The organism is Polyangium fumosum (genome assembly GCF_005144585.1).
In the GTDB taxonomy this organism is placed as follows: Bacteria; Myxococcota_A; Polyangia; order Polyangiales; family Polyangiaceae; genus Polyangium; species Polyangium fumosum.
The window spans coordinates 1-55,579 of sequence record NZ_SSMQ01000084.1; the positions used below are offsets into that span (position 1 = coordinate 1).

The window sequence follows — 55,579 nt, forward strand, 5'->3', positions numbered from 1 at the left end:
GATCATGTTCTTGATGTAGTCGGCGTGGCCGGGGCAGTCGACGTGCGCGTAGTGGCGCTTCGGCGACTCGTACTCCACGTGCGCCGCCGCGATCGTCACCGTCTTCGTCTCGTCACGGACGGTGCCGCCCTTGGCGATGTCGGCGTACTTGATCTCTTTCGCAAGCTTCTGCTTGGACTGGACCTTGACGATGGCCGCCGTGAGCGTCGTCTTGCCGTGATCGATGTGACCGATCGTGCCGACGTTCACGTGGGGCTTGGTTCGACTGAATTTCTCCTTGGCCATCGTTCTTGCTCCTGACGGTTGCCGACCGAGACGGTCGCGCTCGCTGTCCTTTCCTGGCGCTTGCTGGAGCCCACCATCGGGATTGAACCGACGACCTCGTCCTTACCAAGGACGTGCTCTACCAACTGAGCTAGGTGGGCATGGAGCCGGTCCGGCGGAGCGGGCGACCGGGTTCGAACCGGCGACGTTCAGCTTGGAAGGCTGACGCTCTACCAACTGAGCTACGCCCGCAGATAGAGATCGGGGAAGAGTCCCCCCGGGCTCGTCTACGTGTACGTACCGGCTATCCGGCTCCGCGGGTCGAGGCGCCTTATCGGCGTCTCGGTGGAGGGTGATGGATTCGAACCATCGAAGGCAATTGCCGGCAGATTTACAGTCTGCTCCCTTTGGCCACTCGGGCAACCCTCCAGATTTTCAACGTCTCGCGAGATCCAAGGGCTCGCGGGTCCCCTCTGTACTCTGTTTCGGTCGGTTCGTCTCCTGAGATTTTTTGATCTCGTTCGTCCGAGCCTTCCGCCTCTGACGTCCGGTGGAGCTGACGAGGGGACTTGAACCCCTAACCCCCTGCTTACAAGGCAGGTGCTCTACCGGTTGAGCTACGCCAGCGAGTTCCTCCCTCGAAGACAGACGTGTCCCGTCAAAGGGGAGCAGGCTCTTAGCCCCTTGCTTTTGACATGTCAAGCCGGATGGAAGGTTTTGTGTTTGGAGCAGGACCTCGGCCGCGCTCGCAAGGCCGGAATCCACGGGAGACCCGGCAGGGTCACCTCCCCCGGCACGCTGGATCGCGAACCCGCGTGCGAGCAGACAGGCGAGGCACGATCCTCGCGACGCGTCCTGCCGCAACTTCTTGCACCACACGCGCGCCTCTTGCGATGCTCGCGCCGCGTCATGGAGTGTCCCGCCTGTCAACACGCGAACATCGATGGAGCGCGCTTCTGCGCCAAATGCGGAGCGCCGCTGCCCTCGGCACCTTCCGAAGAAGACCCGTTGATCGGGTCGATCGTGGGCGGTCGCTACCGCATCACGGGCGTGCTCGGTGAAGGCGGCATGGGCCGCGTCTACACCGCCGAGCAGCAGATGGGCACGACGGTCCGAAAGGCCGCGGTCAAGACGCTCCTCGCGCAGTACGCGAAGGATCCGCAAGTGCTCGCGCGCTTCAACCGCGAGTGCGGCACCGTCGCAGAGCTCAAGCACCCGAACACGATCCAGGTCTGGGACTTCGGGCAAACGAACACCGGCGAGCTCTACATCGCGATGGAGCTGCTCGAAGGAAGTCCGCTCGAAGACGAGCTCGTGAAGAAGGGGCCGATGCCGCCCGAGCGCGTCGACAAGATCATCGGCCAGGCCGCAGGCTCGCTCCAAGAGGCGCACAGCAAGGGGATCGTGCATCGTGATCTCAAGCCCGCGAACCTCTTCCTCACGAAGATCGACGGTGACGATTTCGTGAAGGTGCTCGACTTCGGCATCGCCAAGCGCGGCGAGCGGCCCGACTCGAAGGAGCAGAAGCTCACGCAACAAGGCACGGTGCTCGGCACCCCGCCGTACATGAGCCCCGAGCAGTTCCGCGGGCAGGAGCTCGACGCGCGCAGCGACGTCTACTCGCTCGCGATCGTCGCCTACGAGATGCTCACCGGACGTCTGCCCTTCGATGCAGACACGCCGTGGGCCTGGGCCACGCAGCATCTCACGGCGCAACCCTCGCCCTTCGAGGTGACGCCGCTCGGCGCGCAAGTGCCGCCGAAGATGAAGGCCGCGATCATGCGCGCGCTCGAGAAGGACAAGAACAAACGCCAGTCGTCCGTGCGCGAGTTCTACGACGAGCTCTCGATCGGAGCCGGGCGCGCGTCGATGGTTGGTGGTGCGACGGGTCAGCAGCAAGTCGCGGGCACCGCAGCGATGCCAGGCATGCCGAGCGGGCAGTACGGGATGCCGAGCGGGCAGTACGGGATGCCGAGCGGGCAGTACGGGATGCCGAGCGGCCCGATGCCCGCACGTCCCGGCGGGACGCAGATCGGCGAGCCGCTCTTCGCGCAAGGAGCGCCGAGCGCGCCGGGCGGTCGAACGATGGTCGATACGGGGCCGAGCGCGGCCGCGGTGACGCCGGGCCCGATGCCGGTCGTGTCGATGCCGCCGCAGCACGGCCACGCGCCCGTGCCGATGGGCGGACCGGCCTACGCGCCGCCGCCTCCGCCGATGGGCGGAAGGCAGCAGCAAAAGAGCAGCCCGATGCCGATCATCGCAGGCATCGGCGTGCTCGTCGTGGTCGGGATCGGGATTGCGATCTTCGCGTCCCGAAGCAAGAGCAGCGGCGGCGACGGCGACGTCATCCTCATGCCGTCCGCGGCGCCCACGACCGTCGTGGTCGCGTCCGATCCCGCGGCGAATCCAGCGGACAGCGCAGGCGCCGCAGGGACGGCCTCTTCTGCGGGTGGCTCGGCGCAGTCCGGACAAACCACGGGCTCGAATACCGGATCCAACGCGGGCTCGGGTTCCGGCTCCGCGGCGACGACGGCCTCGGGCTCGGGCGGCGGCACGAAGGTCGACGCCGCGGGCGACAAGGCCTGCGACGCGGCGATCACGTATGCATACGGTGGCAACACGACGATGGCGATCAGCCAGTACCGCTCGTGCACCGGGCCCAAGCGGAGCAAGGCGCTCTCGGCGATCGACGCCTCGGCTGCGCGTGAGGTGAAGGCCAAGGGGTGCGCGGGCAAGCCCATCGCGGACTCGGCTGCGTCGATCGGGGCCAGCAGTGGAAAGGCCGCCCTTCCTCCGCGTTGCAAGTAACGCACCGCATCCCCTCGACAGGGTCGTCCGGCGACCCTAGATGGGAATTCTCCTGTGTGTCACCGCGTTTTGACGCGCTTGACGCCCGTTCGACGCGGGTGCTAGATGGATCTTGCGAGCGATGACGCTCGTTCGCAGAAGCCTCTGTTCGACGGTTCGGCGCAGCGTGTCAAAGCCGACGAGCTGCACTTCGCAGCCCACGTCGGCGCCGATGCCGGAGATGACAGAGGAGAAGGTCGTTCACGGGCAATGGGCAGTAGACGCCGCGGAGCCATCCGGATGACGTGGCTCGATATGTGCCGCTCCGACGAGTATCGGGGGCGGTGGGTCGCACTCGACAACATCGATTACGAGGACGGGTCGTCCCAACCTCAGCAGGCCGATGTCGTCGACAGCGACGAGGATCTCGGAGAGTTATGCAGCAGGATGCGCGAGTCCGACAGGACGGCATGCGCGATCCTGTACTGCGAGGATGATTCGTTCGCGCCGCCCGTCGCCAAGCGGGCCGCCATGCCGACGCGAGGTGCCGCGCACCGCTAGCTAGCTCAGCGCAGCTCCCGCCTCGTCTCGCCCTTTCTTCCCCACCCATCAAGCCGCCACGAAGGACACGAGCCCAGCCGGGCCCGAGCCGATGCTTTGAGCTCCTAGCAAAATGCTTTGAGTTCTTCGAGCATCGACGGGTTCGATGCTCGGAAGCTCGCGAAGCGATCCTCCCTCGGGGGTGAATCGTCTGGGCTTTGCCGGGACGAAAGAGGGACGCGAGGCGTCCCCCTCGGGACAAAAGAGCTAGAACATCGAGTGGTTGCAAACCGATCGATGTTCTAGGTGGCTGGTGTTTTTCGCAGCGGACACGCTACCTGCAGCGCGGCCGCTGCGTGAACATGCGCTAGCTGTGGTGGTCGCGGCTCGAAAAACACCAGCCACCTAGCGAAGGATCGGCTTGAGCGTGGGTTTGCCGTCCTTCATCACCACGTTGTAGTCGACCGTCTTTTGCGGATGAGAAGCCTTGAGCTTCTCGGCCTGCTGGCGGAGCTGCTTGGCGAGCGCCTCGTACGTGACGCCCGCGGTCGACTCCTTCGCGGCGCGCTTGGCCTCGACGTACTGCGCGTAAATCTGCCGGATCCGCGCGTCCGAGAGGTCCTCGGACGAACCCTGCGACGGGCGAGGTCGCGCAGGCGCGGGACGTGGTCCAAGCTGCGGGCGCGGCTCGGGGGCGGACGTATCCGTGTCCGGAGGAGGCGGCGGCGCTTCGGGCGGAGGATCGGGCGGCGGCGGCGCGACGACCGCGCGCATGCTGCGGCTGCTCTTCCGTCGCGAGGACGGCGCCGGCACGCTCGGCACGGGCTCGTCGGACACGGTCGGGACGTGGACCGCGGCCCGCGTGCGTGTGCTCGAAGGCCTGCGTCGCGAGGGCGGCCCTTGCTTCGACGTGTCGAGGTCGAGGTCGAGGTCCAGCGGGCGCGCCGAAGCAGGGCCGCTCGGGCCCGCTTTGCCTTGTTTCGCCTGGGCCGCGAGCTCGGCGACGCGACGCTTGCCGAGGTCGGGCGAGGAAGCCTGCGGGCGTCGCGCGGCCGGCGCGTCGGCCGGCGGAGGCGCCTCGGCAGCCTTCGTTTCCGCAGGCTTCGGCTCCGCGGCTTTGGATGCGATCGACGCTTCGGGCCGGCGCATCATCATCATCAGCGGTACGGGCTCGGGCTTTTTCGTCGGCTCCGGCTTGGCGGGCGGCGCGGGCTCGGCCGGCTTCGCCGCGGGCGGAGGCTCGGGCGGCGGCGCGGAAGGACGATCGAGCGGCGTCGAGGCGAGCGGCGGGCGCGGAGGCGGCGGGGCCTTCGCAGCGAGCGGAGGCGCAGGCGGCGCGGCGGGTTTGCCCGCGGGAGGCGGCGGCGGCGCAGCAGGTTTGCCCGCGGGCGGCGGCAGCGGCGCAGCGGGTTTGCCCGGCGCGGGCGGTGGTGGTGGCGCCTTTCCGATCGCGGGCGGCGGCGGAGGCAGCGCGGAGATCCGTCCCGGGCTCGAAGTCGGCGGAGGCGGCGGCGCAGCCGGTTTCGGGGCCGCGGGCAGAGGCGGCGGCGCGGCGGGCTTCGGGGGCGGCGGCGGCGCGGCCTTCGCCGGCGGCGGCTCTGCGGTCGTGAACTCGAGCGCGTCGTCGGCGAGCTCTTCGTCCGCGAAATCCTCGACCTCGTCGGCCAGGAGATCCTCGTCGCCGAGCATCTCCTCATCGATCGTGAGCGCCTCTTTGCGGATGCGGGCGCGGCGCTCTTCCTGCGCGGCGGCGAGCTTTGCGTACTTCTCTTTTTGCTTCTTGCCGACGATCGTCAGCGCGTCCTTCGCGCCGAAACGCGCGGCCGCGCGGAGCACGTCGCGCTGGTAGGTGCCGTTCTCGATCTCGCGCGCGACGCGGCCCCAGTACTGCTGGAACGTGTTGTAGCGCTGGATCAGCGTCTGGAACTTGAAGCGGAGCGCGGTGTTCCGGATCTGCTCGCGGCGCAGGAGCATGATGCGCCGATCGAGCTCCTTGCGCGGGACCAGCGGCTCGAGCTTCTCGATGCCGAGGAAGTACTGCTCGTAGAGCGCGCGCAGCCGTTCGAGTCGGCTGTCGAGATCCTCCAGGGCGCGTTCGACCTCGGCGTGTTCCATGCGGTCAGAGCGGCGTGACCTTCAGGTTGTCGAAGCAGACCGGGACCTCCCAGTCGTTGAAGCCGACATGCTCGTGCCCAGGGCCCGCGAGCGGCTCGGGGTCGGTGAGCGTGAAGTACTCGACGCCGTTGATCGACCACACGATCGTCTTGCCGTCCGTGCGCTCGACGCGGAACCGATAGGCCTGGCCCGCAGAGACGGGGCGCTCGCGCTCGTCGTCGCTCTTCGGGTCGACGTCGATCTCCAGCCGGTCGTCGCCGTGCTCGTCGAGGCGCGCGAGGACGTGCTTCGAGTTCCGCCAGCCGCCGAAAATGGCGATGTAACTCGTGGCGTTCGTGTACGACGTCGTCGTGGCGCCGCTCTGGCCGTCGCCCCAGAGCTCGACTTTGAGGTCGCCGATCGCGCTCTCGGCGTAGGCGTCGAACTCGATACGCGCGTTCACGGGGAGCCGGCGGCGGAGCCAGATGCCGCGGTTCTTCGCGCTCTTGCCGCAGAGACGGCCGTTCTCGATGTGCCAGCCGGGCGAGAGCGCGTTCCAGTCCTCGCCGAGCGCGGCGCGGTCGAAGGTGTCCTCGAAGGGCGCCGTGATGGGCGGACCGGGCGGGACCAGAGGAACGGGCGGGGCCTTGGTTTGGGGGCGCGGGGTCGCCGGGCGGGCGGGCTGCGCAGGGCCGGCGTCCGCCGTGGGCGGCCCCTCAGGCACACACGAAACGAGCATGAGCGAAAGCAGGGCGCACGCGCCGATCGTGGTCGCTCGTCTGAGCACGTCGGCATCGTAGCAGCAGGTGGGGCTCCACCAAAAGGGCCGCGCGCATCGGCGACGCTTGCCCGGCCCTTGGGGCAAGCGTAAGGAAGGGCGGTTATGCATCCGATCCTGTTCCGCGTGCCGCTCCCGCGCACGACGCTACCCCTGCTCTGGGTCCTGTGCGCGCTCGCGGGCATCGCGGCGATCGTCGCGATCTACCAGTTCGTGACGAAGAACAGGTCCTTCGCGATCGGCGCCGCCGTCGCGACCGTGGCCCTCGGCGCCGCGGCGTTCGTGTTCCGCGCGAGCACGGTGCCCGTCGGGCCGCTGCCCATCTACAGCTACGGCGTGATGCTCGGCCTGTCGCTCGTCGTAGGCTGGTATCTGACGCTCGGGCTCGCGGAGCGGGATGGACTTCCGAAGGAGCTGATGGCGAACAACTACGTGGTCACGGCCGTGGCCGCGGTGGTGGGCTCGCGCATCTTGTACATCGTTACGAACCTGAACGAGTTCGAGTCGTTCGGCGCGATGCTCGACGTCCGCAAGGGCGGGCTCGTGGCGTACGGCGGCTTCCTCGGTGGGTTCATCGGATCGCTGGTGTTCCTGCGGCGTCACGGGATCCCGCTCCTGCCGTGGGCGGACGTGGCCGTGCCGAGCCTCGCGTCGGGCCTCATGATCACGCGCGTCGGCTGTTACCTCTTCGGCTGTGATTTCGGCCATCCACTCGAGAAAACGGCGCCCGCGTGGCTGCAAAAGCTCGGCACGTTCCCGCGCTGGGATCCCTCGCTGATCGAGACGTCGACCGGCGTGCCCGGCGGCTCGCCGGCCTGGATCCAGCACGTGAAGAAGCACCTCATCGAGGACGACGCGACGGCGTCGCTCCCGGTGCACCCGACGCAGATCTACGAGTCGCTCGTCGGCCTTTCGCTCCTCGTGCTGCTCCTGGTCTCGCGGCGGTACCAGAAGTTTCGGGGTCAAATCTTCTTGCTCTTCACGTTCGCTTACGGCGTCGGCCGCTTTTTGCTGGAGATGCTGCGCGCGGACGACGAGCGCGGCTGGATCCCGCCGTCCTTGCCCGAGCACATCCTCCTGCCGCTCGCGCTCGCGCTCTTCGCGGTTGGCTACGTGGTCGGCATCTCGAAGATGGTCGAGAACCCAACGATGCGGCGCCTGTCGCAGATCCTCGCGTTCGTCCCAGCCGTCGTGCTCTTCCTCGCGCTCCGGCCCGAGTCGTTCGGGACCTCGGCGACGATCGAGCTGTCGACGTCGCAGGCCGTCGCGCTCAGCACGGGCCTCGCGGCGGCGTTCGCGTTCTCGGTGTATCACCAGGCCGCGCTCGCTCACCCGGAAGCGGCGATGGCGATCCCGCAGCTTGCCTACGTCGACGACGAAGCAGCCGAGAAGAAGGCCGAGAGCAACGTCGCCGACGAGGACGAGGACGAAGACGAGGACGGCGAGGCGGCAGCGGCCGAGAAGAAGGCCGCGGATGCAGACGAGGACGAGGATGAAGCGCCGCGCGTGAAGAAGAAGCCCGCGAAGAAGGCGCAGAAGGCTGCTGCGTCGGACGAGGCGCCGAAGGCCGTCGCGACGAAGAAAACGAAGAAGAAGCCGGTGGAGGAAGAGCGGACCTCGGAGCCACCCCCGTCCGAGGAGAGCTGAAGCGTGGAGCTCGCCTGGGGGGAGGCGGGGCTCTTGCCCGCGATCGTTCAGGACCGGATGACGGGTCAGGTGCGCATGCTCGCGTACATGAACCGCGCGTCGCTCGAACGGACGATCGAGACGGGGCGAGCGACGTTCTTCAGTCGATCCCGAGGCGCGCTTTGGGAGAAGGGCGAGACGAGCGGCAACACGCTCGCCGTCGCGGCGATCGTCGCGGACTGCGACGCCGACGCGCTGCTCCTGCTCGTGGATCCGGTCGGGCCGACGTGCCACACGGGCAAACCCGCGTGTTTCTTCCGCCGCGTGGACGAGCGCGGGATCGCCGCGGAGGCAGGCGTGGATGCAGCCGCGTTCCTCGAAGTGCTGGAGCGCGAGATCGAGGCGCGGCGCACGTCGAGCGCGGAGAAGAGTTACACGCGGTCGTTGCTCGACGGAGGCCCGGCGAAGATCGGGGCGAAGATCCGCGAGGAAGCGGACGAGTTCGTCCGTGCGATCGAAGGCGAGGACGACACGCGCGTCGCGAACGAGGCCGCGGATCTCGTGTACCACGTGCTCGTGGGGCTCGCGTCGCGCGGCGTGCCGCTGCGCGACGTGGTGCGCGTGCTCGCCGCGCGCGCAGGAACGAGCGGGCACGAGGAAAAAGCGAAGCGCGGCGGGCCTCGCTGACGCGCGCGGCGAGGTCCTGCGGCGCGTTCCGGAAGAGGCCGATGCTCTGGTAGTCTCGGTCTGCGATGACCGGCGTTCGGCGCGCGGGGACGCCACAATCCCCCTTCCGCGAACCACCGAAGCTGGAGCTCGGCCCCCTGTCGGTCGGGCTGCATCAAGCCGCCTCGCGCGCGATGAAGCGCTTGCCGAGCGGAGGGCGCCTCGTGCGGCAAGGGCCGACGCGGCGCATCGCGCACACCCAAGGCGCGCTCGGATGCACGGGGCTCGTGCTCGCCGCGAGCGCCGCGTTCATCGCGATCACGACGGGGTGGTTGCCGCAATCCCACGCCGAAGTCGCGATGGTGATGGTCACCGTGATCGTGGCCGGCGCCTGCCTCGCGGCTGTGCTGCTCGCGCTTGATCGCGCGCGGCCTCTGCCCACGTGTGAGGCGGAGCCCGTCGGGCACGCAGCGCGGCTCGTGGCGCAGCGGCTCGCGCGGCTCGCGACGTGCGCGACCGAGGACGCGGCGCGGTTTGGCCCGAGGCGGATCGATGCGCTGCGACGCGCGCTCGCGGCGGCCGCGGATCCCGCGCTCGCGACGTGGATCCCGGACGACGTGCGGGGTCGCGCCGAGCTCCTGCTCGCGCGGGCGATCGTGGCGCACGCGCGTCCCGGATGGACACGTGACGCGGCCGTGCGCGCCGAGGTGCGCGGGCTGCTCGTGCGGGCGACGACGCACCTCGACGAGCCCGCCGTGGCCGCGGCGGATCTCGTGCGGCTCGACGCGGCGCCGCTACCGCCGGCGGACGCGGCGGCCGGCGCGCATGACCGGGAGCCGCTCCGGAGGCGCTCCCGGCAACGGTTTGCGAGCGAGCCCGGCGCGGCGGCGGACGAGGCTGCGGCCGAGGAAGAGGCCCAGCACGAAGAGATGCAGCCCCGCGCGAGGCGACGGAGGGAACGGCGGGCCGACGTGATACCCTGAGCCGGCGTTTTCGCGTCGCCTTTCTTCTGCTGGCACAGGTGCACGATGAAGCAGAATCGCTTGCGCTCGTTCGGCCTCGGGCTCTCGTTCCTCGCGGCGGCCGCCTCGATCCCGCTGGCCTGCTCGCCCGACTCCGGGATCAAACCCGGCGGCTCGGGCGCAGGCGCGAGCGGCGGCGGCATCTCGTCCTCGTCCGGCATGGGCGCGGGCGGTGAAGGGGGCACGTTGTTCCTCGACTCCGGCGGGACATGCGGCGATCCGACGGACAAGGACAAGGACCTCATCGCCGATTTCCTCGAGCTCGCCCCGAACCAGGACACGGACGACGACGGCACGCCCGACGCGCTCGACAACGACAGCGACGGTGACGGCGTGCTCGACGCGGACGAAGCGGCAAACCCCTTCCTCCTGAACGGCGAGCCGGGGCAAACGCGTGACGATAGCTGCGATCCGCTCGCGGACTCGGACGGCGACGGCGATCCGGACGTGCGGGATCTCGACAGCGACAACGACGGCGTGTCGGACACGCAAGAGACGACGTACGACGCAGACGGCGCGAAGGGCTGCCGCGTGCGCGTCGATTGCGACGACGACGGCGTGATCGATCTCGTCGAGCTCGCGGCCGGCTCGAGCCCCACGGAGAAGGGATCGGTCCCAGCGGACGCGGGGCTCTACTTCGTCCTGCCGTACCAAGGCGGCCCGCAGACGAAGGATTTTACGTTCTCGACCGGCGTCACGAAGGCCGACATCTACTTCCTGATCGACACGACGGCGTCGATGCAGCCCGCGATCGACAACCTGAAGGCGTCGATCGACACGGAGATCATCCCGGCGATCCTGAACGGCGATCCTGCGGCGAGCCCACCGATCCCGGCGATCGGCGACGCGTGGATCGGTGTCGGCGAGGTGCGCGACGTGCCCTGGCTACCCTACGGACAGGACGGAGACGCGCTCTATCGGTATCGCTTCCAGGTTGGTGCTCAAACGATCGCCGGGGACCTCGCGCCGCCGGTGTTCAACGGGCAGACGTACACGGCGCCGGTCGCGACGAAGCAAATCCTCGGCACGCTCACGGCGGGTGGCGGCGGGGACGCGCCCGAGGGGACGTCGCAGGCGCTCTGGCTCGCCGCGACGAACCCGAACAACTACGCGCTCACGATCGGCGGGATCTGGAACTACCCGCAGCACGCTTGTCCGCTCATGGGCGGCATCGGCGCGCCTTGCTTCCGGCCCGAGTCGTTGCCGATCTTCGTGCTCATCACGGACGCCGCGTTCCACAACGGGCCGAACGTCACGCACCAGTACGACGGGGCCAAGGTCGGCGGGACGGTGAAGACGTACGCCGACGCCGTGACCGCGCTGAACAACATCAACGCGAAGGTCGTCGGCGTGCCCGTCGCGACGGGCAGCCCGGGCGCGGCGCGGGCCGATCTCACGGACCTCGCCACGCAGACGGGCAGCCTCTACCACGACCCCGCGTTCGGCGGGAAAGACTACCCGCTCGTGCCGAAGACGGACGTCGGCAGCGGCTCGGTGTCGCAGGAGGTCGTGCGCCTGCTCGGCCGGCTTGCGGACGCGGGCCTGCACGACGTGACCACGGCGCACGAGAACTACGCGTGCGACGGCGGCGTCGATTGCACGGGCGACGGCGTGCCGGACCTCGCGTACCAGAATCCGCCGGTCGATCAGGGGATGGCGCCGTTCGACGCGAGCACGCTCATCACGAAGATCGAGACGCTCGAGAGCGCGGCCTCTCCCCTGCCCTACGCGAGCCGCACGGAGAGCACGTTCTTCGGGCTGCAGGGCGACGCGCCCGTGAGCTTCCGCGTGCACGCCGTGAACAACACGATCAAGCCCGCGACCTTGCTCGTGATGCGCGCCTTGATCCGCGTCCGTACGCCCGATGGGCAGGTCCTCGGCGGCAAGAACGGGATCAAGCTCGTGTACTTCGTCATCCCGCAGTACATCCCCAAGGTGAAGTGAGCACACGCCGAGCGATGTCGCGGGGCAGCGGACGAACCACGTGATCGGCGCGCGCTCGCTCGTCTGGCCCGCCGCCCTCGCCGTCGTGGCGATCCCGGCCCTCGCCTCGGCCGCGGATCCGCCTTCTCCGAGCACGACCGCGTCGCCTCCGGAGGCGCCGCAGCGGGCGCGCCTCCGCTACACGCTCGAAGGGATCGAGCTGCGCGGCAATGTCCGCACGGCGGGGCGCGTGGTGCTCCGGTACGTGAAATTCCGCGCGGGGGATCTGCTCGACGTCGACGATCCGGAGCTCGAGCTCACGCGTTATCGGCTCCTCGGTACGGGTTTTTTCGCGCAGGTGGATCTCAGCTTGCGCAAGGGGTCGCGGCGCGGCGCAGCCGTGCTCATCATCGAGGTCGTCGAGCGCAACACGCTCGTCGTGCAGAACCTCTGGGCCGGCGTCGCCGCGGATGAAGACACGGCCGGAAATGCGCGCCCGCTCTCGGCGTTCCTCGGCGTGCAGGCGGCCGAGACGAACCTCGCGGGCACGGGCATCACGCTCGGCGCGGGCGTCGCGCTCGCCGCGGATCAGTTCGCGCTGCGCACGAGCTTCGTGGATCCCTCGTTCGTCGGGACGGGCTGGTCGGCCGCGATCACCGTGCTCTACAACGACGCGCGCGACTTCTTCGGCAACCGCGACGTCCTCTTCGAAGCGCCGCTCATCGCGCAGCGCGAGGTCACGGACTACGCGGTCGTCGCCTACCGCCGCTTCGGCGCCACGATCGGCACCGGCCACGATCTCGGGGTCTCGTCGTCCTTCGCGCTCGACTACCACCTCGAACAGATCGACGCGACCGTGCCCGTCGCGGCGTCGCACATGCGCGGGCTCTCACGCGAGCCGGTCGATTTCTCCATCCGGCCCGGCCGCAGCGTGCTCTCGACGGTGCGCGGCACGCTGACGTACGACACGCGTGACGCGCCGTTTTTGACCGCGCGTGGGACCCACGCGCAGGCGTCCGTGACGGTCGGGATCCCGGGCACCGATTACAGCTTTCAGAAGTTCGAGGGGACGCTGCGGCGCTGGTGGCGCCTGCCGTGGCGGCACGTCGTGCGGTTCGACGCGTACGTGGGCGCGATCGCGGGCGACGCGCCCTTCTTCGAGCAGTTCTACGTCGGAGATTTCACCGACCTCTTGCCCGATCGCCTGCTCGCGCTCGCGCCGGATCGGAGGCAGCCGCCGAACTTGCTCGGCACCGACATCATCGAGGTGCGTTACGGCGACTTCGCCGCGAAGATCGAAGGCGAATATCGGATCCCGCTCTACACGGGGCGCGAGTCGGTCTACGGCGTGGACCTCTTCGCGTCGGCGGGCATTTACTCGGTGGCGACGCGGCGCGAATTCACAAATCCGCCGACGGGATACCGGGGTTGGTCGCGCCTGCCGGTCGACGTCACGGGCAACCTCGGCTTGCGCCTCGACACGAAGCTCGGCGGCGTGACCATCGCGTTTTCCAACGTGCTCGGGCTCGTCGCCGCGCGCAACGGTGCACGCAAATGACCCGGCGGGCGGCGCTCTTCGCGCTGGCCCTCGCCGCCCTGACCGCCCCGGCCGTGACCGTGCGCGCGGAGCCGCCGAAGACCCCGGCGGCCCTGCCGACGAGAAACGCAGTCGTCGCGCTGGAGGGCAAGCAGGCCGTCCTCAGCGTGCCCTTCCGCGACGTGGTCGACGGGGAGATCGAGAAGAAGCTCTCGAGCGGTTTGCCCACGGTGATCGTGCTCCGCGCCTGGGTGTTCCGCGACGGCGGCACCGAGCCCGTCGCGCTCACGGCGAAGACGTGCCGCGTCGTCTACGACCTTTGGGACGAGGTCTTCCGCCTGCAGATCACGCAGCCGGGCGGGCTCGTCGATACGGTCGCCGTCAACATCGAGGGCGTCTTGCGCCAGTGTGCCGAGGCCCGGAAGCTGCGCTTGATCGAGCGATCTCAGCTCGACGACAACGGCCGGTACTTCGTGGCCGGGCTCGTCGAGGTGAACCCGATCAGCCAGGAGACCCAGGATCGCATCAAGCGCTGGGTGACACGCCCGAACGGCTCGGCCGCGATCGGGCCGGGCGACTCGCTCTTCGGATCGTTCGTGGGTCTCTTCGTCGCGCGGATCGGCGACGCGGATCGGAAGCTCGCGTTCCGGACGCAGGTGTTTGCACCGCCGAACCCGCCGCCGCCCGAGAAGAAGCCGTAGGCGTGAGGCCGGGCGCGGCCGTCGCTTCGACGTGAAACGATCTCAAGCGCAGAGCGCTTCGAGCTCGGGCTCGGGTGGCGTCGCCGCGAGCAGCGCCTCGGCGGCCTCGTTGCCTTCGCGCACGACGGCTTCGAACGCGCTGCGGAGCTTCGACTTCGTGCGCGCTTCGAGCTGCCGCATGCGCTCGCGCGAGACGCCGAGGCGGCGGCCGAGATCCGCGAGGCTCACCTCGTCGTCGTCCGAGAGCAGCCGCTCCTCCACGATGAGCCGCTCGCGTGGATCGAGCGCCTTCCACACGTGGTCCACCACGCCGCGAACGATCGCGTCGCGCTCCGCGCTCGCCGTGAGGTGCTCAGGATCCGACGACGGATCGCGCAGCATCTCGAGCAACGTCGGCCCGCCCTCGGTTCGCGCCTGCACGTCGAGCGAGGTGTCGCGATACGCGACCCGCTGCGACATCGATCGGATCGTGTCCTCCGTCGTCTGGAACCGGGTCGCGAGCAGCGCGTCGATCGAGGCGTCGCCCTCGCCGAGCTGCATTTCGAGCTTGGCCCGCTCACGCCGCAGCCGGAAAAACGTGCGCGACACGAGCGGACCCGTCCCGCCGCCGACGATGCTCCATTCGCGGAGCAAGTGGTCCACGATATAGGCGCGGATCCAGTAGATCGCGTACGTCTTGAAGCGCAGGTTGCGCGACGGCTCGAACCGTCGGACCGCTTCGAGCAGGCCGAGGTTGCCCTCCTCCACGAGGTCGGAGAGCTGCATGCCGTAACCTCGGTACTGCGCGGCCACCTTCACGACGAATTGCAGGTGGCTCTCCACGAGCGTATTCGCGGCCGCGTGATCGCCCTCGCGCCGGTACCGCCAGGCGAGCTCGAGCTCGGTCTCGCGATCGAGCGCCTGGTACCGCTGGATCGCCGCACGGTAGGCCCCGAACGGAGACTGCGCCGCCGGGCTCGAACCGAGGCCCTCGGGCCGCGGCTTGCGGGCGGCCCCGTCAGGGCTCGATGCTTTTGGGGCGAGGTGGCTCCGCGAGCGCGGATCGGTGTCCAGCGGTGGATTCGCGGAGAGTGGAGGCTCGGTCGTGCGCTCGCCGCGCGGCGCCCCGAAGACGTGCTCCTCGGGCACGCGCGTCGGCGCGGCGCCGTCGAGGTGGAGCATGGCGCGGTAGATGAATCCGCGCGTCTTTTTCTTGTGACCTCCAAGGATCGGCTGGATCGTGTTCGGGCTCGTGGCGTAGCCGAACGCCTCGACCTCGCGCGAGATGCGGATCGCGAGCTTGCGCATCGTCATGCCCGGGTTCTCGGCCACGTGCTTGCGGGCGAGCTCGGCGATGGGCGCGGCCTTCACCCAGGCGAGATCCAGCTCGACGCCCGTGGACGACGCGTCCTTCGCGGCGGGCGCCTCGATCACGGCGGGCGCCGCGTCTCCGCGCAGGATCGACTCGATCGCCCTCGACATCGCATGCCGCACGCGACGCGCGCGCCCATCGACCAGCTTCTGCACGTGCGGCAGGCCGATCACGATCCCTCGCTCGGCGAGCCGCTCCTTGAGCAGGAGCGCGAGCCTGCGTGACGACGGCTCCTTGTGCTCGACCTTCCACGCCTTCGCGAGCTCGTGGATCCGGCGCGCGCTCTCGAAGACCCGGCCCTCCTGCGCGCCGAGGATCTCGCGTGACATCGCGTCGATGCGCGCCTCGGCGTCCGCCGACGACGTCACGCCGTCGAGGCGCAGGAGCGCGAAGAGCGCGTCCTGGATCTCGCGCCGCACGAGCCTCTGCTTGCCGGCGAGGATGCTCTGGAGCGAGTCGACGTTGAGGCGGATCCCGCTCCGCTCGAGCTCCTCGCGCAGGCGAAAGGCGAGCGCGCGCTTCGATCGCTCGGGGTGCAGGTAGAGCCAGAGCTGGGCGAGCGGCAGCATCCGCTCGCAAGCGATGTACGTGGGCGCCGTGGCCGCGGACGCGGCCGCGAGCCCGGCCTCGGCGAGGGCCCGCTCGACCGCGACGATCGCGTCCTCGCCTCCGGCCTCGGCGATCGCCTCGTGCAGCGCGCGGTCGACCTCGGGCGGCACCGTCGCGACGGCGCCCGAGATCTGCCGTTTCAGCGTGCGCAGGTGGTAGCGGATCCCGCGCCGCGCGAGTCGATCCCGCAGGTCCCGCGCGATCGCTTCACGCGAGAGGTGCGTGTTTCGTTGCAAGTGAAGGGCAGCCGCAGCGCGAAACGCGGCGCCCGGGATCCGTTCGGGCGTCCCTGCCATCCCCGCCGCCGGCATCGTCACGCTCTTTTCCACGACCGACCTCCGTGCTCTCGCCGGCGCCCACGCGCCGATCGTCCCCGTGCAGAACGCTAGACAAACATCGCAACATCACGTCAACATTGAACAAAGACTGACGGACACTCCGTACCTGTGTCAAGTCGGATTTTGTCCAACCTTACCTAACATTGGACAAACAATCGACAACAAGGACCTGTGGTAAACGGAGTTCGTGCGGTACTTGCCGGTCGAAGTCGATGTGCAGGGGCGCCTGGCGCTCGTGGTCGGGGCGAGCGCGGAAGTCGTGCCCAAGGTGGAGCGGCTGCTCGCCGCGGGTGCGCGGGTCGTCGTCGTCGCGCCGGGGGAGATCGATCCGGCGATCGAGGCGCTTGCGGCCGAGGGGCGGATCGAGTTGCAGCGGAGGGAGCCGTCCGTGGGCGATGTCGACGGCAAGGCGATCGTCTTCGTGGCCACGTCGGAGGACAGCCGCGCGGCGCCGTTTCACGCCCGCGGGCTCGCGGAGGGGCGGCTCGTGTGCACGCTCGACAGGCCCGAACGGTCGACGTTCGTGAACCCGGCGGTCGCTCGGGCCCACGGCCTCACGATGACGTTCGCGACCGGCGGCACGAGCCCGGGGGTGGTGCGGCGCATCCGCGAGGACCTGGAAGCGCTCTTCGGCGATCCGCGGTTCGGGCGGTTCCTCGGGGCGCTCGAAGGCCTCCGGGCCCGGCTGCCGCGGGGGGAGCGCGCGGCCCGGATGGCCGAGGCCGTGAAGGGGTTTGCTTTGGATGCGACGCTTCGTTTTCCCGCGTGGGTCGAGCGGGGCGAGGAGCCCTGACGCACGCGGGAGGGGACAGGGACGGAGAGGGCGCAATGACGCGCGCTGCTCAAACCTCTTGTGTCGCGCAGGCAGCGCGAGTTAATTCAGCGAAACTCAGAGAGTCGAGCAGAGACGAGTGAGGAGGGCTTAGATATGCGATCGAGTTCGGGCCGGCTGACGTCGTTGCACACGGCAGCAGTGCTCACGAGTCTGTTGGCGCTCACGGCGTCTCCGGCGGCGTACGCGCAGGCGAAGGCTCCTGCCGCCGCGCCCGCCGCCCCCGCCGCGGACAAGAAGCCTGCTGCGGCGGCGCCGGCCAAAAAGGAAGACAAGGCCGCCGCGCCCGCGGCGCCCGCGAAGAAGGACGAGAAGGCCGCCGCTCCTGCGAAAAAGGACGAGAAGGCCGCCGCCGCCCCCGCGAAGAAGGACGAGAAGGCCGCTGCCGCGAAGCCGGCGAAGCCTCTCACCGACAAGCAGAAGAAGGACCTCGCGACCCAGGCCATGAAGGACGGCGACGCCGCCTTCGAGAAGGGCGAGTTCCAGGCCGCGTTCGACGCGTACAAGACCGCCGACGAGACGCTCCCGGGCCTCAACGCGAAGTTCAAGGTCGCTGTCGCGCTCGAGAAGCTCAACAAGGTGCAGGAGGCCGTCGCGGCCTACCAGGGCTTCCTCGCGGCGATCGACGAGCAGGCCGCCGACAAGAAGAAGAAGTTCGATCCCAAGAAGTGGGAGGACCGCGTCAACGAGGCGAAGGCCAAGATCGAGGCGCTCAAGAAGACGCCTGCGACGGTCAAGATCGCCACGACGCCGGAGACGGCCGCAGGCCTCATGGTCGCGGTCGACGGCAAGGAGCCCGCGCCCGCCGGCGAGCTGAAGCTCGATCCGGGCAAGCACACGCTGGTCTACTCGGCCGCGGGTTACATCACCTCGCAGCCGCAAGAGGTCGAGGTCGCCTTCGGCGAAGCGAAGGAGCTGCCGGCGCCCGCGCTCGAGAAGGAGCCGCCGCCCCCGCCGCCTCCGCCGCCCCCGCCGCCTCCGCCGCCCCCGCCGCCTCCGCCGCCCCCGCCGCCTCCGCCGCCGAAGTCGTACGTCCCGGCGTACGTGACGCTCGGCCTCGCGGGCGTGGGCGCGGTCGTCGGCACGATCTTCGGCGTCTCGGCGCTCGGCGCGAAGAGCGACTTCGAGGCGAACCCGACGGTCGACAACGCCGACAAGACCGATCGCAACGCGCTCATCGCGGACATGTCGTTCGCCGTGGCGCTCACGTTCGGCGTGACCGGCGCCGTGCTGCTGTTCGGCGGCGACGACAAGCCCGCGCAGCAGACGGCCACCACCAAGCTCTACAAGCCGGTCGTCGCGCCCTTCGTCGGCCCGACGGGCGGCGGCGGCGTCGTGTCGTTCAAGTTCTGATCACACGATGAACGCACGGAGCACTCGAAGCTGGGCAACGCTCGTGTTCTGCACGGGCGTCGCCCTCTCCGTGGGCGCGGGCTGCGAGCTCGTCGCTTCGGTCGATCGCGACCAGATCCCGGTCGGTGATGGCGGATCGGGCGGCGCGGGCGGCACGGGCGGCGTTGGTGGCCAAGGCGGTCAGGGTGGCCAGGGCGGCGCGGGTGGCCAAGGTGGCCAAGGCGGCGCCGGCGGCCAAGGCGGTGCAGGCGGCAGCGTCGGCACCTGCGTCGATCCTGCGACCGACTGCCCTCCGCCGTCGGGCCCGTGCATCGTCGCGATCTGCGACGCGACCATGCACTGCGGCGAAGAGCCGAAGGCGCAAGGCGCGCCGTCCTCGAACGAGGTGGCGGGCGACTGCAAGCAGCACACGTGCGACGCCGCAGGTAGCGAGCAGGTGACGGACGAGGCCCTCGGGACGGCGTGCGGAGACGCCACGGCGTCCTGCGCGAACGGCGTCGCGAACCAGCCCGATACCTGCGACGACGCAGGCACGTGCCAGGCGAACGACAACGTCGCCTGCGCGCCCTACGCGTGCAGCGCGAACGCGTGCGCCACGACGTGCGCCGCCGATGCGGATTGCGCGGCCGGCAATTACTGCAACGCCAGCGGCATGTGCGCGCCGAAGGTCGCGAACGGTGCGTCGTGCGCTGCGGCGAACGCTTGCCAGAGCGGCTTCTGCGCGGACGGCGTCTGTTGCAACACCGCGTGCAATGGGCTCTGCCTCGCGTGCGACGGCGCGGGCACCGCGGGCACATGCACACCGGTCGCGGCGGGCACGCCCGATCCGGCGTGCGGCGCGGGCGAGGCGTGCAGCGACGCGACGACCTGCCTCAAGATCGCCGGCACGCCCTGCGGTTTGCCGGACGAGTGCATCTCGAACGTGTGCACGGCCGGCGAATGCGCGCCGTGACGTGACGAACGCGCGGGGGGTTGCTCCGGCAAACGGAGCGAATCCCCCCGCGTGTTTTCTTTTCAAACCCGCAGCGTCGTCCGCCGATAACGCTTGTCCGCCGTGAGCTCGGCGAGCGTCGTGAGCGACGACTCCGGCTCGACGGGCGCCGCGTCCGCGGCTTCGCCTTCGCCTGCCTGCGCCTCGTCCTCGTCGACGTCGTAGGCCGGCACCGTCCTCGCCTGCTCCCACCGATCCTTCAGCCGATCGGCGATCGTCGCGAGCAACGCGCGTGTCGTCTCGCGGTTCGTCGCGGAGACGAGCACCGCGCTCTTGTTGCCGAAGAGCAGCCGCCGCGCCTCGCCCTTCTCGATGAGGTCGATCTTGTTGAAGACCAGGATCCGCGGGATCGACGAGAGCCCGAGCTCGCCGAGCAGCTCCTCGGTCGTCGCGATGTGCTGGTCGTGGGCCGGGTCGCTCGCGTCGACGACGTGCAGGATGAGGTCCGCGTCGGCGGCCTCCTCGAACGTGGCGCGGAACGCGGCGAACAGGTCCTTCGGCAGCTCGCGGATGAAGCCCACGGTGTCGGTGATGATCACCTCGCGCTCCTCGGGAAAACGGATCCGGCGCGAGCGCGTGTCGAGCGTGGCGAAGAGCTTGTTCTCCGCGATCGTGTCCGAGCCCGTGAGCGTGTTCAGGAGCGTGCTCTTGCCCGCGTTCGTGTAGCCGACGATGCTCACGATCGGAACGTCCTTGCGCGCGCGCTTGCGGCGCCGCTGCTCACGCTGACGCGAGAGCTTCTTGAGCTGCGCTTCGAGGAACGAGACGCGCTCCTTGGCGCGACGACGCCCAATTTCGAGCTTGGTCTCGCCGGGGCCGCGCCCGCCGATGCCGCCGGTGAGGCGCGAAAGCGAGTCGTCCTTCAACGCGAGGCGCGGCAGGGCGTACTTGAGCTGCGCGAGCTCGACCTGGAGCTTGCCGTCCGCGGACTCGGCGCGCTGCGCGAAGATGTCGAGGATGAGCTGCGTCCGATCGATGACCTTGAGGTCGGCGTGCTTGGAGATCGCCGAGGCCTGCGAGGGCGTGAGGTTGCGATCGAAGACCAAGGTCGCCGCGTCGAGCTCGGCCGCTCGCAGGACGATGTCGTCGAGCTTGCCCTTCCCCACGACGAGGCGCGGATCGATCTTCTCGCGGAGCTGCACGACGTTGTCGACCACCTCGACGCCCGCGGTGCGCGAGAGCTCGGCGAGCTCGCGCAGGCTGTCTTCGGCCTCCGCGTACGCGCCTTGCTTCGACTTCTCCGCGACGTGCACGAGGATCGCGCGGCCGTCCTTCGCGTGCGTGAAGATGCGCGACCTTCGAGCGAACTCGTCTTCGAGCGCGCTGATGAGCTCGCCGAAATGGATGTCGATGCGGCCCACGGGCAGCGGACCCACGCGCCGATAGGGCAACCCATTTCGCGGATCTTCGCCTTCTGCGACCGGCGAGGGCGGCGTGTTGTACGCGAGATCGATCGTCTTCGCCTCGCCTTCGGGCGAGAGCTGGATCGCGGCCACGAGGTCGAGGCGCAGGCGCACGAGGTCGACGATGTCGTCGCGCGTGAGCTGCTCATTGTAGAGGTGCGTGTGGACGAGGCGGAGCGCGCGGAAGCGGCCCTCGGCGGCGCGCAGGCGGCCGATGTCGGGGAGCATGAGCTTCGTCGCGTCGCCGACGATGACGTAGTCGATCTCGCCCGATCGATGGACGAGCGCGCCGACCTGGCGGCCCGTCACGTGCGAGGCCTCGGCGAGGGATTTGACGAGCTCCGGCGTGGCCACGTGATCGAGGGGGACCTTGCGCCGATAGATACGCTCGAGCAGTCGAACCGCGTGGGGGCTCAGCCCTGTGGTGTTTCCGTAGATTTGTTGCATTCGGACGGTGGTTTGAGGGCCAGGCTCCGCTCGCCGGAGCGCCTCCCTCAAGCATGGATTCGTGCCTCCCTTTCATAACGCACGGATCCCCGGGGCGCGAGGGGCCGCGCCTTGGTACCGTGCAGCCGGACATGGGCATCTTCACGGCACTCTCGCAGGGGGATGCGCGAGCGCTCGGCGCGCGCTTCGGGCTCGTCGTCACGGGCGCGCGCGGGCTCGACGCGGGCAGCGTGAACACGAGCTACGAGCTCACGGTCGAAGGCGGGAGCCGGGTCTTTTTGCGGATCTACGAGGGCGGGAGTGTGGCCTCGGCCGAGCGGGAGGCGCGCCTGCTCGCGCACCTCGCCGAGCGCGGCGTCCCTACACCGAGACCGCTCCCGCTCGCCTCCGGAGGCGGCTCGTTCGTGGCCGAGCACGCGGGCAAACCTGCGGTCGTCTTCCCGTGGATCGAGGGTGATGTCATCTGTCAGCGCGGGATGACCGAGGCGCACGCGCGCGCCGTCGGGGAGGGGCTCGCGCGTGTCCACCTCGCGGGCGCGTCGTTCGGCGAGCCGCTCGTGACGCGATTCGGACCCGAGGACCTCGCGGCGCGGCTCGCGGTCCTTCGTGAGCGGACGGACGCACCCGAGCACGTGCAGCAACTCCTGCCCGCGCTCGAACGGCAGCTCGACCGCCTCTCCCGTGTGAGCCTCGGCCCGACGCTCCCGGTGATCCATGCGGATCTCTTTCGAGACAACGCTCTGTTCCGGGACGGCGCGCTCACCGCGCTCCTCGATTTCGAGAGCGCGTCGAGCGGCGCGGCCGCGTTCGACCTCATGGTCACGGTGCTCGCTTGGTGCTTCGGGGACGGGCTCGATCGAGGCCTCGCGCGGGCCCTCGCGCGTGGATATTCCGCGGTCCGCGCCCTCGCGGACGACGAGCGAGCGGCGCTCCATGACGCGGCGCTCTTCGCGACGCTTCGCTTCACGATCACGCGCATCACGGACTACGAATTGCGCCCGCGCGGCGTGGTCGCTTTCAAAGATTACCGGCGCTTCGTGGCGCGCGGCGCGGCGCTCTCGGCGCTCTCGGCGCGTGAGCTCGCCGAAATGCTCGGCGTGTGAAGGGCGCGTGAAGGAGTTTTGATTTTCGTGGTGGATCCTGGGCCGACGGTTGCGCCGTTGGAGGCACGCCGTTACCTTCGAGGACCATGGCACAAGTCGGGACGCTCGATTTCAAAGGCTTCATCGAGAACCGCAAAGAACAGCGCGCAGGCGGCGTGGACGGGGGCGGACACGCGTATGCGTACGTCTCCGATCGGACGACGCGCGCCGCGTTCGACAAGATGAAGCCGGTCGAGCTGGCGGTCGCTGCCTCCGTCCGGTTCTTCAAGGCCGTCGGCAAGAGTGATCTCCTCGGCCACGCGGTGAAGGTCGGGACGAACCAGTTCCCGCGCGTGCACGGCATCGCCGCCGAATGCGCGCAGACGCTCGGCATCGCGACGCCGACCGTTTACATCCTGAACAACCCGCAGATGAACGCGGCGACGTACGGGACGAACGACGACTCGTTCATCATGGTCCACTCGGCGCTCGTCGATCACTTCTCCGACGAGGACCTGCGAAACGTCATCGGCCACGAGTGCGGCCACATCCACAACAGCCACGTCGTCTACCTGACGGCGATGCACTACCTCAAGATCATGGCCACGCGCTTGCTCGGCCCGCTGGTCGAGCCCGCGGTGGTCGCGCTGTCGAGCTGGTCGCGCCGCGCCGAGGTCACGTGTGATCGCGCGGGCCTGCTCTGCTGCAAGAGCCTCGAGGTCGCGCAGCGGACCTTCGCCAAGCTCGCGCTCGGATCGGCGAAACTCTACGCCGAGCTCAACATGGACGCGTTCCTCGCGCAGTACGAGGAGGGCCGGGAGGGCGTGGGCCGCTACCGCGAGCTGCTCGCGAGCCACCCCTACCTGCCGAAGCGCGTGATGGCCCTGCGCACGTTCGCCGAGAGCGAACTCTACAAGAAGCACATCGGCCAGGAAGGCCCCGGCCTCTCGATGGAAGAGGTCGACGAGAAGGTGCACGACATCATCAAGGTGGTCGGCTAGGAGCGCACGATGCTCGAGACATTCCGCACGAGACAGGTCGAAATCACCACAACGCTGCGCGAGCTGCTCTCGATCGCCGGCCGCGTCGGCGCGCGCTCCCTCGCGGGGCGCCTCGGCAGCGACGTCGTCGACAAACTCTCCGCCGACCGCTTCCACCTCGTCGTCGTCGGCGAGTTCAACCACGGCAAGACGACGTTCGTGAACGCGCTGCTCGGCGCCGAGGTCCTGCCCGTCGGCGTGACCCCGACGACGGCCGTCATCCACCACCTCGAATACGCGCCGGAGCCACGCGCGGAGCTCGTGCGGGCCTCGGGCGAGCGCACGGCGATGCCGTTCGAGGAGGTGCGCAAATTCGCCGTCGGCCAGGAAAAAGGCTCTGAGAGCGCGACGAGCGAGGTGAAGCACCTCGAGGTCTTCTACCCGGCAGAGCTGCTCCGCGAGCGCATCGTGCTCGTCGACACGCCCGGCGTGAACGACCTCTCGCTCCAGCGCGCGGACATCACCTACAGCTACATCCCGCGCTCGGACGCCGTGCTCTTCCTCATCGACGCGGGCCAGCCGCTCAAGGAAAGCGAGCGCGTCTTCCTCAACGACAAACTGCTCGGCCAGTCGCGCGACAAGATCATCTTCGTCGTCACGAAGAAGGACATCTGGAGCGAGGACGAGGAGGAGGAGGCGCTCGCCTACATCCGCACCGAGCTCGCCAAGCTGATCCGCACGCCCGTGGTCTTCCCCGTCAGCGCGAAGCGCGCGGCCGAAGGTCACCCCGAGGAGAGCGGCATGCCGGAGCTGCTCGGGCACCTGACGAAGTTCCTCGCCGAGGAGCGAGGCCGCATCCTGCTCGACAACGCGCTCGGCGAGGGCCTCGAAGCCGCGCGCATGCTGGTGAAGGGCATCGACGCGCGCAGGCGCGCCGCGCAAATGTCGAGCGAGGAGCTCGCGCGCCGCATCGAACTCCTGGAGAAGGACCTCGCGGGCCAATCGCGCACGATCGAGGAGCGCCGCGCGGGCATCCGCGAGGAGGTCGCCGCGATCCGCGCCTGGGTGCAGCGAGATCTCGCGCATTTCGTCGACGACGTGACCCGGCAGATCCCGGATCTCGTCGACAACCACTCGGCCGAGGACATCAAGGTCTGGCTCGGCCCCTTCCTGGAGAAGACGTTCGCCGACTGGGCGCAGGCCGAGACGAAGGAGATCGCGAACGCACTCGAAGCGCTGGCCGAGAAGACGATCGCGCTCGTCCGCGAGGACGCGCACGACGTGGCCAAGCGTGTCGGGCAGGCGCTCGGCTCGGACGTCCGCTCGCCCAGCGTGGAGGTCGACACGCTCGGCTATGACGTGGGCGTCTTCGCGCTCTTCACGCTCGGCCTCGGCGTGATGTTCACGAACGTCCTGCTCGGCGGCCTGCTCCTGCTCGCCTCGCCCGTCCTCGCCGTGTACGTGAAGGACAAGGTCGAGGCCGAGACGAGGAAGCGCGCCAAGGAGCTCGCCCCGAACGCGCTGCGCGAGGCCGCCGCGCGCGTCGGCCCCAAGCTCGACGAGATGATCCAGGAGTTCGCGCAGCGGCTCGACCAGTGGGTCGTGACCGCGGGCGAGGAGCTTCACCGCGAGGTCATCGAGGTGCTGGAAGCCGCGCGCACCGAGCGAGCGGGCAAGGCGCCAGGCGTGGAGGCCGCGACGCAGGCCTGCGACGCGGAGGCGCGCGAGCTCACGGGCGTGGTCGAGCGGCTCGAGACCATGCGCCGCTCGCTCTGGACCACGGACGCGGCCGCGAAGTGACGATCCCGGGGGACGTGCGCCCTCGGCCCATGCGATAGTCAAAGCGTGCAGCTCGATTTCGCATCACGCGAGATCTCGATCAAGCTCGTCTATTACGGTCCTGCGCTGAGCGGAAAGACCACGAACCTGGTCGCTCTGCACAGCCGCGCCGGCGCCGACGCGCGCGGGCGGCTCATGACGCTCGAGACGCAGGACGATCGCACGCTCTTCTTCGATCTCCTGCCGCTCACGTTCCGTTCGAAGGACGGCGACGTCTCGCTCCGCATCAAGCTCTTCACGGTCCCCGGCCAGCCGATCCACGCCGCGACCCGCAGGCTCGTCCTGCAAGGCGCCGACGGCGTCGCGCTCATCGCCGACTCGCGCATCTCCGAGACGCAACGCAACGCCGACGCCTTCCTCGATCTGCGCCAGAACCTGCGCGACAACGGCATCGAGATCTCGAAGATGCCGCTCGTGATCCAGTTCAACAAACGGGATCTGCCGGACATCCGCAGCGACGAGGAGCTCGCGCGGCTCGCGTCGCGCGGCAAGGAGCCGGTCTTTCGCGCGGTCGCGACGAGGGGCATCGGCGTCGTCGAGACGTTCGTCTGCCTGCTCTGGTCCACGTGGCGTTCGCTCGATCAGAGCCATCAGCTCTCGCGCAAGCTCTCGATCGACGGCGACGACCTCGTTTCCACCGCGGCGCAGCAGCTCGGCGTGACGACGCCGTTCCGCGAGCTCATCGCGGCGCGGATGGGCGGGAGGATGGCCGGCGCTGCGCCCGGAGGCGCTCCTTGAGCGACGAGCGCTCGGTCGACGTCGACGCCCTCGGCCTCGGGCTCGGACCGCTCCGGCTCGAAGACCTCGTCGACCGCGAGGCGATGCGCGGCATGGTCGGCTCGATCGAGCAGGTCTTCGGCATGCCCGTCCGCATCGTGTCGAACTCGGGCGTGAGCCTGGCGAGCTCGTCCCGCGAGGCCCCGCTCTGCGCGATGATCAACGAGGAGCCCGCGGGCCGCCGCGCCTGCGGCGCCATCGTCTCCGAGGTCAAACGCCTCCGCGTCACGTCGAGCGAAGGCACCACGCACGGCTGCTTCACCGGCGCGTGTTATCGCGTCGTCCCGATCGAATACGAGGGCGGCACCATCGGCCGCGCGATCCTCGGCCCCTACCTTCCTCCGGCGGCCGAGAGCGTCCCTGACACGCTGCTCGCGATCGAGGGCGTCGACCCGGCGCGCGCGGCGGAGCTCTTGCCGCACATGGCGCGGTCGACCGAGGCCACGGCCGAGACCGTCGCGAAGCACCTCGTCGCCGTGCTCGACGTGATCCTCTGGAGCGGGCACAAGGCCCTGCTCACGTCGAAGATGCACATCGCGTCGATCCGCGAGAGCTACCGCGAGCTCTCCGAGAAAAACGCGGCGCTCGAGCAGGCCTACGAGCGGCAGCAAGAGCTCGACAAGCTGAAGTCGAACTTCCTCGCGACGATCTCGCACGAGCTCCGGACGCCGCTCACCTCGATCCTCGGCTACAGCGAGATGCTCGTGGGCGGCATCGCCGGCGAGCTGACGGGGCCGCAGCTCGACTTCGTGCAGATCATCCATTCGAAGAGTGATCAGCTCCTCAAGCTCATCATGAGCCTGCTCGACCTCTCGAAGCTCGAGAGCGGCACCGTGATGATGCGCCGGAGCGACGTGGCGATCGGCGCAGTGCTCGCCGAGGCAGCCTCGACGGTCGCGCCCGTCGCCACGAAAAAGGGCGTCACGCTCACCGTGGACGCGCCGGCGGATCTACCGCTCGTGCTCGGTGATCCGGAGCGGCTGCGGCAGGTGTTCGTGAACCTCGGCGAGAACGCCATCAAGTTCACGCCGACGGGCGGCACGGTACAGATGGTCGCGCGGCAGATGGCCACCGAGGTGGACGGCGGCGGCGACGAGCCCGGGATGGTGCTGCTCGCGCCGCTCCGGCAGATGGTCGAGGTGCGCGTGACCGACACGGGCATCGGCATCCCGACGGCCGAGCGCGACAAGGTCTTCGACCCGTTTTACCAGGTGGATCAGTCCTCGACGCGCGAGCACGGCGGCACGGGGCTCGGGCTCTCGATCGTGAAGCGGCTCGTCGAGGCGCACCACGGGACCGTGCACATCGAGGGCCACGAGCCGACGGGCGCCGTCTTCGTCGTGCGTTTGCCCGCGTCGCGCCCCTCGTCGCCGCCATCGCACGGGGCGATTTCAGTCCGGTTCGCGTAGAGTCGGAGCATGACAGCTCGAAGCTCGGAGCGAGCGCGCATCGACATGCTCGCGCGCGTGTTCGGCACAGACGGGTCGGGCCGGACGATCGTGGGCATCGGCGACGACGCAGCCGTGATCGCGCCCGGTCGCGAGCCCCTCGTGTGGACCCTCGACGCGCAGGTCGAAGGCATCCACTTCCGGCGCGACCTCGTCTCGATGGCAGACCTCGGCTACCGCGCGACGATGGCCGCCGCGAGCGACCTCGCAGCCATGGGCGCCTCGCCGCTCGGCATCCTCGCGGGCCTCGTGCTGCCGGCGTACGTCACCGACGAGGACCTCCGTGCCATCGCCGAAGGACAACACGAGGCAGCCGAGGAAGTTGGTACACAAATCATCGGCGGAAACCTCGCACGCGGGCAAGAGATTTCGATCACGACGACCGTGCTCGGCGAGACGCCGCGCCCGCTCGGCCGATCGGGCGCAAAGCCCGGGGAGGTCGTGGCCATCGCGGGGCCCCTCGGGCTCTCGGCAGCAGGTCTGGTGCTGATCGGCCGAGGTCGCGAGCACGAAGCAGACGCAGCGCCGGCCGTGCGCGCCTACCGGAGGCCCCTCGCGCGCATCACGGCAGGGCTCGCCGCGCGGGACGTGGCGAGCGCGGCGATCGACGTGTCGGACGGGCTGACGCGGGACGTCGGGCACGTGGCGCGAGCGAGCGGCGTGCTCGTGGTGCTCGATCGGTCGACGCTCCTCACACCGGAGCTCGAGCGCGCAGCAGCGCTGGCCGAGGCAGACCCGTACCAGCTCGCGCTCGAAGGCGGCGAGGACTACGCCGTCGTGGTGACGGTACCGGAGGACCGTGTCCCCGCGGGATTCAAGCGGATCGGGCGCGTTGTACCGCCCCAGGACGGGAAGATCGGCATCGCCGTCGAGCAGACCAACGGCACGCTCGCGTGGCTCGACGAGCGCGGCTACGACCACTTCGGCTGATCGTTCGACCTCGAACTAATTGCAGGCAGCCGGCGCACTCCCAGCCATGGTGGCGCGAATCTGCGTGAGCGCCGTCGAGCGCGGAGCCTTGCCCTCCTTGACGAGCTTCGCCGTGCCCGCGCACATCGACGCCGCCGTGGCAGCCTTCGACCGAACCGTCGAGCTCGACTTCGCGTCCTTCGACAAGGCCTGAAGCGCCGAGCAGCACCCATCAATCGACGGCGCCGCCACAGCCTTCGGAGGCTCCGTCGGCGCAGGCGCAGCCGACGGCGCAACCTCCGCAGGCGCAGCGCTCCCCGCCGCCGAGCCTTGTGCAGCCTGAGGCGTATCCTCCGTGGCCTTGACCGGCGCAGGCGCCGCCGACGGGAGCGGCACAGCCTGAGGCGCCTCCTCCTCCTTCTTGCAGCCAGTGAAGAGCAGCGCGCCAAGCGCAATCGTGACGAGGGCAGTGCACGCGCGAGCGGAAGTCAGCATGGACGCCGTTTACCCGTGTTTTGGGGCGGCGGCTACTTCTAGGGGTCGATGGGAGGCGTAGCGCTGGGGCTTCGCCCCAGGCCCGACCAGGGGTTGTCCACCCCTGGACCCGGACCAGGCACGGCCTGGACCGAGGGTGCATCGACCGCGATGCGGTCGATGCAGTCGGTGAGGGGATTTAGCTGCAACCCATGCTGTTGCCGCAGTTCAGGCACTTGTAACAAGCGCCGTTGCGGACCGTGATGTGGCCACAACCGTCGCACACGGGCGCGTCGCCCATCATGTCCTCGAGCTGCGCATCCAAGGCACTCGTGACGCGCTCCTGCGCCTCGACGCGGGCCGGCGCCGCATGCAGCGCCGGCACCACCGACGAGCTCTCCTGCGCCCGCGAGTCCGTCGGATCCTGGATCGTCGCCGTCGGCTGCGGCTGCACATGCGCCAGGTCGTACCGGTGCAGGTACTCGATCCCGAGCACACGGAAGATGTAATCGACGATCGACGTCGACAACTTCACGTAGTCATGCCCCTCGACCATGCCCTGCGGCTCGAAGCGCGTGAACGTGAACTGATCGACGAAGGTCTCGAGCGGCACGCCGTACTGCAAGCCCACCGAGACGCTCATGGCAAAGCAGTTCATGAGCGAACGGAAGGCCGCGCCCTCCTTGTGCATGTCGATGAAGATCTCGCCGAGCGTGCCATCGACGTACTCGCCGGTGCGGACGAAGATCTTATGCCCACCAACGGTCGCCTCCTGCGTGAAGCCCGAGCGCTTCTTCGGCAACCGCACCCGCGCGCCCGTCGGCCGGACCGCAGGTCCCGCAGGCGCCTGCGGGGCCATCACGACCTCGGCGGCCTTCGCCTCGGCCTTCTCGGCCTTCTCCTCCTTCGAGTCCCCCGACGCGGAGAGCGGCTGCGACGCCTTGCAGCCGTCGCGGTAGAGCGCGACCGCCTTCAAGCCGAGCCGCCAGCCCTCCTCGTAGATCTTCTGCACCTCCTCGACGGTCGCCTCGTTCGGCAAGTTCACCGTCTTCGAGATGGCGCCCGAGAGGAACGGCTGCGCCGCCGCCATCATGCGCACGTGCGACATCGGCGCGAGGAAGCGCTTGCCAATCTTCCCGCAACGGTTCGCGCAATCGAACACCGCGTAGTGCTCTTCGCGCAGGTGCGGCGCGCCCTCGACGGTCATGCGACCGACGATGACCTCGTTCGCCTCGGCAATCTCCGACGACGAGAAACCAAGCGCGCGGAGGAGCGAGAAGCCCGGCGTCTGGCGCTGCTCGGGCGTGATGCCGAGCCGCACGTACGCCTCTTCGCCGAGCACCCACGGGCTGAACGCGAGCCCGAGGTCGAAGACGCCCGGGATGGCCGCCTCGACCTTCGCGAGGTCGTCATTCGTGAAGCCACGCTGCTTGAGCGACGCGCGGTTCACGTTCGGCGCCGCGAGCAGGGTGTTCGTGCCCGACACGTAGGCGACGATTTCCTGCACCTCATGCTCGCTGTAGCCGAGCCGGCGCAGCGCCTCCGGCACCGACTGGTTCACGATCTTGAAGTAGCCGCCGCCCGCGAGCTTCTTGAACTTCACGAGCGCGAAGTCGGGCTCGATGCCCGTCGTGTCGCAGTCCATGAGCAGGCCGATCGTCCCGGTCGGCGCGAGCACCGTCGCCTGCGCGTTGCGATACCCGTTCAGCGTGCCGACCCGCACCGCCTCGTCCCAGTCCGCGCACGCCGCGCGCCAGAGCGGCTCGGGGCACTTCTCCCGATCGATGGCGTACGCCGCGTCGCGGTGCAGCCCCATCACCCGGAGCATCGGCTCGCGGTTCTTCGCGTAGCCCGGGAAAGGCCCGCGTGAACCGGCCATCTCGGCCGAGACCTTGTACGCATGGCCGCACATGATCGCCGTGATGGCGCCGGCCACCGCGCGCCCCTGGTCCGAGTCGTACGGGATGCCGAGGAGCATGAGCAACGTGCCGAGGTTGGCGTACCCGAGCCCGAGCGGCCTGTAGTCGTGCGAGTTCCGCGCGATGCCCTTCGTCGGGTAGGACGAGAAGTCCACGAGGATCTCCTGCGCCACGAAGAAGACGCGCGTCGCGTGGCGGAAGCCCTCGATGTCGAAGGAGCCGTCGGCGCGGAGGAACTTCGTGAGGTTCAGGCTCGCGAGGTTACAGGCCGTGTCGTCGAGGAACATGTACTCGGAGCACGGGTTCGAGGCGTTGATGCGCCCCGAGTTCGGGCAGGTGTGCCAGCGGTTGATGGTCGAGTCGTACTGCACGCCGGGGTCGGCGCAGGCCCACGCCGCGTCGGCCACCAGGCGCCAGAGGTCCTTCGCGTCGTGCGTCTCGACGACGTCGCCCGTCGTGCGCGCCCGCGTCTCCCAGGTGCTTCCCGTGGACACCGCGCGCATGAATTCGTCGGTGACGCGGACGGAGTTGTTCGAGTTCTGGCCGCTGACCGTGTGGTAGGCCTCGCCGTTGAAGTCGGAGGACATGCCGGCGCCGATGAGCATCTGCGCCTTGCGCTCCTCGCGGACCTTCCACTGGATGAAGTCGACGATCTCGGGGTGGTCCATGTCGAGGCAGACCATCTTCGCGGCGCGCCGCGTCGTGCCGCCGCTCTTCGTCGCCCCGGCCGCGCGGTCGAAGACCTCGAGGAAGCTCATGAGGCCCGAGCTCGTCCCGCCGCCCGAGAGCTTCTCCTGCTTGCCCCGGATGGTGCTGAAGTTCGTGCCCGTGCCCGACCCGTACTTGAAGAGCCGCGCCTCGCTCTTCACGAGGTCGTAGATGCTCATCAGGTCGTCGTTGATCGACTGGATGAAGCACGCCGAGCACTGCGGCTTTTCGTACGCATTCGAGACCTCGCAGATGGAGCCGTCGCCTTCTTCTCGGTCGAAGGGCTGCTTGGTCTCGGTCCAGGCGTAGTTGCCGCCCGCGCCGACGATGCCGTAGCGGTGCCAGAGGCCGCAGTTGAACCAGACGGGCGAGTTGAAGGCGCCGTACTGGTTCACGAGGAGGAAGGTGAGCTCCGCCTCGAAGGTCTCGGCTTCCTTGGTGCTGGCGAAGTAGCCGCCGAAGGACTCGCCCGCCTCGCGGATCGTCTTGGCCAGGCGCTCGACCACCTGACGCACGCTGGTCTCGCCGAGATCCTTCTTCCCGTGAAGGCCGGCCTTGCGGAAGTACTTGGAGACGACGATGTCCGTCGCGAGCTGCGACCAGCCCGCCGGCACCTCGGCCCCCTCCATCTTGAAGACCACGGAGCCGTCGGGGTTGTTGATGACGCTCGACCGACGCTCCCAGGTGACCTCGTCGAGCGGGTTCGCCCCTCGGTGCGTGAAGACCCGGTCGAAGGCGAGGCCACGCGCACGCGCCGCCTTCTTCGCCTCTTTCGCGGAGACCGCCGCCCCGGCCGCCGTGGCCGCCGCGGTCTTGCCGGGCTTGTCCGAGACCCGGGCTGCGCGCTTCGTGCCCTCCCCGGACGTCTTCGCCACCTTCCCGCCTTCCTCACCGATCGTCGGCTGCGCCATCTACATGTCTCCCAAGATGGAAAACGTCGCCTGTCCGTACGAACCGCTCCGAGAATCGTACAGTGGCGACGCTGCATTGGCAGGCCCGCGGCGCTGCCTCTGCTTTTGTTCAGGAGTAACTCGAAATCGTTTGCCGCGCCGGGCTCGACGCATCCGGCGGGCGACCTGCTGCCGACGGTGGAACCCCACCGGCAGTGTCTTGGTCGCCGTCGTACCCCAACCCCTAGCGTCCAGGCAAGCCCCCAAGATCAGGATGAGGGTTCTCCACACCAAACCACATGAACCGCTGCACCCCTGTGGATGTGTCCCGCCCTATCCTGGTTTTTCCGAACAAAGACCGAGATATGGAGCGCCTCGGTCAAACGCCGGTGTCCCCGCTTGGCAGGAAAATTCCGTTTATCATCCCACACCAATTCCAATTAGGTCGAATTGTCTGGACGTGCAAAATGTAAGGAAACAACGCATTGACAACACGGGGCGTCGCGTTTCAAGCGCCCACGCCGTCCTGCGGTGCGTAGCGTCGTTCCCACCCTGCGCGCCCCCCCAAGGCCGGAGAGCGCAGAATCTGCGGGATCCCTTGGGGAATCGTTACGTGAGGTCCTGCCAGGTTCGTCCATCCGAACCCCAAGGCTCGTAGACGAGCACGCGCTCGCTCGCCGCGAGGTTCAAGCCGAGCAAGGCACGCTCGGCCACCGGCGAGAGGCCAAGCGCCCCCAGCGCCGACAGCGCCGCCTGGGCCACGCGCGCCGCGCTCGGCGGTGGCCCCTCCCCACGCGGCGGAGGCACGAGCCGAAGCTCGAGCGGGCCGAGCCCCGCGAAGTCCGACGCCCGAGCGACCGCGTCCGAGAGGCCCCCGAGCTCGTCGACGAGCCCACGCGCCCGCGCCTCGGTCCCGCTGTAAATGCGGCCCTGCGCGAGCTTGTCGATGTCCTCGAACGCCCGGCCCCGCCCCCGCGCGACCACGCCCACGAACGTCCGGTAGAAGGCGTCGACCTCGGACTCGAGCACCGCGCGCTCGGACGCGTCGAGCGGCCGGACGGGCGAGAACAGATCGGCGCGCGCCCCGCGCTTGACCACGTCCGTCGAGACGCCGACCTTCTCGAGGAGCCCGCGCAGGACGAAGTGCGCCGACACGACGCCGATCGACCCCGTGATGACCTGGGGCTCGGCGACGATGACGCGCGCCGCCGCCGCGACGTAGTAGCCGCCGCTCGCCGCGACGTTCGAGAGGTACGCGATGACCGGCTTCTCCTTCGCGAGCAGCTCGACCTCGTGGTGGATGCGGTCCGAGGCGACGGCGCTGCCGCCGGGCGAGTCGATGTGCAGCACGACGGCCGCGATGCGTCGGTTGCTACGCGCCGCGCGGATCGCCCGGACGACGCGGTCCTCGACGGCGAGCTTGCCGAGCGAGAAGCGGCTGCGCGAGACGATGGGACCGTGCACCTCGACGAGGCCCACGACCGGCCGTGGCAAGAGCGGCCGGAAGCCAGGCGCGCGACGCGCGGCGATGTACCGGCCCGCCGGCATCCAGCGCGCCGTCGGGGCCGGCGCCTTGCCGAGCAGCGTCGTGACCTCGTCCTCGTACGCGACGGCGTCCACGAGGCCGAGCTCCTCGGCGCGGCTCGCTCGGTAGGGCGCCTCGTCGACCCAGCGAGCCGCGACCGTCACGTCGCCGCCGCACCGCTCCGCGAGCGCCCGGACGAGCGCGTCATGCCGCGCGCCGAGCACCTCGCCGAGCTGCTCGCGTTGCGCCTCGCTCATCGCGTCCCGCACGAGCGGCTCGGCGGCGGCCTTGTACGTGCCGCGCGCAAACACTTCGGGCTCGACCCCGATCTCGGCGAGCGCCCTGCGCAGGTAACGCCCCGTCGCCGCGTAGCCGATCGGCGCGACGAGCGTCTCGGGCCCGACCACGACGCGGCGCCCCGCGGACGCGAGGTACATCGTGTCGTTGTCCGCGCCCATGGGCAGGTAGAAGACGACCTCCTTGCCCGCGTCCCTCAGGTGCGCGAACACCTTGCGCAGCGAGGCGAGCACGCTCGGTCCGGCCGCGAGGCCGTCGAGCCGGACGAAGAGCCCCGCGGCCCGGTCGTCCCCGGCGATGAGCTCGCAGAGCTCCCGCACCCGCGTCACCGAGAGCGGCGGGCGAACGCGCCGGAGGAGACGCGCGAGGCCGCGCGGCCGCGCCGGCACGGTATCGACGACCGGCCCGTCGAGTTCGAGCATGACGTAGCCGCCCTTCGGGATGGCGAACGCGCGGCGCAGCCATCGGAGGGGCAGGACGAGGAGGAGGAGGAGGTTCGTGAGGAGGGAGCGGAGCAAGGGAGGGCCTTCGGATCCGGGGAGGAACGAGCGCAACGTAGACCCTCGGAGGCGACGGCGGTAGATCGGGCCGTTCCCTCCTCGGGAAGGGGGCCAGACCGCCCTGGCCGCGTTATGCTCCGGGGACGAGCCGGCCGTCGCCGGCGCTCGAACGCGACAGGAGTGTTGTTGTCCTCGTTGAACGATCCGCAGAGCGGCATGTCCCCCCCTCCCCCGCGTGGGCCTTCGAACGGCCGCTCCTCGCTGCGGATCGTCCCCCTCGGCGGGCTCGGCGAGATCGGGATGAACTGCATGGCGCTCGAGCAAGGCGACGACGTCGTGCTCGTCGACTGCGGCGTCACGTTCCCGACGACCGACCTCGGCATCGACACGTACCACCCGCGCTTCGACTACGTGATCGGGCACAAGGACCGCGTGCGCGCCGTCGTGCTCACCCACGGACACGAGGACCACATCGGGGGCCTGCCTTATCTGCTCGCGCACCTCGACGAGGACGTCCCGGTCTACGGGCCGGCCCACGCGCTGGAGCTCGTCAAGGGCCGGCTCGCCGAGCACGGCTACGGCGACGACGAGGTCGAGCTCATCCCCGTCGCGCCGCGCAAGACGTACGAGGCCGGCTCCTTCTCGTTCGAGCCCATCCGCGTCACGCACTCGATCGTCGACGCGGTCGCCCTCGCGTTCCGGACGTCCGCGGGCATCGTGGTGCACACGGGCGACTTCAAGCTCGACCCCACGCCGCCCGACGGCGAGCTGACCGACGAGGAGCGCCTCGCCGAGCTCGGCGACGAGGGGGTCTCGCTCCTGCTCTCCGACAGCACGAACGTGGACTCGCCCGGCCGATCGACGAGCGAGCTCTCCGTCGGCCACGCGCTGGAGGAGATCGTCACGCGCGCCAAGACCCGCGTGATCATCGGCATGTTCGCCTCGAACGTGCAGCGCCTCTCCATGCTGGCGAAGGTCGCCGTGGCCACGCGGCGGCGGCTCTGCTTGCTCGGTCGCAGCGTGCAGACCCACGTCCGCGCCGCCGAGATCGTCGGCCGGCTCCGGTTCCCGAGTGATCTGCTCGTCCCGCCCGAGCACCTCGGCTCGATGCCGCGCGACCGCGTCCTCATCATCGCGAGCGGCACGCAGGCCGAGCGCATGAGCGCGCTCGTGCGCCTCGCGGCCGGCACACACCCCTTGCTCCGCCTCGACCCGGGCGACGTCGTCGTCCTGTCGAGCCGCATCATCCCGGGCAACGACCGGCCGGTCTTCGAGATGATGGGCGATTTCCTGCGCATGGGCATCGACCTCAAGACCGGGCTCACGGACCGCGGCGTGCACGCGAGCGGGCACGCGCACCGCGAGGAGCAGACGCGCATGATCGAGCTCTGCCGGCCCCGCTCGTTCGTGCCGGTGCACGGGACCTTGCACCACCTCGTGCGGCACGCCGCGCTCGCCCGCGAGGTCGGCGTCTCCGACGTGCTCGTCGCCGAAAACGGCGAGGTGGTCGAACTCGGCGCGCGGGCGGCGCTCGCCAAGGCCGCGCGCGTCACCGTGGGCAAAGTCGCGACCTACGCCGGCGACGAGCTGCCCGACGAGGTCATCCGCGAGCGCGCGCAGCTCGGACGGTCGGGCGTGGCGATGGTGTCGCTCGTGCTCGACCGGCGCGGCAGCGTCGCCGCCCCGCCGCGCGTCGTGCAGCGCGGCGTCGTTGATCAAGAGGAAGGCGCCTCCGAGGTGATGCGCGCCGCGGCCCTCGCGGTCTCGCGCGCCATCACGGAAACGGACGGCCGCACGCGGTCGAGCGACGAGGGCGTGACCGAGGTGGTGCGCCTCGCCGCGCGGCGCGTCATCGAGGCCAAAACGGGGCGCAGGCCGATCGTCGTCGTGGCGCTCTCGCGGGTATGAACACGCCGAACCACGCCCACGAGCTCGTCGCCTCTGCGCTCCACGCGCTCGTCGCGGACGCACGCGCGGCCCGGGAGCGGGTGCTCGCCGTCGCCGCGTCCGCGCTCTTCCAAGGAGCGCCGGGCGGCGCCAGCGACGAAGCGGCGCTCCACGACTTCCGCGTGGCGCTGCGGCGGATGCGGACGATCCTCCGCGTCGCGCGTGACCTCTGGCGGCGCAAGCGGCTCGCGCGGATCGAGGGCGAGATCCGGTACCACGCCCAGGCCACGGGCGCGCTCCGCGACGACGAGGTGCTGCGCGAGACGCTCACCGCGCTCGACCTGCCCCAAGAGGCGCGCGCCGAGGTGGGCGCCTGGCTCGTCCGCCGCGCCCGCGCCACGCGGAAAGAGCACGCCGAGGTCACGCGCCTGCTCCGGGACGGCCCTCCCGCGCACGCGCCGACCTTGCCGAATGGCAAGCGCATCCGACCTCTCGAGCGCTCGTTCCATGCGCTCGCCGCGCGCCTCGACGGGGACACGCCGCGGATCGTGCCTGCTGTCGAGCTCGGCCACGAGGTCCTCGATCGCGCGGCGCGCGACGTGGCGACGTGGGCCCAGCGCGACGTCGGCGACGTCGACGCGATGCACGAGCTCCGCATTCGTTACAAGCGCCTGCGCTACACCGCCGAGCTCTTCGCGGCGCCCCTCGGCGTGACGGCGACGCGCCTCGCCAAGCACGCGACGCGCATGCAGCGGCACCTCGGCGAGTTGCACGACATCGACCAGGCGATGATCACGCTCGGCCGCGCGCGTAGCCTCGGCGCGGCCACGAAAGGCGCGGTCCTCGCGGCGCTCCGCGCGTCCCGTGTCGCGTGTGCTTCGAAGGTCGAGCTGCACCTCGTCGAGGCGCGAAACCTCGTGGTTCGTGGGCTGGACGACGAGTCACCACCCATCGTGTGAATGCTCGCCCGTCTCCTGCGATTGCCGTCGTCGTGATACCTTCGGGGCATCCTTTCCAAGTCGGGCCTGCGCGCCCGAGCGAGGTGATGCCGTGAAGCGCTCCGCCATCTTGACCGCAACCCTTCTTTCGGCTCTGGGCCTCACGTACCTGGGCTGTACCCAAGACTTCAACCAGTTCGAGCCCTCGGGTGGCACCGGCGGCCTCGGAGGTGGGGCGAGCTCGTCGAGCACCGGCGGGACCGGCGGCGTCGGCGGGGTCGGGGGCATGGGCGGCGGCGGCATGGGCGGCGGCGGCACGGGCGGCATGGGCGGCATGCCCTGCCAGAACCCCGCGGAATGCCCGGCGGACACGGCCTGCCGCGACTGGAGCTGCGTGAACGGGATGTGCGAGGCGGATGACGCGCCGCAGGGCACGGACCTGCCCGACCCGATGAACGGCGACTGCAAGGCTCTCGCGTGCGACGGCATGGGCGGCGAGAGCGTGATCGACGACGACGACGACACGCCGCCCGGCGACGGCAACCCCTGCACGACCTCGGCCTGCGTCTCCGGCCTGCCCATGCAGATCAGCGACCCGCCGGGCGATCAATGCCCCGCCGGCGTGTGCAACGGGAGCGGCACGTGCGTCGAGTGCGTCGAGGACAACGACTGCTCGGGCAACGACGTGTGCAGCCAAAACACCTGCGTCGAGTGCGCCACCGACGCCGATTGCAATGACGGCGTTTGCAACGCGGGCACCTGCGTCGCGTGCGTCGCCGACAACGACTGCATGGGCACGAACCCCACGTGCCTGCCCGACAACACGTGCATCTCGTGCAGCGACGGCGTGATGAACGGCGACGAGACCGCGGTCGACTGCGGCGGCGCCAAATGCGGCAAATGCATGAATGGCATCACGTGCGCGGCGAACGCCGAGTGCACGAGCAACTTCTGCGTCGACGGCGTCTGCTGCGCGACCGCCTGCACGGGCACGTGCCAGGCTTGCAACGTCGCGGGCAACCTGGGGACGTGCACGCCCGTGCCGGCCAACCAGGACGACACGAACGGCATGACGCCCTGCATGGGCAACAAGGCCTGCGACGGGGCCGGCGTCTGCAAGGGCGAGTCGGGCGCCCCGTGCACGAACAACAACGAGTGCCTGAACAACATGTGCACGGGCGCGGGCGCGAACAAAACCTGCGCGCCCTGATCGAAGCCCGCCGCGCGCGCCGGGTCTCCGCGGAGGCCCGGCGCCCGGGGCGCCCTCCCCGGCTACTGCCGGAAGATCTCCACCCGCTCGATCACCACGTCCTGATCCGGCCGATCGCGCGAGGTCGGGACGTTCGCGATCCTGTTGACCACGTCCTGCCCACTCACGACCCGGCCGAAGACCGAGTGCTTGTTGTTGAGGTGCGGCGTCGGTCCCTCCGTGATGAACCACTGCGACCCGTTCGTGCCCTTGCCGCTGTTCGCCATGGAGAGCACGCCCGGCCCGTCGTGGACGAGCTCCGGGTGGAACTCGTCGGCGAACTTGTAGCCCGGCCCGCCCGTGCCCCAGCGCGCCGCCGTGTCCGCGTGACGCGTGAGCGGATCGCCGCACTGGATCATGAACCTCGGGATCACGCGGTGGAAGCGGACGCCGTTGTAGAGCGGGGTGTTCTGCTGGGTCTCCCCGGTCTTCGGGTCCTTCCAGGCGATCGCGCCCGTCGCGAGGCCGACGAAGTTCTTCACGGTGTTCGGCGCGCGCTCCTCCTCCAGCCGAAGGACGATGTCGCCGAGCGTCGTGACGAGCCGCGCGTGGAGCTGCCCTTGGCCGGGCACGTTGATGGCCGGAAATTCCATGTCTCTCTCTCCTCTTCCTTTTCCGTGGGGCCCTGGGGCCCCGTCCCCCTCAGACGTTTTCGAACAAAGCCGCGATCCCTTGCCCCACGCCGATGCAGAGCGACGCGAGGCCGAGCTTCTTCTCGCGCGCCTTCATCGCATGCACGAGCGTGCACGCAATCCGCGCGCCCGACGAGCCGATCGGGTGGCCGAGCGCGATGGCGCCGCCGTTCACGTTGACGCGCGCGGGGTCGAGCTCGAGCGCGCGCACGCACGCGAGCGACTGCGCCGCGAACGCCTCGTTCAGCTCGACGAGGTCCACGTCGGAGGCCTGAAGCCCCGCCCGGCTGAGCAACTTTCGGACGGCGGGGATCGGCCCCTCGCCCATGAAGCTCGGATCCACGCCGGCCGTCTGGCTGCCGAGCACGCGCGCGAGCGGCGTCACGCCCATCGCCGCCACGACCTCGGCCGACGCGAGCAAGAGCCCCGACGCGCCGTCGTTGATCGGCGACGAGTTGCCCGCCGTCACGCTGCCGCCCTTCTTGAACACCGCCGGGAGCTTCGCGAGCGCGTCGAGCGTCGTGCCTTCGCGCACGGACTCGTCGCGGTCGAAGAGCACGGGCTCGCCCTTCTTTTGCGGGATCGGCACGGGCACGACCTCGGCCGCGAAGGCCCCGCTCTTCCACGCCTCGGCTGCCCGGCGCTGCGACTCCACCGCGAAGCGATCCTGATCCTCGCGCGAAATCCCGTACTTCTCGGCCACGTTTTCGGCCGTCTCGCCCATCGAGATCAGCGGGAAGCGCGCCTTCATCCGCGGGTTCTCGTACCGCCAGCCGAGCGTCGTGTCGTAGACCGGCGGCGGCGTGCGATCGAAGGCGCTCGCCTGCTTCGGCATCGAGAACGGCGCGCGCGTCATGCTCTCGACCCCGCCCGCGATCACGCACGACGCCTCGCCCACCGCGATCATCCGCGCCGCGTCCGCGACCGCCTCCAGGCCCGAGCCGCAGAGCCGGTTCACCGTCACGGCCGGCACCTCGTAGGGCAAGCCCGCGATGAGCAGCGCCATGCGCGCCACGTTCCGGTTGTCCTCCCCGGCCTGGTTCGTCGCTCCGAACACCACGTGATCGAGCCGCGCCGAGAGCGCCTCGTTGCGCTTCGCCAGCGCCGACACGACGTGCGCCGCGAGGTCGTCGGGACGCGCGCTCGCGAGCCCGCCGGCGTACCGTCCGATCGGCGTGCGCACGGCGTCGACGACGTAGACCTCGCGAGGCAAAAGAGACGGTCGCGTGCTCATGCGAAGGGACTCTAGTCGCAGCCCCCGAAGCCGCGCAAAGCTTCGTTTTCCTCATCGCCCGCGGCACAACACGTGATCCGTCCCGCGCCCTGGATCCTGCGGATTCGAAGCGACCCCGCGCAGGCGCAAATCCTGCGCGCGTGATGGGTACAGGAGGAACGTCGCAGACGGACAAAGGGGCGCCGTGATCGCTCCGGCGAGGCCTTTTTGTCGCGTATTGCGACGAAAATGAAGGTACGCTCGGGAGACGTCATCGCGTGGGGGGGAGCGCCGCGCACCGACGGATTGCCATGAAGAGCACCGAGCACCGAGCGCGCGAGCCCGGTCCTACCGAGGAGCAACTCGCCTTCCTGGCGCGGGCCGGCGAGCGCCTGGCGAGCTCCCTCGATTTGCGCACGACGCTGGCAAACCTGGCGCGGCTGAGCGTGCCCACGCTCTGCGATTATTGCGTCATCGACCTGCTCGAAGAAGACGGACGCCTGCACCGCGTCGAGTCCGTGCACGTCGACCCCGCCAAGGAGCACCTGCTCACGGCCCCCGCGTCGCCGCGCGAAGGCGGCCTGTGGTTCGCCGACGTCGGCCCGCGCCTGCTCGCGCGTGGCGAGCCCTTGCTCACGCCGAGCAACGACGCGGGCCCCGCCCCGCGCAGCCACCCCTTCTTGCCCGCGGCCGTCCTCGGCACGATCTCCTCGATCAACGCGCCCCTCGTCGCCTCCGGACGCACCATTGGCGTGCTCACGCTGGCCACGGCCGACTCGGGTCGACGTTACGGGAACGCCGATCTCACGATCGCCCAGGACCTCGCCCGGCGCGCCGCGCTCGCCATCGACAACGCGCGCCTGCACGCCGCCGAGCAGCGCGCCCGCGAGGCCGCCGAGCGCGCCGCGGCCCGCACCTCACGGCTCCAGGCCCTCACGTCGAGCCTCGCCGCCGCGCTCACGCCCGCGCAGGTCGCCGACGCCGTCCTGCAACAAGGCCTCGTGGCCGTCGACGCCCGCGCCGCCGCGCTCGCCCTGCGCACGCAGGACGGGAGCCTCGACGTCGTCGGCGCCCTCGGGTTCGCCCCGGGCACGCTCTCGCGCGGCGCCCGCGTCGCCGAGGCGGCTCCCGGCCCGCTCGCCGAGGCCGTGCGCCGCAAGCAGCCCCTCTGGCTCGAATCGGAGGCCGCCGTCGCCGAGGCGCGGGCCCTCGCCGAGCTCGATCCCGAGGGCCAGGACCCGCCGAAGGCCGTCGCCTGTTTGCCCCTCCTGCTCGACGACCGGGCCACGGGCGTGATCCTCTTCTCCTTCCGCGAGCCCCGCGTCATCTCCCACGAGGACCGCTCGTTCCTGCTCACGCTCGCGCGCCAGTCCTCGCAGGCCCTCGAGCGCGCGCGCCTCTACGAGGCCACCGAGCGCGCCCGCGCGGCCGCCGAGCTCGCGACGACACGCCTCGTCGCCCTCCAGCGCATGACGGCCGCGCTCTCCGACACGATGAGCCGCATCAAGGTGGCCGAGACGATCGTCGACCACGTGCGCGACATGCTGCCGCGCTGCAAGGCCATCGTCGCGACGGTCTCCGCCGACGGCGAGCACCTCGACCTCGTCCGCGCCATCGGCCACACGCGCGAGACGCTCGACCGGTACGACTCCACGAAGCTCGCGTTCTCCTCGCCGCTCACGGACGCCGTCCGGAGCCAGACGCCGCTCTTCTTCGACGACGACGCCTACCGCGCGCGTTACCCGCACCTCGCGAGCGGCGCGTCCGACGTGCCGTGCTGCGTCGCCGCCGTGCCCTTCATCGTCGAGGACCACGCCATCGGCGGGCTCTCGCTCCGCTACCACCGGTCGAGCCAGCACACGAGCGAGGACAACGCCTTCATCCTGCACCTCGCCCGCACCTGCACGCAGTCGCTGGAGCGCGCCTACCTCTACGAGGCCGAGCGCAAGGCCCGCGCCGACGCCGACGTCGAGCGCAAGCGCCTCGCCCTGCTCGCCGAGGCGAGCGCCGTGCTCAACGCCTCGCTCGATTCGGCGGCCATCACGGAGTCGCTCGCGCGCGTCGCGGTGCCGAGCTTCGCGGGCTACTGCATCCTGTGCAACCTCGACGAGGAAGGCACCCCGCAGTTCGTGTACGCGCTGCACGAAGACCCCGAGATGGAAGCGCTCCTGCGCGACATGCGCGCACGTTACCCCTTCGGCAAGAGCCACCCGATCAGCGAGGCCGCGCGCACGGGCAAATCGAAGCTCCTCCGCGTGGTCGACGACGGCGCGTTCCGCGCGGTCGCCGCCGACGACGAGCACCTCGCGATCATCCGCCGCATCGGCACCACGTCGGCGATCGTCGTGCCGCTCATCGCGCGTGGCCACACCCTCGGCGTGCTCTCGTTCGGCACCACGCGCGGCCGCTACGGCCCGTCCGACCTCGCGCTCGCCGAGGAGCTCGGCCAGCGCGCCGCCCTCGCGCTCGACAACGCGCGCCTCTTCCACGAAGCGCAGGAGGCGAGCCGCGTGAAGGACGAGTTCCTCGGCGTCGTCTCGCACGAGCTGCGCACGCCGCTGAACGCGATCCTCGGCTGGGCGCGTATGCTCCGCACCGGCGCCGTCCGCGAGGGCAACCAGCCCCGCGCGCTCGAATCGATCGAGCGCAACGCCGTGCATCAAGCGAAGCTCATCGACGACCTGCTCGACGCCTCGCGCATCACGGCGGGCAAGCTCCGCCTCGACCCCTCGGTCCTGGAGCTCGCGCCCGTCGTCGAGACCGCCGTCCACGCCGTCACGCCGGGCGCGACGAACCGCGAGATCTCGCTGCACACGACCTTCGACACGAACAGCGTGCCGATCTTCGGCGACCCGAGCCGGCTGCAGCAGGTCGTGTGGAACCTGCTCTCGAACGCGCTCAAGTTCACCCCGAAGGGCGGGCGCATCGACGTGCGGCTCGCGCGCACGGGCGACGAGGCGGTGCTCGTGGTCTCCGACAGCGGCCGTGGCATCCGCGCCGAGCTCTTGCCGCACATCTTCGAGCGCTTCCGTCAGGGCGACGGCACGCTCACACGCGCATCGGGTGGCCTGGGCTTGGGCCTATCGATCGTGCGTCACCTCGTCGAGGCGCACGGCGGCACCGTACGCGCCGAGAGCGACGGCCCGGACACGGGCGCGAAGTTCACGGTCAAGCTCCCGATCGCCAAGCCCCGCCCGCTCCCCGCCCCAGGCCCTCCCGCCGACGAACGCCGCGCGGAAAAACGAGCGCTCGCAGGCCTGTCGGTGCTGGTCGTCGACGACGAACCCGACGCGCGGGAGATCCTCTCGGAGATCCTCGACATCGCAGGCGCGACCGTGAAGACCGCGGCCGACGCCGCCGAGGCGCTGCGCATCCTGTCGGACTTCGTACCCGACGTGCTGGTCTCGGACCTCGCGATGCCGGGGGACGACGGCCTCTCGCTCATCCGCAAGATCCGCAGCCGCACGCCGGATCGGATCGCGACGATGCCGGCCATCGCGCTCACGGCGTACACGCGGCCGGAAGATCGCGTGCGCGCGCTGAACGCAGGGTTCCAGATGCACGTGCCGAAGCCGGTGGACCCGACGGAGCTCGTGGTGACGATCGCGAGTTTGCGGACGCTTTTGGCCTGAGCACAGGCGCCGCCCTTTGGCGCTTCGCCAACGACCCCCCGGCCGCACCGACCGCCGCTTGGCGCTTCGCCAACGACCCCCCGGGCCACGCCGACCGCCGCTTGGCGCTTCGCCAATGACCCCCTGGGCCGCGCCGACCCCTCGTTGGCGCGTCGCCAAGCGTCTTTGGCGTCAACCGGACCGCTCTTCGGCGCGTCGCCAACGACTCCCGGGGCCACGCCGACCGCCCTTTGGCGCGTCGCCAACGCCCCCCCGGGCCACGCCGACCCCTCGTTGGCGCGTCGCCAACGCCCCCCGGGCCACGCCGACCCCTCGTTGGCGCGCCGCCAAGCGTCTTCGGCGTCACGCGGACCGCTCTTCGGCGCTTCGCCGCTCCCTTTCAGGAGACGTTGGCGCGAGGCAGCGAGGTCCCCGCTGCCCCACGTTCCCTACTTCCCCGCCTGCTCCTGCACGAACCGCGCGAGCAGCGCCTGATCCTTCTCGGAGAGCTTCTCCTTGAACGCGGGCATATGCCCTTCGAGCTTCGGATCCATCGCGCCCTTGGGATAGGTCTTGCCGCTGCCTGGATCCTCGATCTGCGCGAGGATCCACGGCACCGAGGCCCAGCCGCGCAGCTCCGGCGCGAGCGAGTCCTCGTCGTCCGTCTTGCCGTCGAACCGATGGCAGCTCGTGCAGCGTTGCCCCACGAGCTTCTCGCCCGGCAACCCCTCGCCCTTCTTCCCTTGCGCTTGCACGGCGAGGAAGTCCGCGATCGCGTCGAGGTCGGCCGGGTTCATCGCCGTGAACGCCTTCGCTGCCTCGGGATCCGCGGGCGGCTTCGTCATGCTCGGCATCTCGCCTTTGAACGCGGTCTTGCCGAACATCATGTCGTGATCCGGCTCCTCCATCACCCGCTTCGCCCACGCCTTCGTGCCGAAGCCCGTGAGATCCGGCGCCGTGTCCTTGCCCTTCGGCGGCCCCAGATCCCCCATGCGATGGCAGCTCGCGCAGTGCTGTTCGAACAGCGCCACGCGTCGCGTCTCCGGGTGGTTGCGCAGCATCGCGAGCGCGCCCTCCGGCGGCACGCCTTCCTGCGCCAGCTTGAGCGCCTTCGCCCCTTGCGCCTCGGCCTTCGCCACCGCCTTCCCGAACTCCGCGTCGGCCGCGTCCGTGCGCATCGACGCGAACGTCAGCACGCCCGCCGCCACCCCGAACAGGCCCACCGGCACGAGCAGCGGCAGCCGCTTCATCACGCCGCGATCCGCCTTCTTGTCGAGCAGCGGCAAGAGCACCAGGTACCCCACCACGAGCCCTGGGATCACCACCGTCGCGATGAGCTCCAGCTTGCCCGGGAAGGGCTTTCGCATCTCGTAGAGCGCGAGGAAGTACCACTCGGGCCGCGCCGGGTAGTCGCTCGTCGGATCCGCCGGCGCGTCGAGCGGCGCGCCGTGCCGCAGATACGTCAGCGCCCCGATCACGCCGAGCACCACCACGGCCACGATCACGTCGCGCGCCGCCTGCGTCGGGAAGTATCGATCCGACTTCACCGCGTCCGCGGGCGTCGCGAGCGCCGGCCCGTGCTTGCGCGACAGCCACAGGTGCTTCGCCGCGATCGCGCCGAGCAGGAACGGGAGCACCACCGTGTGCAGCGTGTACAGACGCGAGAGCGTCATGTGCCCCGGCGTCCCTCCGCCGAGCAGGAGCTGCTGCAAGACGCCGCCGACCACGGGCACCGTCCCGATGATCCCCGTCTCGACACGCAGGCCCCAAAAGCCGCGTTGATCCCAGCGCAGCGGGTTGCCCGTCAGCGCCGTGACCACGACGAGCCCCACCAGCGCGAGGGCCAACCAGTACGTCAGTTCCCGCGGCTTGCGGTACGCCCCGCGCACGATCGCGTACCCCACGTGGATCACCGCGAGCACGATCGCCGCCTGCGCGCCGAACTGGTGCAGCCCGCGCACGATCCAGCCCGCCGGCACCGCTTGCTGCAGGTACGCCACGCTCGCCCACGCCGTCGTCGCGCTCGGCGAATACACGGTCATGAGCAGCACGCCCGTCACCGCTTCGAGCAAGAGCACGATGCCGAGCGCCGCGCCCCACGCGTACGCGAAGCGCGCGCCGCCGGGGACGGTCGCCTCCACGAACTTCCGGGTGATCGCCCGGTAGCCCGTCCGTTCGTCGAGCCAATCGCCGAGCTTCACCCGACCTCCTTTCGCTCCGCGATCCCCTGGCGGAAGAGCTTGAAGTCCACCTCGACGTGCCCGTCCACGACGCGCACCACGAGCGGATCCATCCCGCGCGGGCTCGGCCCTGCCTCCGCCGCGCCCGCGAGCGAGAACTTCGACGTGTGGCAGGGACACGAGAAGCTCTGCTTGTCGCCGTTCAGATCGATCGAGCAGCCGAGGTGCGGACAAACCGCGCTGAGCGCCGTCACGCTCTCGCCCTTCTTCGTCACCCAGATCGAGCCGAGGAGCTGATCCTTCGTCACCGTGTACGCGTCACGCTCGTCGCCGACGACCACGACGCGCCGCGGCTCGCCCTCGGTCAGCTCGGCGAGGCGACACACGCGCATCCACCGCGCCGCGCCCACGCCGCCCTCGGACGACGGGGCCAGCATGGTCGCGGCGGGGAGCACGATTGCGCCCGCGTAGGCCGCGCCGCCCAGCGCGACGAGCACCTTCAGCGCGCCACGACGGCCGCCGTCGACGCGCGAAGGTTCCTCGGGACGCTCGGCCCGCGGCGGCTCGCCGCCGAGGTCGTTTTGCATTGGCTCCGCCATCTCGTAGGCTCTCCCTCTCCGCCGCGCCCGCGCGCGGCAGAGCGAGGATACCCGAGGGGGAGGCCACTTGACGCAGAACAGGATCAGATCCCGCGTCGCCTTGCGCAGGCTCCTGCCGCTCGCCCTGACCCTCGTCACGTCCGCGGCATGCAAAACCACGCCCCCCAAAGCCCCGACGTGTAACCCTCAAGACCTCTCCGGCTGCATCATCGAAGAGGTCGACGTCCTCGGCAACGACGAGATCCCCGACGCCGCCATCAAGGACAGCATCGCCACCGCGGAGAGCTCGCATCCGCTCGGCGGCGTCCTCCAGGGCATCCCCATCCTCGGCCTCAGCGACGTCCTGGCCGTCGAGTACGAGCGCTTCGACCGCTTCGTCCTCGAGCGCGACCTCGCCCGCATCGAGCGTTACTACCGCAGCCGCGGGTTTTACGAGGCGCACGTCGAGGCGGGCCGGGTCATGCGCCGCAAGTCCGACGGCAAGCTCCGCATCGAGATCGTCGTCGACGAGGGCAAACCCGTGAACCTCCGCAAGGTCGACCTCGCCTGGGTCGACTGGCGCCTGCCCGACGCGGCCGACGTCACGCGCCCCGTCACCGAGGCGAAAAACGAGCTGCCCCTCGGCAAGCGCTTCGAGGAGGACAGCTACGAGGCCACGAAAAAGGCCATCATCCGCGTCCTCACCGAGCGCGGCTTCCCCTACGCGAACGTCCGCGGCGACGCCAAGGTCGACCTCGTCGCCCACACCGCCGACGTCACCTACACCATCGAGCTCGGCCCCCAGGCCAGCTTCGGCGACGTCCGCATCGTCGGCCTCGGCGAGCTACCTGAAAAGCCGATCCGCGCGGCCCTCGGCTTCAAGAAGGGCGATCGCTTCTCCACCGCCACCCTCGCCTCCGCCGAGCGCGCCCTCGCCGACTTCGGCGTCTTCGGCGCCATCGACGTCCGCCCCGAGCTCCCGCCGCCCGACAAGCCGCGCACGAACGTCGTCCCCGTCACGATCGTCGTCCAGCCTGCCGCGCTCCGCGCCGTCAAGCTCGGCTTCGGCGCCGAGGCCGGCGGGCGCGTCGAGGCGCACGGCACGGCGAGCTGGGAGGACCGCAACTTCCTCGGCGGCTTGCGCCGCTTCGCCGTCGAGGCGCGCCCCGGCCTCGTGTTCTACCCGAACGCCCTCTACAACCTCTTCCTCGCGCGCCCGAGCTACATCCTCCCCGAGATCCGCCTGCGCTTCGAGCTCCGCCAGCCCGGCGTCTTCGAGCCCCGCACGCAGGCCGTCCTCCGCGGCGCGGCGAACATCTACCGCCCCCTCAACATCATCACGGCGCCCGCCCCCGGCACGCCCGAGGCCAAGGAGCCCGCCCTCGGCTACCGCGAGGCGGCCGTCACCCTCGGCCTCGAACGCCGCTTCGCCGACTTCACGCATTACCTCGGGCAGTTCATCCACGTGCAGTACGACGACCCGTTTTTGTACTGGCACGACGGCGTCCCCGAAGGCTTCACCCGCCTGCTCTTCACGTACCTCGAGACCGTGGGCACGCTCGATTTCCGCCAGAACGACCGCGGCGAGACCGACCGCATCACCCCGCGCCGCGGCGTCTACCTGAACCTCAACGCGCAGCTCGCGGGCTACTTCCTCCCCGGCGACGCCGACGACGTCCGCCTACGCCCCGAGCTCCGCGCCTACGTACCCGTCGCCAAGCGCGTCACCCTCGCCTTCCGCCTGGCCGGCGGCTTCCTCATCCCGCGCTCGGACGACTTCCAGCAGACCCTCGACCTCCTCAGCCCCAAGGCCCGCGACAAGAAACGCCCCGACGAGAACGACGACGGCATCGTCGACGGCACGAACGTCTCCCTCGACGACCTCCGCAGGTCCCTGCAGCTCCTGCAGTTCCGCGGATTCTACAGCGGCGGCCCCAACTCGAACCGCGGCTACGTCTACAACGGCGTCGGCATGCACGCGAGCGTGCCGCTCCGTGACACCGCGCGTGGGGCCGTGCCTCCGTGGGCGCCGACGGGCGGCCTCACCTTGTGGGAGTCCGCGCTCGAGGTGCGCCTCTCGTTCACCGAGAACCTCGGCGCGATCCTCTTCCTCGACGCGAGCGACGTGAGGCCGGGCCTCGGCGAGCTCGCCCTGAACCGCCCGCACATGTCCGCCGGGCTCGGCGTCCGGTATGCGACCCCGGTCGGCCCTGTCCGTGTGGACGTCGGCTACCGCATCCCGTGCGCGCAGCAGATCGGCATCTGCGACGAGAACGAGCTTGGCTACGACGTCGGCTTGTTTGGATATACGGGCGGGTTCCCGATCGTGACCACGATCGCGATCGGCGAGGCGTTCTGAGCTGGGAGGCTCAGCCTTCTTCTTCTTCGACGCTCCACGTCGCGAGCGCCGTGATCCCGATGGCCGTCGCGCATTGCGCGCAGAGCGGCGGCTCCTCGTAGCGGACCTCGTCTCCGCGGGTCCACACGTAGAGCCCTCGCCCGGCCGGCTCGCCTTCGATGGGCTCCGAGCAGGCGTCGCACCGGAGCTCCCCCGCGTCCTCCGGCGCCGTGTGCGTTTTCAGCGCCATGTCGGCCAGCGAATCGATGGCCATGGAAAAAACCATGTTTCGCGGTTGCTCCATATGCCTCCCTCGGATCCGGCGACCGCCCGAATCTAGCTCAGGCTCTCGTCGGACGCACGTGCTCCGGAACGAGGGGGGGTGGACCAGGTGATTCCTGGGTGGAATTGAGGGAATCGCGGAGCTTGCGTGATCAGGCCTCGGCCTGGGCTTCCGCCTCGGGCGCCGCCTTCTTCGCCTTTTCCTTCTTCGACCCGCCTTCGAGGCAGCTCTCGAGCAGGATCTCCGACACGTCGAGCTGACGCACGCTTTCTTCCTTCCCGTGCGCCTTCAGGCCGTCGGTGATCATCGTCTGGCAGAAGGGGCACGCGGTCGCGATCGTCTTCGCCTCCGTCTGCAGGAGCTGGAGCGTGCGCTTCACGTTCACGCGATCCTTGTTTTGCTCCTCCATCCAGAACTGCGCGCCGCCGGCGCCGCAGCACAGGCCCTTGTTGCGGTTCCAGCCCTCCGCCTCGACGAGCTCCACGCCCGGGATGCTCTTCAGGATGTCGCGCGGCTGCTCGTACACGTCGTTGTAACGGCCGAGGTAGCAGGAGTCGTGGAACACGACCTTGCCCTTCACCGGCGTCTTCGGCGAGAGCTTCCGCTCCGCCACGAGCCCGAGCAGGTAGTCCGTGTGATGCACGACCTCGAACTTCGCGCCGAAGTCGGGGTATTCGTTCAGGATCGTATTGAAGCAGTGCGGGCAGGCCGTGATGATCTTCTTCACCCCGCCCTGGTCCTTGTAGCCGTTCAGCGTGGCCACGTTCTGCTCGGCCAGCATCGCGAACAGGTACTCGTTGCCCGCGCGCCGCGCCGGATCCCCCGTGCAGGTCTCCTCCTGCCCGAGGACCGCGAAGTCCACGCCCGCCTCCTTGAGCAGCCGCGCCGTCGCCCGCGCGATCTTCTTCGCCCGGTCGTCGTAGCTCGCCGCGCAGCCGACCCAGTAGAGCACCTCGGCCTTGGGGTTGTCCGACATCATCGGCACGTCGAGCCCCTCGGCCCAGTTCGCGCGATCCATGCGGGCGAGGTTCCAGGGGTTGCCGTTCACCTCGAGCGCCTGGAACGGACCGTTGAGCTGCGCCGGGAACTCGCCCTTCACGAGCACCAGGTGCCGCCGCATCTCCACGATCTTGTCGACGTAGCTGATCATCACGGGACACTGCTCTTCGCAGGCCCGGCACGTCGTGCAGGCCCAGAGCACGTCCGGGTGGATCACGTTCGCCACGAGATCCTTGCTCGCGTCGGCGGCCTCGGCGCTCGGCTGCGCCTGCAGGCCTTCCGACTCGGAGCGGTAGGGCCCGACCTCGCCGTTGTCCTCCGTCGTCGCGTCGGGCCGCGGCAGCGCCCCGCCCACGCGATCGGCCTCGTGCTTCTGCGCGATGAGCACGCTGTCGTGGTCGTACAGGTGGTCGCGCAGGTTCAGCGTGAGCTGCTTCGGCGAGAGCAGCTTGCCCGTCTTGTGGGCGGGGCAGTTGTCGGAGCAACGCCCGCACTCCGTGCACGTGTAGAAGTCGAGGATCGCCTTCCAGGTGAAGTCCTGGATCTTGTTCACGCCCACGGGCTCGGCCTTCGCGGGCTCCTCGGCCATCTTCATGACCATCTCGCCGATCGCCTCTGCGCTCGGCGCCATCATCGGCAGCCGCCCGCGCGGCGTCACGTTCCGGAAGAAGACGTTGAAGACCGCCGTGATGACGTGGAAGTGCTTCGAGTACGGAAGGACGTTCGCGAAGATCAGGACGAGCGACGCGTGCGTCCAGAAGCCGATCTTGGCGATCACGAGCAACGTGTCGCGCGGCACGCCCGCGAGCAGGGTCGCGAAGAACGAGCCGGCCGGCGAGGGGAACGGCGCCCAGGCGAGCGCGTGTGTCGGCGCCGGCCCGAGCGGGGCCACGACCTTGCGCACGGCGTCGCAGTACTCGGGCTCGAGGTTCCGCCCCGTACAGCCCACGAGGCCCTTGTGGTGCAGGACCATGGAGGCGCCGTCGTAGAGCATGTCCGCCAGCATCATCGTCATGATGATGCCGAGGATCAGGATCGCCTCGCCTGACTTGGTCATGCGGGGGTCGACCTTGATCACGCGGAAGTACAGGAAGACGAGCGCGCCGACGATCACGAGCGACGCGATGACGTCCTTCAGGAACTCGTAGGCGTGGCCGAGGGGCAGGCCGAGGAAGCCCTCGGGCCCCAGGATGAAGAGGTTGAACGACGGGTCGAACCCGCGGCCCCAGAGGATGATCGACCGGGCCAGGAGCACCACGAAGCCCAGGAAGATGAGCATGTGGGCTGCACCGGCGAGCCGGTAGTAATGCATCTTCTTCTGGGCGAGCGCGTAGATCGCCGTGCCCTTCACGCGCTCCGGAACGTCGTCGAAGCGATCTTCCGGCCGCCCGACCTGGAGCAGCGACCACCGCCGGCCTGCGCTGTACGCGAAGGCCCCGGCCAGGCCGAAGATCATGAGAAACATCATGAGCGGATTCATGGCGCGCGTTCTCCCGGGGAAACGGCCCCTGTTGTAGGTGGCCGAGTGGCCGCGCGTCAACCCGAGCGATGCCGCGCGTCACGGGGGTTTGGGGGCATAGCTAGGCTCGTCCTAGCGGAGCCCCCAAGCGTCAACCGGCTGGCCGCGAGATCAAAGTGTGAACTCGAACGACTTCTCTTCCGTGCCCGCGCCTGGCGCGAGCTCCACGACCATGCTGAACGGCCGCTGCCCCACGCGCGCGCCGAGGCGCACCTGCACCGGCGCGGCCGCGCCGTTGAGCTTGTCGAGGCGGATCACCACGCGGTAGCGACCGCGCTTCGGGTCCCCCTCGGCCAGGTAGACGTTCTCCACGTTCTGGCCCTGACACTCGTTCTCGGCCTGCGGACAATCGCGGTCCTTCACGAGGCCCGTCGAGGTCGGCTCACCGACCCGCGCGAGCTCGCCGCCGACGTCGTAGACGTTCAGGTCCACGTCGGCCTCGACCGCCTCCCACGCGATCACGAACTGCAAGATCCCCGTGTGCAGCCCGCAACCCTCGTCGATGACGCCGTTGCAGTTGTCGTCACGGGCGTCGAAACACGTCTCGATGCCCGTCGGCGTGCATGCGGTCTCGAGCACCACGCCCTCGCTCGCCTTCACGTCGACGACCTTGAGCGCGTCTTTCGCCGGCGGCGCAGGCACCTCGATACACGCCGGCCCTGCGAGCACGAACGCGAGCGCGGCGAGCACGTGCCGGGGCGTCAGAACGTGCCTGCGCATGAGACGCCGAGGCCGCCGAGCGGACCACACGCGAACGAACGGATGCCCGCGCCTTTTTGCGCCGCGGGCGGTGCTTCATCCTTGGGCTTCGCGGGCTCCTCGGGCATCGCGAACACCGTCAGCACGATCCCGCCCGCGCCGAGCACGAGCGCGCTGATGCCGAGGCCCACGCTGAGGTTCCGCATCGTGTTCGCGTCGCGCCCGTCGGCCGCGATCACCTGACGATCGAGCTGACAGAACGAAGCGTCCCCGCGGCTGCAGTTCGTCCCGTACATCCGCTCGTGGATCTCGATGTCGCGCGCGACGTTGTTGCGCAGGTGCGTCGACACGAGGCTCGCGCCGAGCGTGCCGAGCCCGAGCCCTGCGCCCACGCCCGTCGCCACGAGCCCGATCAGGCGCTGCTGCGGGATCCAGTTTTTCTGCGGCGGAGGCGGCGGAGGCGGCGGAGGCGGCGGAGGCGGCGCCTCTTTTTTGACCTCCTTTGGATCGATCGAGAGCTCGAGCGGCTTGCCGCCTTCGAGCTCGATCTCCTGCACCTCGTCCTCGTGGTCCGGCGCGCTCACGACGATCTTGTGCTTGCCGGGCGAGAGCCAGAGCGCCTTCGCGAGCGGCAGATTCACGGCCGGCTGATCGTCCACCACGAGCTTCGCCCCGCTCACCTTCGACGTGACGTTCAGCACGCCGATGTGCACCATCGCCTTCGCGAGCTGATCGTTGACGTCGGTCTTGTCCTCGTCGGACAGGGCCCCGACGTCCGAGACGAGCGCGGCTTGCATGGCCTCGGCCGCGGGCATCCACTTCTCGAGCGCGAGCAGCGAGTAGCCGATCATGCGGACGATCTGCGCGCTCGGGTAGAGCGCCTTCGCCTGCTCGAAGAGGTTCAGCGCCTTGTCGAACTGGCCCGCGCGATAGGCCGTGAGCCCCTCCGATGCGGCCTGGCGCGCGAGCTGGATCTGGGCCTGCGAGGTCTGCGCGTCGGACGCCTGCGAGGACGCGGGCGCGGCGAGACCAACGAAGGCGACGAAGGCAAAGGCGAGCGAACGCCGGCAGAGCTCGTTCATCAGAACTTGATGTTACCGACCTTCGGCGCGACGGTACTAGAAGGCTTCGGTTTTCCAGTGCCGCTCTTCGTCGTCGCCGTGGTGGCGGCCACCGCGGCGGCCGTGGGCTTGGCCGTCGGCGCCGCCGTGGGCGCGGCGGAAGGCTCGGCCGTCGGCGCGACTTCGATCGCGAGATCCTCCTCGGGCTCGGCGGCCTGCGCAGGATCGGCCGTCGGCGCGGCCGTGGCCGCAGGCTCGGTCGTCGGCGGCGGGGCAGGAGGCGGGGCGACGGGCGGCGGCGGCTCGGCCGTCGTCGCGGCGGGCGGCGTCGTGGCCGTGGCCTGCACGGCGGGCACGGGCCCGGCAGCCTTCCCCTTGAACACGAAATAAAGCCCGGCTGCGCCTGCGAGGCCCACCGCGATGAGCCCGGCCGCGAGGATCACGCCGAGCTTCGACCGGGCCGGCGGCGCCATCGCCCCGGCCTGCGTCGAGTAGAGCGGCGCGCCCGTCGTCCCCGGCGGGATCGACACGCGCGGGATGGGCGCGCCCGACTGCGACATGCCCATCGCCGCGAGCTGCGCGGCCGTCGCGCCCGCATGGGAGAGCGCTGCGGGATTGACGCCGGGCGGCAGCGTCATGCCGGCTTGCGAGAGGCCGGCGGCGGGGATGCTCGTGCCCGGGATCGACATGCCCGGCGGGATCGAGCCGCCCGCCACGCTCATGCCGTACATCGGCATGCCTTGCAGCGCCTGACGCACCTGCGCCGACGCGGAGAGATCCGACGGGTTCGGCATGTCGAGGCTCGTCGGTTGCGCCGCGTAGTTCACCTGCAGCGCCATGGCGAGGGCCTGGGTCTGCTCGACCGCGTTCGGGTATCGCTGCTCGGCTTCCCGCGCGCAGGCCCGGGCAAACCACGCGTCGAAGCGCGGGCCGAGGTGCGGCGACATCGTGCTCGGCGGGGTCATCGGCTCGTAGAGGATCTGCCCGATGAGCGCGGCCATGCCCTCGGCGGACCAGTAGTTTTTCCCGGTGAGCAGGCGGTAGGCGATGAGCCCGAGCGCCCACAGATCCGCGGCCGGGCCGACCTTCGACGCCTGCCCGCGGGCCTGCTCGGGCGACATGTACCAGGGCGTGCCGAAGATCGCGCCGTCCTGCGTGAGCTCCTTGGCGTCGCTTTGATCGACGAGCTTGGCGATGCCGAAGTCGAGGATCTTCACGAGCGGCGTGCCGTCCTCGCGTTGCGTGACGATGAGGTTCGCCGGCTTGAGATCGCGGTGGACGATGCCGAGCGTGTGCGCCTTGTCGAGGACCCGCGCGACCTGCTTCAGGTACACGACGACCTCGCCCGCGGGCAGCGCGCCGCGTTGCTTCAGCTCCGAGCCGAGATCCCGGCCCTTGAGCAGCTCCATCACGATGAACGGCACGCCGCCGATCTCGGGCGCGACGTCGGCGTCGATGACGCGCACGACGTGCTCGCTGCCGATGCTGACGGGCGCGCGCGCCTCGGTGCGGAAGCGCTCGACGGCGCCGGGGTTGTTCGCGACCGACGGATGCAGGAGCTTGAGCGCGCAGATCTCGCCGGTGTTGACGTGACGAACGGCGTACACCGCGCCCATGCCGCCGCGACCGATGAGCTTTTCGATGCGGTAGCGGCTCTGGATCACGAGCCCCGGCTGGAGATCCCCTTGCTGCGGGTTCACGGCCTCGCCGACATCGGCGGGCACGGCCGGCGCGCCTGCGGCCGGGCGCGGCGCGGGCGCGGGCGCCCCTGCGGCGGGGCGC

Annotated in this window: 39 protein-coding genes and 4 tRNA genes; 22 read left to right on the top strand and 21 right to left on the bottom strand. The window is 69.9% G+C overall.

The window, feature by feature from the left end:
• From E8A74_RS44820 to E8A74_RS44840, 5 genes are all read right to left on the bottom strand, one after another.
• Positions 1-285 (bottom strand): GTP-binding protein (locus E8A74_RS44820; RefSeq protein ID WP_232380028.1); only part of this gene is annotated, 285 nt, incomplete at its 3' end.
• A 64-nt stretch (positions 286-349) separates the two neighbouring features.
• A tRNA-Thr gene (locus E8A74_RS44825) sits at positions 350-425 on the bottom strand.
• Between the two features lie 18 nt (positions 426-443).
• A tRNA-Gly gene (locus tag E8A74_RS44830) sits at positions 444-516 on the bottom strand.
• Positions 517-610: 94 nt separating this feature from the next.
• Positions 611-693 (bottom strand) — tRNA-Tyr (locus E8A74_RS44835).
• Positions 694-815: 122 nt separating this feature from the next.
• Positions 816-891 (bottom strand) — tRNA-Thr (locus tag E8A74_RS44840).
• Between the two features lie 282 nt (positions 892-1,173).
• Here E8A74_RS44840 and E8A74_RS44845 point away from each other — a divergent pair.
• Positions 1,174-3,072, top strand: coding sequence for a serine/threonine-protein kinase (locus tag E8A74_RS44845; protein WP_136935303.1), 1,899 nt, complete (start codon positions 1,174-1,176; stop codon positions 3,070-3,072).
• Positions 3,073-3,177: 105 nt separating this feature from the next.
• Positions 3,178-3,612, top strand: coding sequence for a hypothetical protein (locus E8A74_RS44850; protein ID WP_136935304.1), 435 nt, complete (start codon positions 3,178-3,180; stop codon positions 3,610-3,612).
• A 384-nt stretch (positions 3,613-3,996) separates the two neighbouring features.
• On the opposite strand, the gene E8A74_RS44855 is transcribed toward E8A74_RS44850, so the two are convergent.
• Both E8A74_RS44855 and E8A74_RS44860 read right to left on the bottom strand, forming a co-directional pair.
• Positions 3,997-5,706 carry an MXAN_5187 C-terminal domain-containing protein gene (locus E8A74_RS44855; RefSeq protein WP_136935305.1) on the bottom strand — a complete coding sequence of 570 codons (1,710 nt, stop codon included), beginning with the start codon at positions 5,704-5,706 and terminating at the stop codon, positions 3,997-3,999.
• A gap of 4 nt (positions 5,707-5,710) precedes the next feature.
• Positions 5,711-6,472, bottom strand: coding sequence for a hypothetical protein (locus E8A74_RS44860; RefSeq protein ID WP_232380030.1), 762 nt, complete (start codon positions 6,470-6,472; stop codon positions 5,711-5,713).
• 96 nt (positions 6,473-6,568) lie between these two features.
• Here E8A74_RS44860 and E8A74_RS44865 point away from each other — a divergent pair, with 96 nt between their 5' ends.
• The 6 genes from E8A74_RS44865 to E8A74_RS44890 all read left to right on the top strand — a co-directional run bounded on the left by E8A74_RS44865 (position 6,569) and on the right by E8A74_RS44890 (position 13,938).
• Positions 6,569-8,110: a prolipoprotein diacylglyceryl transferase gene (locus E8A74_RS44865; protein WP_136935306.1), complete on the top strand. Its 1,542-nt coding sequence runs from the start codon at positions 6,569-6,571 to the stop codon at positions 8,108-8,110.
• Positions 8,111-8,113: 3 nt separating this feature from the next.
• Positions 8,114-8,776 (top strand): bifunctional phosphoribosyl-AMP cyclohydrolase/phosphoribosyl-ATP diphosphatase HisIE, encoded by a 663-nt coding sequence (gene hisIE, locus E8A74_RS44870; protein WP_136935307.1) that lies wholly within the window; start codon positions 8,114-8,116, stop codon positions 8,774-8,776.
• 65 nt (positions 8,777-8,841) lie between these two features.
• Complete coding sequence (locus E8A74_RS44875) at positions 8,842-9,738, top strand: hypothetical protein (protein WP_136935308.1); 897 nt, start codon at positions 8,842-8,844, stop codon at positions 9,736-9,738.
• A 45-nt stretch (positions 9,739-9,783) separates the two neighbouring features.
• Positions 9,784-11,721, top strand: a complete 1,938-nt coding sequence (locus E8A74_RS44880; RefSeq protein ID WP_136935309.1) for a hypothetical protein — start codon at positions 9,784-9,786, stop codon at positions 11,719-11,721.
• Positions 11,722-11,761: 40 nt separating this feature from the next.
• Positions 11,762-13,258 (top strand): BamA/TamA family outer membrane protein, encoded by a 1,497-nt coding sequence (locus E8A74_RS44885; protein ID WP_136935310.1) that lies wholly within the window; start codon positions 11,762-11,764, stop codon positions 13,256-13,258.
• Positions 13,255-13,938 (top strand): hypothetical protein, encoded by a 684-nt coding sequence (locus tag E8A74_RS44890; RefSeq protein WP_136935311.1) that lies wholly within the window; start codon positions 13,255-13,257, stop codon positions 13,936-13,938. Before E8A74_RS44885 ends, E8A74_RS44890 begins: the two co-directional genes overlap by 4 nt.
• A gap of 42 nt (positions 13,939-13,980) precedes the next feature.
• On the opposite strand, the gene E8A74_RS44895 is transcribed toward E8A74_RS44890, so the two are convergent.
• Positions 13,981-16,227, bottom strand: coding sequence for a sigma-70 family RNA polymerase sigma factor (locus E8A74_RS44895; protein WP_136935312.1), 2,247 nt, complete (start codon positions 16,225-16,227; stop codon positions 13,981-13,983).
• A 196-nt stretch (positions 16,228-16,423) separates the two neighbouring features.
• On the opposite strand from E8A74_RS44895, the gene E8A74_RS44900 reads away from it, so the two are divergent.
• The 3 genes from E8A74_RS44900 to E8A74_RS54365 all read left to right on the top strand — a co-directional run bounded on the left by E8A74_RS44900 (position 16,424) and on the right by E8A74_RS54365 (position 19,373).
• Complete coding sequence (locus tag E8A74_RS44900; protein WP_136935313.1) at positions 16,424-17,029, top strand: precorrin-2 dehydrogenase/sirohydrochlorin ferrochelatase family protein; 606 nt, start codon at positions 16,424-16,426, stop codon at positions 17,027-17,029.
• A gap of 135 nt (positions 17,030-17,164) precedes the next feature.
• Positions 17,165-18,421 (top strand): PEGA domain-containing protein, encoded by a 1,257-nt coding sequence (locus E8A74_RS53445; protein ID WP_170229864.1) that lies wholly within the window; start codon positions 17,165-17,167, stop codon positions 18,419-18,421.
• 7 nt (positions 18,422-18,428) lie between these two features.
• Entirely contained in the window at positions 18,429-19,373 is a 945-nt protein-coding gene (locus E8A74_RS54365; RefSeq protein ID WP_211365608.1) for a hypothetical protein, read from the top strand.
• Between the two features lie 62 nt (positions 19,374-19,435).
• Here the strand turns inward: E8A74_RS54365 and hflX are convergent, their stop codons facing one another.
• Positions 19,436-21,262, bottom strand: coding sequence for a GTPase HflX (hflX, locus tag E8A74_RS44925; protein ID WP_136935317.1), 1,827 nt, complete (start codon positions 21,260-21,262; stop codon positions 19,436-19,438).
• A gap of 131 nt (positions 21,263-21,393) precedes the next feature.
• Between hflX and E8A74_RS44930 the strand changes: the two genes are divergently transcribed.
• From E8A74_RS44930 to thiL, 6 genes are all read left to right on the top strand, one after another.
• Positions 21,394-22,365 (top strand): homoserine kinase, encoded by a 972-nt coding sequence (locus E8A74_RS44930; protein ID WP_136935318.1) that lies wholly within the window; start codon positions 21,394-21,396, stop codon positions 22,363-22,365.
• Between the two features lie 86 nt (positions 22,366-22,451).
• Complete coding sequence (locus tag E8A74_RS44935; protein WP_136935319.1) at positions 22,452-23,345, top strand: M48 family metallopeptidase; 894 nt, start codon at positions 22,452-22,454, stop codon at positions 23,343-23,345.
• 9 nt (positions 23,346-23,354) lie between these two features.
• Positions 23,355-25,124 (top strand): dynamin family protein, encoded by a 1,770-nt coding sequence (locus E8A74_RS44940; RefSeq protein WP_136935320.1) that lies wholly within the window; start codon positions 23,355-23,357, stop codon positions 25,122-25,124.
• 45 nt (positions 25,125-25,169) lie between these two features.
• Positions 25,170-25,901 (top strand): GTP-binding protein, encoded by a 732-nt coding sequence (locus tag E8A74_RS44945; RefSeq protein WP_136935321.1) that lies wholly within the window; start codon positions 25,170-25,172, stop codon positions 25,899-25,901.
• The gene (locus E8A74_RS44950; protein ID WP_232380031.1) at positions 25,898-27,349 is read left to right on the top strand and encodes an ATP-binding protein; all 1,452 of its coding nucleotides are present in this window, start codon (positions 25,898-25,900) and stop codon (positions 27,347-27,349) included. The genes E8A74_RS44945 and E8A74_RS44950 overlap by 4 nt, the downstream gene beginning before the upstream one ends.
• A 9-nt stretch (positions 27,350-27,358) precedes the next feature.
• The gene (gene thiL, locus E8A74_RS44955; protein ID WP_136935322.1) at positions 27,359-28,318 is read left to right on the top strand and encodes a thiamine-phosphate kinase; all 960 of its coding nucleotides are present in this window, start codon (positions 27,359-27,361) and stop codon (positions 28,316-28,318) included.
• A gap of 15 nt (positions 28,319-28,333) precedes the next feature.
• Here thiL and E8A74_RS44960 read toward each other — a convergent pair whose 3' ends face one another.
• From E8A74_RS44960 to sppA, 3 genes are all read right to left on the bottom strand, one after another.
• Positions 28,334-28,792, bottom strand: a complete 459-nt coding sequence (locus tag E8A74_RS44960) for a hypothetical protein (RefSeq protein ID WP_136935323.1) — start codon at positions 28,790-28,792, stop codon at positions 28,334-28,336.
• Positions 28,793-28,970: 178 nt separating this feature from the next.
• Positions 28,971-32,309, bottom strand: coding sequence for a vitamin B12-dependent ribonucleotide reductase (locus E8A74_RS44965; RefSeq protein WP_136935324.1), 3,339 nt, complete (start codon positions 32,307-32,309; stop codon positions 28,971-28,973).
• A 588-nt stretch (positions 32,310-32,897) separates the two neighbouring features.
• The gene (gene sppA, locus E8A74_RS44970; RefSeq protein ID WP_136935325.1) at positions 32,898-34,628 is read right to left on the bottom strand and encodes a signal peptide peptidase SppA; all 1,731 of its coding nucleotides are present in this window, start codon (positions 34,626-34,628) and stop codon (positions 32,898-32,900) included.
• 198 nt (positions 34,629-34,826) lie between these two features.
• Here sppA and E8A74_RS44975 point away from each other — a divergent pair, with 198 nt between their 5' ends.
• The 3 genes from E8A74_RS44975 (at position 34,827) to E8A74_RS44990 (ending at position 38,645) form a co-directional block, all read left to right on the top strand.
• Positions 34,827-36,518 carry a ribonuclease J gene (locus E8A74_RS44975; RefSeq protein ID WP_232380032.1) on the top strand — a complete coding sequence of 564 codons (1,692 nt, stop codon included), beginning with the start codon at positions 34,827-34,829 and terminating at the stop codon, positions 36,516-36,518.
• Entirely contained in the window at positions 36,515-37,456 is a 942-nt protein-coding gene (locus E8A74_RS44980; protein ID WP_136935327.1) for a CHAD domain-containing protein, read from the top strand. The genes E8A74_RS44975 and E8A74_RS44980 overlap by 4 nt, the downstream gene beginning before the upstream one ends.
• A 91-nt stretch (positions 37,457-37,547) precedes the next feature.
• Positions 37,548-38,645 (top strand): hypothetical protein, encoded by a 1,098-nt coding sequence (locus E8A74_RS44990; protein WP_170229863.1) that lies wholly within the window; start codon positions 37,548-37,550, stop codon positions 38,643-38,645.
• Positions 38,646-38,707: 62 nt separating this feature from the next.
• Here E8A74_RS44990 and E8A74_RS44995 read toward each other — a convergent pair whose 3' ends face one another.
• Together E8A74_RS44995 and E8A74_RS45000 are read right to left on the bottom strand one after the other, a co-directional pair.
• Complete coding sequence (locus E8A74_RS44995; RefSeq protein ID WP_136935329.1) at positions 38,708-39,277, bottom strand: peptidylprolyl isomerase; 570 nt, start codon at positions 39,275-39,277, stop codon at positions 38,708-38,710.
• Between the two features lie 49 nt (positions 39,278-39,326).
• Complete coding sequence (locus E8A74_RS45000; protein WP_136935330.1) at positions 39,327-40,550, bottom strand: thiolase family protein; 1,224 nt, start codon at positions 40,548-40,550, stop codon at positions 39,327-39,329.
• 290 nt (positions 40,551-40,840) lie between these two features.
• Here E8A74_RS45000 and E8A74_RS45005 point away from each other — a divergent pair, with 290 nt between their 5' ends.
• Positions 40,841-44,161 (top strand): GAF domain-containing protein, encoded by a 3,321-nt coding sequence (locus tag E8A74_RS45005; RefSeq protein WP_136935331.1) that lies wholly within the window; start codon positions 40,841-40,843, stop codon positions 44,159-44,161.
• Positions 44,162-44,589: 428 nt separating this feature from the next.
• On the opposite strand, the gene E8A74_RS45010 is transcribed toward E8A74_RS45005, so the two are convergent.
• Entirely contained in the window at positions 44,590-46,341 is a 1,752-nt protein-coding gene (locus E8A74_RS45010) for a cytochrome b N-terminal domain-containing protein (protein WP_136935332.1), read from the bottom strand.
• Positions 46,338-46,907 (bottom strand): QcrA and Rieske domain-containing protein, encoded by a 570-nt coding sequence (locus E8A74_RS45015; protein WP_232380033.1) that lies wholly within the window; start codon positions 46,905-46,907, stop codon positions 46,338-46,340. Before E8A74_RS45015 ends, E8A74_RS45010 begins: the two co-directional genes overlap by 4 nt.
• 79 nt (positions 46,908-46,986) lie before the next feature.
• Here E8A74_RS45015 and E8A74_RS45020 point away from each other — a divergent pair, with 79 nt between their 5' ends.
• On the top strand, positions 46,987-49,257 hold the full coding sequence (locus E8A74_RS45020; protein WP_136935333.1) for an autotransporter assembly complex protein TamA: 2,271 nt from the start codon (positions 46,987-46,989) through the stop codon (positions 49,255-49,257).
• 10 nt (positions 49,258-49,267) lie between these two features.
• Here E8A74_RS45020 and E8A74_RS45025 read toward each other — a convergent pair whose 3' ends face one another.
• The 5 genes from E8A74_RS45025 to E8A74_RS45045 all read right to left on the bottom strand — a co-directional run.
• A complete protein-coding gene (locus tag E8A74_RS45025) occupies positions 49,268-49,510 on the bottom strand; it encodes a hypothetical protein (protein WP_136935334.1) in 243 nt (80 codons plus the stop codon).
• A 160-nt stretch (positions 49,511-49,670) separates the two neighbouring features.
• Positions 49,671-51,998, bottom strand: a complete 2,328-nt coding sequence (locus E8A74_RS45030; RefSeq protein ID WP_136935335.1) for a (Fe-S)-binding protein — start codon at positions 51,996-51,998, stop codon at positions 49,671-49,673.
• A 150-nt stretch (positions 51,999-52,148) separates the two neighbouring features.
• Positions 52,149-52,757, bottom strand: coding sequence for a hypothetical protein (locus tag E8A74_RS45035; RefSeq protein ID WP_136935336.1), 609 nt, complete (start codon positions 52,755-52,757; stop codon positions 52,149-52,151).
• Positions 52,739-53,818: an outer membrane protein assembly factor BamD gene (locus E8A74_RS45040; RefSeq protein WP_136935337.1), complete on the bottom strand. Its 1,080-nt coding sequence runs from the start codon at positions 53,816-53,818 to the stop codon at positions 52,739-52,741. The genes E8A74_RS45035 and E8A74_RS45040 overlap by 19 nt, the downstream gene beginning before the upstream one ends.
• A partial coding sequence (locus E8A74_RS45045; protein WP_136935338.1) for a serine/threonine protein kinase occupies positions 53,818-55,579 on the bottom strand: 1,762 nt, incomplete at its 5' end. The genes E8A74_RS45045 and E8A74_RS45040, both read right to left, overlap by 1 nt.

Coding starts and splice junctions, on each gene's coding strand:
- E8A74_RS44845 (WP_136935303.1), top strand. CDS start 1,174: ATGGAGTGTCCCGCCTGTCAACACGCGAACATCGATGGAGCGCGCTTC.
- E8A74_RS45005 (WP_136935331.1), top strand. CDS start 40,841: ATGAAGAGCACCGAGCACCGAGCGCGCGAGCCCGGTCCTACCGAGGAG.
- E8A74_RS44850 (WP_136935304.1), top strand. CDS start 3,178: ATGGATCTTGCGAGCGATGACGCTCGTTCGCAGAAGCCTCTGTTCGAC.
- E8A74_RS45000 (WP_136935330.1), bottom strand. CDS start 40,550: ATGAGCACGCGACCGTCTCTTTTGCCTCGCGAGGTCTACGTCGTCGAC.
- E8A74_RS44855 (WP_136935305.1), bottom strand. CDS start 5,706: ATGGAACACGCCGAGGTCGAACGCGCCCTGGAGGATCTCGACAGCCGA.
- E8A74_RS44980 (WP_136935327.1), top strand. CDS start 36,515: ATGAACACGCCGAACCACGCCCACGAGCTCGTCGCCTCTGCGCTCCAC.
- hflX (WP_136935317.1), bottom strand. CDS start 21,262: ATGCAACAAATCTACGGAAACACCACAGGGCTGAGCCCCCACGCGGTT.
- E8A74_RS44875 (WP_136935308.1), top strand. CDS start 8,842: ATGACCGGCGTTCGGCGCGCGGGGACGCCACAATCCCCCTTCCGCGAA.
- E8A74_RS44975 (WP_232380032.1), top strand. CDS start 34,827: ATGTCCCCCCCTCCCCCGCGTGGGCCTTCGAACGGCCGCTCCTCGCTG.
- E8A74_RS53445 (WP_170229864.1), top strand. CDS start 17,165: ATGCGATCGAGTTCGGGCCGGCTGACGTCGTTGCACACGGCAGCAGTG.
- E8A74_RS44880 (WP_136935309.1), top strand. CDS start 9,784: ATGAAGCAGAATCGCTTGCGCTCGTTCGGCCTCGGGCTCTCGTTCCTC.
- E8A74_RS44960 (WP_136935323.1), bottom strand. CDS start 28,792: ATGCTGACTTCCGCTCGCGCGTGCACTGCCCTCGTCACGATTGCGCTT.
- E8A74_RS44865 (WP_136935306.1), top strand. CDS start 6,569: ATGCATCCGATCCTGTTCCGCGTGCCGCTCCCGCGCACGACGCTACCC.
- E8A74_RS44930 (WP_136935318.1), top strand. CDS start 21,394: ATGGGCATCTTCACGGCACTCTCGCAGGGGGATGCGCGAGCGCTCGGC.
- E8A74_RS54365 (WP_211365608.1), top strand. CDS start 18,429: ATGAACGCACGGAGCACTCGAAGCTGGGCAACGCTCGTGTTCTGCACG.
- E8A74_RS44995 (WP_136935329.1), bottom strand. CDS start 39,277: ATGGAATTTCCGGCCATCAACGTGCCCGGCCAAGGGCAGCTCCACGCG.
- E8A74_RS45040 (WP_136935337.1), bottom strand. CDS start 53,818: ATGAACGAGCTCTGCCGGCGTTCGCTCGCCTTTGCCTTCGTCGCCTTC.
- E8A74_RS45035 (WP_136935336.1), bottom strand. CDS start 52,757: ATGCGCAGGCACGTTCTGACGCCCCGGCACGTGCTCGCCGCGCTCGCG.
- E8A74_RS44965 (WP_136935324.1), bottom strand. CDS start 32,309: ATGGCGCAGCCGACGATCGGTGAGGAAGGCGGGAAGGTGGCGAAGACG.
- E8A74_RS45015 (WP_232380033.1), bottom strand. CDS start 46,907: ATGCAAAACGACCTCGGCGGCGAGCCGCCGCGGGCCGAGCGTCCCGAG.
- E8A74_RS44935 (WP_136935319.1), top strand. CDS start 22,452: ATGGCACAAGTCGGGACGCTCGATTTCAAAGGCTTCATCGAGAACCGC.
- E8A74_RS44940 (WP_136935320.1), top strand. CDS start 23,355: ATGCTCGAGACATTCCGCACGAGACAGGTCGAAATCACCACAACGCTG.
- E8A74_RS44890 (WP_136935311.1), top strand. CDS start 13,255: ATGACCCGGCGGGCGGCGCTCTTCGCGCTGGCCCTCGCCGCCCTGACC.
- E8A74_RS45025 (WP_136935334.1), bottom strand. CDS start 49,510: ATGGCCATCGATTCGCTGGCCGACATGGCGCTGAAAACGCACACGGCG.
- E8A74_RS45030 (WP_136935335.1), bottom strand. CDS start 51,998: ATGAATCCGCTCATGATGTTTCTCATGATCTTCGGCCTGGCCGGGGCC.
- thiL (WP_136935322.1), top strand. CDS start 27,359: ATGACAGCTCGAAGCTCGGAGCGAGCGCGCATCGACATGCTCGCGCGC.